The sequence below is a fragment of the Streptomyces sp. NPDC005266 genome (assembly GCF_040607655.1).
Lineage (GTDB): Bacteria > Actinomycetota > Actinomycetes > Streptomycetales > Streptomycetaceae > Streptomyces.
Window position 1 is genome coordinate 1 of record NZ_JBEXHC010000031.1, and the last position, 57,671, is coordinate 57,671.

General features: G+C 69.6%; 51 protein-coding genes, 2 tRNA genes and 2 pseudogenes (1 of these 55 running past the window's edge). 33 read left to right on the forward strand and 22 right to left on the reverse strand.

Annotation, left to right across the window (positions count from 1 at the left end; genetic code table 11):
- Positions 1–290 precede the first annotated feature (290 nt).
- A complete protein-coding gene (locus tag ABZU99_RS33175) occupies positions 291–1,373 on the forward strand; it encodes a mechanosensitive ion channel family protein (protein WP_356049843.1) in 1,083 nt (360 codons plus the stop codon).
- A gap of 43 nt (positions 1,374–1,416) precedes the next feature.
- On the opposite strand, the gene ABZU99_RS33180 is transcribed toward ABZU99_RS33175, so the two are convergent.
- Positions 1,417–3,342, reverse strand: a complete 1,926-nt coding sequence (locus tag ABZU99_RS33180) for a S53 family peptidase (protein ID WP_356049841.1) — start codon at positions 3,340–3,342, stop codon at positions 1,417–1,419.
- A 290-nt stretch (positions 3,343–3,632) separates the two neighbouring features.
- Between ABZU99_RS33180 and ABZU99_RS33185 the strand changes: the two genes are divergently transcribed.
- The 13 genes from ABZU99_RS33185 (at position 3,633) to ABZU99_RS33245 (ending at position 21,215) form a co-directional block, all read left to right on the forward strand.
- Positions 3,633–4,841, forward strand: a complete 1,209-nt coding sequence (locus tag ABZU99_RS33185) for an ROK family transcriptional regulator (RefSeq protein WP_356049839.1) — start codon at positions 3,633–3,635, stop codon at positions 4,839–4,841.
- Positions 4,842–4,890: 49 nt separating this feature from the next.
- Positions 4,891–6,219: an extracellular solute-binding protein gene (locus ABZU99_RS33190; RefSeq protein WP_356049837.1), complete on the forward strand. Its 1,329-nt coding sequence runs from the start codon at positions 4,891–4,893 to the stop codon at positions 6,217–6,219.
- A gap of 11 nt (positions 6,220–6,230) precedes the next feature.
- Positions 6,231–7,184, forward strand: coding sequence for a sugar ABC transporter permease (locus ABZU99_RS33195; protein ID WP_356049854.1), 954 nt, complete (start codon positions 6,231–6,233; stop codon positions 7,182–7,184).
- Between the two features lie 27 nt (positions 7,185–7,211).
- A complete protein-coding gene (locus tag ABZU99_RS33200; RefSeq protein ID WP_356049836.1) occupies positions 7,212–8,117 on the forward strand; it encodes a carbohydrate ABC transporter permease in 906 nt (301 codons plus the stop codon).
- Between the two features lie 11 nt (positions 8,118–8,128).
- Positions 8,129–9,376 (forward strand): 6-phospho-beta-glucosidase, encoded by a 1,248-nt coding sequence (locus ABZU99_RS33205; RefSeq protein WP_355953046.1) that lies wholly within the window; start codon positions 8,129–8,131, stop codon positions 9,374–9,376.
- Positions 9,373–10,410, forward strand: coding sequence for a BadF/BadG/BcrA/BcrD ATPase family protein (locus tag ABZU99_RS33210; protein ID WP_355953043.1), 1,038 nt, complete (start codon positions 9,373–9,375; stop codon positions 10,408–10,410). Before ABZU99_RS33205 ends, ABZU99_RS33210 begins: the two co-directional genes overlap by 4 nt.
- A gap of 202 nt (positions 10,411–10,612) precedes the next feature.
- Complete coding sequence (locus ABZU99_RS33215; protein WP_355953004.1) at positions 10,613–12,028, forward strand: hypothetical protein; 1,416 nt, start codon at positions 10,613–10,615, stop codon at positions 12,026–12,028.
- Between the two features lie 28 nt (positions 12,029–12,056).
- Complete coding sequence (locus tag ABZU99_RS33220) at positions 12,057–13,076, forward strand: glutamate ABC transporter substrate-binding protein (RefSeq protein ID WP_355953001.1); 1,020 nt, start codon at positions 12,057–12,059, stop codon at positions 13,074–13,076.
- A gap of 105 nt (positions 13,077–13,181) precedes the next feature.
- Positions 13,182–14,510 (forward strand): hypothetical protein, encoded by a 1,329-nt coding sequence (locus ABZU99_RS33225; protein WP_356049833.1) that lies wholly within the window; start codon positions 13,182–13,184, stop codon positions 14,508–14,510.
- Positions 14,503–17,007 (forward strand): tetratricopeptide repeat protein, encoded by a 2,505-nt coding sequence (locus ABZU99_RS33230; protein ID WP_356049831.1) that lies wholly within the window; start codon positions 14,503–14,505, stop codon positions 17,005–17,007. The genes ABZU99_RS33225 and ABZU99_RS33230 overlap by 8 nt, the downstream gene beginning before the upstream one ends.
- Before the next feature lie 3 nt (positions 17,008–17,010).
- Positions 17,011–18,354, forward strand: coding sequence for a PP2C family serine/threonine-protein phosphatase (locus ABZU99_RS33235; protein WP_356049829.1), 1,344 nt, complete (start codon positions 17,011–17,013; stop codon positions 18,352–18,354).
- Positions 18,355–18,477: 123 nt separating this feature from the next.
- Positions 18,478–19,848 carry a VWA domain-containing protein gene (locus tag ABZU99_RS33240; protein ID WP_356049827.1) on the forward strand — a complete coding sequence of 457 codons (1,371 nt, stop codon included), beginning with the start codon at positions 18,478–18,480 and terminating at the stop codon, positions 19,846–19,848.
- 62 nt (positions 19,849–19,910) lie between these two features.
- Positions 19,911–21,215, forward strand: a complete 1,305-nt coding sequence (locus ABZU99_RS33245; protein WP_356049825.1) for an FHA domain-containing protein — start codon at positions 19,911–19,913, stop codon at positions 21,213–21,215.
- A 158-nt stretch (positions 21,216–21,373) separates the two neighbouring features.
- Here the strand turns inward: ABZU99_RS33245 and ABZU99_RS33250 are convergent, their stop codons facing one another.
- The gene (locus ABZU99_RS33250; protein ID WP_356049851.1) at positions 21,374–22,387 is read right to left on the reverse strand and encodes a methyltransferase domain-containing protein; all 1,014 of its coding nucleotides are present in this window, start codon (positions 22,385–22,387) and stop codon (positions 21,374–21,376) included.
- Between the two features lie 131 nt (positions 22,388–22,518).
- On the opposite strand from ABZU99_RS33250, the gene ABZU99_RS33255 reads away from it, so the two are divergent.
- Positions 22,519–22,923: a globin gene (locus ABZU99_RS33255; protein ID WP_355952984.1), complete on the forward strand. Its 405-nt coding sequence runs from the start codon at positions 22,519–22,521 to the stop codon at positions 22,921–22,923.
- 10 nt (positions 22,924–22,933) lie between these two features.
- On the opposite strand, the gene ABZU99_RS33260 is transcribed toward ABZU99_RS33255, so the two are convergent.
- The 7 genes from ABZU99_RS33260 to ABZU99_RS33290 form a co-directional block, all read right to left on the reverse strand.
- On the reverse strand, positions 22,934–23,740 hold the full coding sequence (locus ABZU99_RS33260; protein ID WP_356049823.1) for a hypothetical protein: 807 nt from the start codon (positions 23,738–23,740) through the stop codon (positions 22,934–22,936).
- Positions 23,737–24,204, reverse strand: a complete 468-nt coding sequence (locus ABZU99_RS33265; protein ID WP_355952978.1) for a thioesterase family protein — start codon at positions 24,202–24,204, stop codon at positions 23,737–23,739. The genes ABZU99_RS33260 and ABZU99_RS33265 overlap by 4 nt, the downstream gene beginning before the upstream one ends.
- A gap of 4 nt (positions 24,205–24,208) precedes the next feature.
- Positions 24,209–25,873, reverse strand: a complete 1,665-nt coding sequence (gene ettA, locus ABZU99_RS33270; RefSeq protein WP_355953037.1) for an energy-dependent translational throttle protein EttA — start codon at positions 25,871–25,873, stop codon at positions 24,209–24,211.
- 349 nt (positions 25,874–26,222) lie between these two features.
- Positions 26,223–27,620 (reverse strand): Cys-Gln thioester bond-forming surface protein, encoded by a 1,398-nt coding sequence (locus ABZU99_RS33275; protein ID WP_356049821.1) that lies wholly within the window; start codon positions 27,618–27,620, stop codon positions 26,223–26,225.
- A 226-nt stretch (positions 27,621–27,846) separates the two neighbouring features.
- Positions 27,847–28,320 (reverse strand): single-stranded DNA-binding protein, encoded by a 474-nt coding sequence (locus ABZU99_RS33280; RefSeq protein ID WP_356049819.1) that lies wholly within the window; start codon positions 28,318–28,320, stop codon positions 27,847–27,849.
- 140 nt (positions 28,321–28,460) lie between these two features.
- Positions 28,461–30,422 (reverse strand): GTPase, encoded by a 1,962-nt coding sequence (locus tag ABZU99_RS33285; protein ID WP_356049817.1) that lies wholly within the window; start codon positions 30,420–30,422, stop codon positions 28,461–28,463.
- Between the two features lie 6 nt (positions 30,423–30,428).
- Positions 30,429–32,039, reverse strand: a complete 1,611-nt coding sequence (locus ABZU99_RS33290; RefSeq protein ID WP_356049849.1) for a dynamin family protein — start codon at positions 32,037–32,039, stop codon at positions 30,429–30,431.
- A gap of 381 nt (positions 32,040–32,420) precedes the next feature.
- Here ABZU99_RS33290 and ABZU99_RS33295 point away from each other — a divergent pair.
- Positions 32,421–32,496, forward strand: a tRNA-Arg gene (locus ABZU99_RS33295).
- 152 nt (positions 32,497–32,648) lie between these two features.
- Here the strand turns inward: ABZU99_RS33295 and ABZU99_RS33300 are convergent.
- The gene (locus ABZU99_RS33300) at positions 32,649–32,963 is read right to left on the reverse strand and encodes a hypothetical protein (RefSeq protein ID WP_355953048.1); all 315 of its coding nucleotides are present in this window, start codon (positions 32,961–32,963) and stop codon (positions 32,649–32,651) included.
- On the opposite strand from ABZU99_RS33300, the gene ABZU99_RS33305 reads away from it, so the two are divergent.
- Complete coding sequence (locus ABZU99_RS33305; RefSeq protein WP_355953032.1) at positions 32,848–33,387, forward strand: methyltransferase domain-containing protein; 540 nt, start codon at positions 32,848–32,850, stop codon at positions 33,385–33,387. The genes ABZU99_RS33300 and ABZU99_RS33305 overlap by 116 nt on opposite strands.
- Here the strand turns inward: ABZU99_RS33305 and ABZU99_RS33310 are convergent.
- Complete coding sequence (locus ABZU99_RS33310; RefSeq protein WP_355952968.1) at positions 33,308–33,538, reverse strand: acyl carrier protein; 231 nt, start codon at positions 33,536–33,538, stop codon at positions 33,308–33,310. The two genes, ABZU99_RS33305 and ABZU99_RS33310, sit on opposite strands and share 80 nt — an antisense overlap.
- A gap of 54 nt (positions 33,539–33,592) precedes the next feature.
- Positions 33,593–34,642, reverse strand: a complete 1,050-nt coding sequence (locus ABZU99_RS33315) for a beta-ketoacyl-ACP synthase III (protein WP_355952965.1) — start codon at positions 34,640–34,642, stop codon at positions 33,593–33,595.
- A 355-nt stretch (positions 34,643–34,997) separates the two neighbouring features.
- Between ABZU99_RS33315 and ABZU99_RS33320 the strand changes: the two genes are divergently transcribed.
- The 7 genes from ABZU99_RS33320 to ABZU99_RS33350 all read left to right on the forward strand — a co-directional run bounded on the left by ABZU99_RS33320 (position 34,998) and on the right by ABZU99_RS33350 (position 43,612).
- Entirely contained in the window at positions 34,998–35,738 is a 741-nt protein-coding gene (locus ABZU99_RS33320; RefSeq protein WP_355952963.1) for a phytanoyl-CoA dioxygenase family protein, read from the forward strand.
- Positions 35,739–35,756: 18 nt separating this feature from the next.
- Positions 35,757–37,769, forward strand: a complete 2,013-nt coding sequence (locus ABZU99_RS33325; protein ID WP_355952961.1) for a carbamoyltransferase C-terminal domain-containing protein — start codon at positions 35,757–35,759, stop codon at positions 37,767–37,769.
- On the forward strand, positions 37,756–38,652 hold the full coding sequence (locus ABZU99_RS33330; RefSeq protein ID WP_355953029.1) for an acetaldehyde dehydrogenase (acetylating): 897 nt from the start codon (positions 37,756–37,758) through the stop codon (positions 38,650–38,652). The genes ABZU99_RS33325 and ABZU99_RS33330 overlap by 14 nt, the downstream gene beginning before the upstream one ends.
- Positions 38,649–39,728 carry a 4-hydroxy-2-oxovalerate aldolase gene (gene dmpG / locus ABZU99_RS33335; protein WP_355952959.1) on the forward strand — a complete coding sequence of 360 codons (1,080 nt, stop codon included), beginning with the start codon at positions 38,649–38,651 and terminating at the stop codon, positions 39,726–39,728. Before ABZU99_RS33330 ends, dmpG begins: the two co-directional genes overlap by 4 nt.
- A gap of 76 nt (positions 39,729–39,804) precedes the next feature.
- A complete protein-coding gene (argS, locus tag ABZU99_RS33340) occupies positions 39,805–41,850 on the forward strand; it encodes an arginine--tRNA ligase (RefSeq protein WP_355952956.1) in 2,046 nt (681 codons plus the stop codon).
- 20 nt (positions 41,851–41,870) lie between these two features.
- Positions 41,871–42,632: an SDR family oxidoreductase gene (locus ABZU99_RS33345; RefSeq protein ID WP_355952953.1), complete on the forward strand. Its 762-nt coding sequence runs from the start codon at positions 41,871–41,873 to the stop codon at positions 42,630–42,632.
- Positions 42,629–43,612, forward strand: coding sequence for an ornithine cyclodeaminase family protein (locus tag ABZU99_RS33350; protein ID WP_355952950.1), 984 nt, complete (start codon positions 42,629–42,631; stop codon positions 43,610–43,612). Before ABZU99_RS33345 ends, ABZU99_RS33350 begins: the two co-directional genes overlap by 4 nt.
- A 40-nt stretch (positions 43,613–43,652) precedes the next feature.
- Here ABZU99_RS33350 and ABZU99_RS33355 read toward each other — a convergent pair whose 3' ends face one another.
- Genes ABZU99_RS33355 through ABZU99_RS33380 form a run of 6 tightly spaced genes read right to left on the reverse strand, consistent with a single transcriptional unit; the run spans position 43,653 to position 49,524 of the window.
- Positions 43,653–44,153, reverse strand: a complete 501-nt coding sequence (locus ABZU99_RS33355; protein ID WP_355952947.1) for a MaoC family dehydratase — start codon at positions 44,151–44,153, stop codon at positions 43,653–43,655.
- Entirely contained in the window at positions 44,150–45,130 is a 981-nt protein-coding gene (locus ABZU99_RS33360) for a CoA ester lyase (RefSeq protein ID WP_356228119.1), read from the reverse strand. Before ABZU99_RS33360 ends, ABZU99_RS33355 begins: the two co-directional genes overlap by 4 nt.
- Positions 45,064–46,317, reverse strand: coding sequence for an aminotransferase class I/II-fold pyridoxal phosphate-dependent enzyme (locus ABZU99_RS33365; protein WP_355952941.1), 1,254 nt, complete (start codon positions 46,315–46,317; stop codon positions 45,064–45,066). The genes ABZU99_RS33360 and ABZU99_RS33365 overlap by 67 nt, the downstream gene beginning before the upstream one ends.
- Positions 46,314–47,189, reverse strand: a complete 876-nt coding sequence (locus ABZU99_RS33370; RefSeq protein ID WP_355952938.1) for a cupin-like domain-containing protein — start codon at positions 47,187–47,189, stop codon at positions 46,314–46,316. The genes ABZU99_RS33365 and ABZU99_RS33370 overlap by 4 nt, the downstream gene beginning before the upstream one ends.
- Positions 47,186–48,433: a glycosyltransferase family 4 protein gene (locus ABZU99_RS33375; protein ID WP_355952935.1), complete on the reverse strand. Its 1,248-nt coding sequence runs from the start codon at positions 48,431–48,433 to the stop codon at positions 47,186–47,188. The genes ABZU99_RS33370 and ABZU99_RS33375 overlap by 4 nt, the downstream gene beginning before the upstream one ends.
- Before the next feature lie 11 nt (positions 48,434–48,444).
- A complete protein-coding gene (locus tag ABZU99_RS33380) occupies positions 48,445–49,524 on the reverse strand; it encodes a hypothetical protein (RefSeq protein WP_356049811.1) in 1,080 nt (359 codons plus the stop codon).
- Positions 49,525–50,009: 485 nt separating this feature from the next.
- On the opposite strand from ABZU99_RS33380, the gene ABZU99_RS33385 reads away from it, so the two are divergent.
- A tRNA-Arg gene (locus ABZU99_RS33385) sits at positions 50,010–50,082 on the forward strand.
- A 95-nt stretch (positions 50,083–50,177) separates the two neighbouring features.
- Here the strand turns inward: ABZU99_RS33385 and ABZU99_RS33390 are convergent.
- Entirely contained in the window at positions 50,178–50,498 is a 321-nt protein-coding gene (locus ABZU99_RS33390) for an erythromycin esterase family protein (protein WP_356228122.1), read from the reverse strand.
- A gap of 223 nt (positions 50,499–50,721) precedes the next feature.
- Between ABZU99_RS33390 and ABZU99_RS33395 the strand changes: the two genes are divergently transcribed.
- From ABZU99_RS33395 to ABZU99_RS33405, 3 genes and pseudogenes are all read left to right on the forward strand, one after another.
- On the forward strand, positions 50,722–50,952 hold the full coding sequence (locus ABZU99_RS33395) for a hypothetical protein (RefSeq protein WP_355952930.1): 231 nt from the start codon (positions 50,722–50,724) through the stop codon (positions 50,950–50,952).
- A gap of 2 nt (positions 50,953–50,954) precedes the next feature.
- Positions 50,955–51,365: a hypothetical protein gene (locus tag ABZU99_RS33400; protein WP_355952928.1), complete on the forward strand. Its 411-nt coding sequence runs from the start codon at positions 50,955–50,957 to the stop codon at positions 51,363–51,365.
- 39 nt (positions 51,366–51,404) lie between these two features.
- Positions 51,405–51,628 (forward strand): annotated as a pseudogene (locus ABZU99_RS33405) (hypothetical protein).
- Positions 51,629–51,749: 121 nt separating this feature from the next.
- Here the strand turns inward: ABZU99_RS33405 and ABZU99_RS33410 are convergent.
- Together ABZU99_RS33410 and ABZU99_RS33415 are read right to left on the reverse strand one after the other, a co-directional pair.
- On the reverse strand, positions 51,750–51,938 hold the full coding sequence (locus ABZU99_RS33410) for a tyrosine-protein phosphatase (protein WP_356228123.1): 189 nt from the start codon (positions 51,936–51,938) through the stop codon (positions 51,750–51,752).
- 62 nt (positions 51,939–52,000) lie between these two features.
- Positions 52,001–52,990, reverse strand: coding sequence for a zinc-binding alcohol dehydrogenase family protein (locus ABZU99_RS33415; RefSeq protein ID WP_356049847.1), 990 nt, complete (start codon positions 52,988–52,990; stop codon positions 52,001–52,003).
- A gap of 585 nt (positions 52,991–53,575) precedes the next feature.
- Between ABZU99_RS33415 and ABZU99_RS33420 the strand changes: the two genes are divergently transcribed.
- The 3 genes and pseudogenes from ABZU99_RS33420 (at position 53,576) to crcB (ending at position 54,791) form a co-directional block, all read left to right on the forward strand.
- Complete coding sequence (locus tag ABZU99_RS33420; protein ID WP_356049809.1) at positions 53,576–54,085, forward strand: CrcB family protein; 510 nt, start codon at positions 53,576–53,578, stop codon at positions 54,083–54,085.
- A pseudogene (locus tag ABZU99_RS33425) lies at positions 54,082–54,502 on the forward strand (DUF190 domain-containing protein). The gene ABZU99_RS33420 and the pseudogene ABZU99_RS33425 overlap by 4 nt, the downstream one beginning before the upstream one ends.
- Positions 54,447–54,791 carry a fluoride efflux transporter CrcB gene (gene crcB / locus ABZU99_RS33430; protein ID WP_356049807.1) on the forward strand — a complete coding sequence of 115 codons (345 nt, stop codon included), beginning with the start codon at positions 54,447–54,449 and terminating at the stop codon, positions 54,789–54,791. The pseudogene ABZU99_RS33425 and the gene crcB overlap by 56 nt, the downstream one beginning before the upstream one ends.
- Positions 54,792–54,853: 62 nt before the next feature.
- On the opposite strand, the gene ABZU99_RS33435 is transcribed toward crcB, so the two are convergent.
- On the reverse strand, positions 54,854–55,801 hold the full coding sequence (locus tag ABZU99_RS33435; RefSeq protein WP_355952916.1) for a LysR substrate-binding domain-containing protein: 948 nt from the start codon (positions 55,799–55,801) through the stop codon (positions 54,854–54,856).
- Positions 55,802–55,908: 107 nt separating this feature from the next.
- Between ABZU99_RS33435 and ABZU99_RS33440 the strand changes: the two genes are divergently transcribed.
- Entirely contained in the window at positions 55,909–56,646 is a 738-nt protein-coding gene (locus ABZU99_RS33440) for a succinate dehydrogenase cytochrome b subunit (protein ID WP_356049845.1), read from the forward strand.
- Position 56,647: 1 nt separating this feature from the next.
- A protein-coding gene (locus ABZU99_RS33445) for a fumarate reductase/succinate dehydrogenase flavoprotein subunit (RefSeq protein ID WP_355952910.1) crosses the window boundary here: on the forward strand, positions 56,648–57,671 show its 5' portion. 923 nt of this gene lie beyond the right edge of the window; only the first 1,024 of its 1,947 coding nucleotides appear in the window; the start codon lies at positions 56,648–56,650; its stop codon lies beyond the right edge, outside the window.

A 57,671-nucleotide genomic window follows, 5' to 3' on the forward strand; every position in this document is an offset into this window, starting at 1 on the left:
TGTTCGAGAGCGCGTGAATGCGCCCGGGAGGCGCATATCAGCGGGCGGGGGGCCTCAGGCCGCGCCGCAGTGGCAAGAATCACGGTTCCGGCGGCCCGTGCCCGAGCGCGGGACCCGGGAGGTGACGGAAAGCGGGAGCTGAGGCCGCCCCGCCCGCTGATATGCGCCTCCCGGGCGCATTCACGCGCTCTCGAACACAGGAACGGGACATTCCTGCGCCCGGCTACTGTGTGAGAGGTTGCGCGCGCGGGCGATCCGTGCGGGCATGTCGCACACGAAGGGTTCCTGCTGTGTTCTGGTCCGCTGCTCTGGCCGCTGACTCGACGCCTCGTCCCAAGACTTTCGACGATGCGCAGAAAAGCGCCACCAACGCCGCGGGCTGGGTGGAGGAGAACTGGTCCACCTGGCTCAGCATCGGGCTGCGCATCGCCCTGATCCTGATCATCGCGTTCGTGCTGCGGTCCGCCGTACGGCGTGCGATCACCAAGCTGATAGAGCGGATGAACCGGACGGCCCAGGCCGTGAACGGCACCGCGCTCGGCGGTCTGCTGGTCAATGTGGAGCGGCGGCGGCAGCGGTCCGCGGCGATCGGCTCGGTGCTGCGCTCGGTCGCCTCGTTCCTGATCATGGGGACGGCCGGGCTGATGATCCTCTCGGCCCTGAAGATCAATCTGGCGCCGCTGCTCGCCAGCGCCGGTGTCGCGGGTGTGGCGATCGGTTTCGGCGCCCGCAACCTGGTCACCGACTTCCTCTCCGGCGTCTTCATGATCCTGGAGGACCAGTACGGGGTCGGCGACACGATCGACGCCGGGGTCGCCTCCGGCGAGGTGATCGAGGTGGGGCTGCGCGTCACCAAGCTGCGCGGGGACAACGGTGAGATCTGGTACGTCCGCAACGGCGAGGTCAAGCGGATCGGCAACCTCAGCCAGGGCTGGGCCACCGCGGGCGTCGACGTTCAGATCCGGGCGGACGAGGATCTGGACCAGGTCCGCTCGATCATCACGCAGGTCGGCGTGGACATGGCCAAGGACGAGCCGTGGAACGAGCGGCTGTGGGAGCCCATCGAGGTCCTGGGGCTCAACGCGGTCTATCTGGACTCGATGATCGTCCGGGTCTCGGCGCGGACCATGCCGGGCAAGTCGCTGGGCATCGAGCGCGAGCTGCGCTGGCGGATCAAGAAGGCGCTGGAGGCGGCGGGTATCCACCTCGTCGGCCGTCCCACCGAACCGGATCTGCAGACCGAGGACCCCGCGAACGCGGCGGCGGCCACCGTGTCCGCGCCCTCCGCGCTGGCCAACCCCGACTCCCCGCAGTCAACGGCGGCGAGCCCGATCACCTCGTCGGCCTCGGTGCCGCCGCCCGCGCAGAAATGACAAGGCCCCCGCCCACGAGGGGCGGGAGCCGACCGGGGCCGCGTCAGCGGCGATGAGGCCGGTCGAACGACGTCAGATAGCCGGCCGCGGGGGTGCCCACGCCGGTCACGTTGTCGTAGCCCACGACCGCGCGCAACGAGCTGTCCCGGCCGAGGCCGCGCAGCGAGGTCACCAGGCCGTCGCCGGCGTCGTGACCGTTGACGTAGTCGTTCCGGACCACGCCGAGCGAGACCCCGGCACCCAGCGGATGGTCGGTGACATCGTGATACGAGGCGGTGCCGTACCGGTCGTACAGCGACGGGTTGGCGAAGCCGATCGGCTGGCCGCCGCGCGCCTGCTGGGCGAGCGCCTGGACGCCCGCGATCACCGGCGCGGCCAGCGAGGTGCCGCCGATGCGGTACTCGCCGTACTGGAGCGAGCCGTCGGGGAAGGTCTGCGTCTGCCCCACCAGGAAGCCGGTGTTGGGGTCGGCCACCGCCGCGATGTCCGGGGTCACGCGCTGCTTGGCGGTGCCGCCGTTCGCCAGGGCGAGCGCGTCGGGCACGACGCCGCGCTGATAGAAGGGCTGCGCGACGGTCCTGCTGGTGCCGCCTCCGGCGCCCGAAGTGTACGCGCCGGGCAGCGAGCTCCACGACGTGCCATCGAGGGAGAGGGTGGCCTTGGTGGTGCCCCAGCCGGTCTCCCACTGGTACTTCTCGCCCTTGCCGACGGCCAATGAGGTGCCGCCGACCGCCGTCACCCACGCCGAGTTGGCCGGGGTGTCGACCTGCTTGGTGCCGGTGGAGGCGAGGTTGTCGCCGTTGTCGCCGGAGGAGAAGTAGAAGCCGATGCCCTCGACCGCGCCCTGCTGGAAGATCTGGTCGTAGGCGGCGGCCACGTCCGGGGTCTCGTTGGCCTCCACATCGCCCCAGGAGTTGGAGACGATGTCGGCCAGCCGGTTGTCGACGACCTTGGCGAGCGAGTCGAGCAGATCGTCGTCCGTGCAGGACGCGCCGCCGACGTAGACGATGTCGGACGCGGGGGCGACGGCGTGCACGGCCTCGACGTCGAGCGTCTCCTCGCCGTACCAGCCGCTCGCGTCGCACTCCTCGGTGTACCGGTAGTCGGCGGGGAGCACCTGCGTCAGCTGGCCCTTGCGGTAGCCCGGGTCGCCGTTGCGCCGGGCGTACTTGGCCGCGTCGGCGGCGATGGTCGGCGAGGCGAAGGCGTCGGTGATGGCGACGGTGACGCCCTTACCGGTGTTGCGGCTCCTGGCCCCGTAGGCGGCGCGCAGTTGCTTGCCGGTGTACCCCTTGATGGCGTACGGCTGCTTGGCGCCGTAGGCCGAGGGCAGACTTCTGTCGGTCCTGGAGCCGTAGTAGCTGGAGAACGGGCCGGCGTTCTTGAAGACCGCTCCGGGGGGAGGGAGGGTCTCGTCGTGCTTGGCCCTCCTGGGCGCGTTGTCGAGGCCGACCACGGTCAGCACGGCGCCGTTCAGCGAGGCGGGTACGGTGGCCGCCCGCGAGGGGGCCCGGTAGACCTTGCCGCCCTTGCGGTAGTTGTGCAGCTGGGTGCCGAACGCCTTCTCCGCGGCGGCGACTTCGCCGGACACCGTCACATAGTGCTGGTTGTGGCCGGTGACCGTGAGCCCGGCGCCCTTCAGCCATGCGGTGACGGCGGCGGTCTGCTGCCGCGTCGGCCCGAAGCGGTCCTGGGCCTGCCGGACCGTCAGATACTTTCCGTAGCTCGGCGAGGAGGGATCGGCCACCGCCTTCGCGTAGTCGGCCAGCCCCTTGGCGTCGCGGCCGGCGAGATGGACGCGCGCGGTGACCTTATTGCCGTCGGCGGTGGAGCCCTGGTCCGACGTCGCCGTCGCCCACGTGGGCTTGGTGCCGCGGAGGGTGTCCCGGTCGTGCGGAGCGGAGTCGGCCTGGGCGGCGGGTATGCCCAGGGTGAGCGCACCGGCGGCCAACGGCAGTGTTGCCGCCATGACCAGAGCCATGCGCTTTCTGAACGAGGAAGATCTCACCTAACCCCCTGCGATACGAGTGGTCGCGTTGGGACGGGCGCCGGCGATCACCGACGATCCGCCGCAGGTCACTCTTGCGGTGACTTGTCCATGCCAGGTTCATGTCCACGCCAAGAAGCCGCCAAGGAAGGGCCACCGAAGGGCAAGGCGCGCTCTTTTCACCGCACCCATTGACGCCGCCCCCATACCGCCTCTACGTTTTCTGTTCAATAGGAAAGTTTCTTAACAGAGTTGAGACGGGGGCACCCACCATGGCCGCATCACCCGGCAGCACACCCGGGACCCCCCGCGTTCTGCGCGCCATGAACGACCGGGCCGCACTGGACCTGCTCGCCGCCCACGGGCCGCTCACCCGGACCCGGCTCGGAGAGCTGACCGGCCTGTCCAAGCCCACCGCGTCACAGCTGCTCACCCGGCTGGAGGCCGCAGGTCTGGTCCGTACGACGGGGAACGTCACCGGGCGGCCGGGGCCCAACGCCCAGCTGTACGAGATCAATCCGGCCGCCGCCCATGTCGCCGCGCTCGCCGTCGACCAGGAGGGCATCACCGCCGCGGTCGCCGACATCACCGGTCAGGTGGTCGGCGAGCACCGGGTGACCGCGTCGGCGACCGACGAGACCGCGCGCACCCGGACCGCCGAACTGGTCACCGAGGCCGTGGACGGGGCGCTGGCCGCGGCCGGGCTCGGCCGGGGCGATCTGCACGGAACCGTGATCGGCACCCCCGGCGCGCTCGACCCGCGCACCGGGACCCTGCGCTACGCACCGCATCTGCCCGGCTGGCAGTCCCGCACCCTGCGGGATGATCTGTCCAAGGCGCTGCCCACCCCGATCGTCATCGAGAACGACGTCAACCTCGCCGCCGTCGCCGAACAACACCAGGGCAGCGCACAGGACTTCGACGACTTCGCGCTGGTCTGGGCCGACGAGGGGGTCGGCGCGGCCATCGTGCTCGGCGGCACGCTGCTGCGGGGGGCCACCGGAGGGGCCGGCGAGATCGGCTATATGCCGCTGCCGGGGGCGCCGCTCGCCCGGGGCGGCCCGGACGCCGCCGCGCGACCGGACGGGGGCGGCGGGTTCCAGAAGCTGGTCGGCTCCCCCGCCGTCGTGGAGCTGGCCCGGGAGCACGGCATCGACGCGCCCACGGCCACCAAGGCGCTGGCCACCGCGGCGCGCACGCCCGGCGCGGGCGATGAGGTGCTGACCGAGCTCGCCCGCCGGCTCGCCACCGGGCTGGCCTCCGTGGTCGCGGTGGTCGACCCCGAGCTGGTCGTCCTTTCGGGTGAGGTCGCGCAGGCCGGCGGGGAGCGGCTGCGCGAACTGGTCGAGGCCGAGATGACCGGACTCGCGCTGCCCCGGCCGCAGCTGCGGATCAGCGAAATCGAAGGTGATCCCATTCTCATCGGCGCGCTGCGCAAGGCGCTCGCCGATGCCCGTGACACGGTTTTCGACACCGCCTGACAGACCGCACCGCCGCTTCCCCTGCCGTCCCCGCAGTAAAGGAAGTCCCATGGCACGAAAACTGTCTTTTCTCGCCTCGGTGCTGAGCGCAGGCGCCCTTCTCCTCTCCGGCTGCGCCCATCCCAGCACCGGCAGCGCCAAGGACGATCCGACCAAACCCGTGACCCTGAAGTTCTGGCACGGCTGGTCGGAGAAGAACGAAGTCAAGGCGATCGACGACAGCATCGCCCGCTTCGAGAGGCTCCGTCCCAATATCACGGTCAAGGTCACCGGGAACGTCACCGACGAGACCGTGAACCAGGCGCTGCGAGCGGGTGGAGGCGACGCGCCCGATGTCGTCTCGTCCTTCACCACCGACAATGTGGGGCAGTACTGCTCGTCCGGGATGTGGGTGAATCTCGACCCCTTCATGAAGAAGACCGGGCCGGACAAGGCCAAGGTCTTCCCCAGGACGCTGCTGGACTACACGAGCTACCGGGGCGACCAGTGCGCCCTGCCCCTGCTGGCCGACGCGTTCGGCATGTACTACAACAAGGACGCCTTCCGGGAAGCGGGCATCACCCGGCCGCCGCGGACGATGTCGGAGCTGAAGCGCGACGCCGTCAAGCTGACCAAGCGCACCAGGAACGGCGGGTATGAGCGAGTCGGCTTCATGCCGAACTTCCGGCTCTACCAGAACAGCCCGGACCGCCTCTTCGCCCAGTGGGACCCGACCTATTTCGCCAAGGACGGCACGGCGCGGCTGGCGAAGGAGAAGGCGGCTGAGGACTTCTACGCCACCACGCGGGAGCTGATCCAAAGCCAGGGCGGTTACGGCCCGCTGGAGACGTTCCGTACCTCCTTCGGCGACGAGATGTCCTCCCAGAACGCGTTTCTCACCGGAAAGCTCGCCATGCATCTGGACGGTGAGTGGCGTGGTCTCTCCATGAAGGGCGCGAAATTCGACTGGGGCACCGCGCCCCTGCCCGTCCCCGACGACCGGCCGGAAACCTACGGCCGGGGCTATCTCACCGGCACGGTGATCGGCATCGCGCACAGCAGCACTCACCAGAACGCCGCCTGGGAACTGGTGAGGTTTCTGACCGCCGACACCGATCAGGTGGTCGCCTTCGCCAACGCGATTCACAATGTGCCGTCCACCAAGGCGGCGCTCACCTCCCCGAAGCTGGACTCCGAGCCGACCTTCCGCGCCTTCCTCGATATCGCGCGGAACCGGTACAGCACCGCCATGCCGCCCTCGATCAACGGTGGTCAGTACGTCAGCTCCCTCAAGGACTTCTCCTATGGCGTCGAGGCGGGCCGGGTGCACGACCTGGACACGGGGCTACGGGAGCTGGATGACGAGATAGACGCCGACAATCTCCAGGCACAGCAGTGACGGAGGGCGATATAGCCACGACGACGAACGCCCCCGCCCTGCGTCGCAAGGCAGCGCGCGAGCGGCTGCGCACCCTCGGTTTTCTCTCCCCCTGGCTGATCGGCTTCACCGTCTTCTTCGGTTATCCGCTGATCGCCACCGTCTACTTCTCGTTCATGCACTACAACCAGATCCAGGCGCCGACCTTTGTGGGGCTGCGCAACTGGCATTATGTGCTTCAGCAGATGCCGCTGTTCGGCCCGGCGCTGTGGAACACGCTCTGGCTGGTCGTGGTGATGGTCGCCCTGCGGGTCGTCTTCGGGCTGGGCGTCGGGTTGCTGGTCACCAAGATCAAGTCAGGGGTGGGTTTCTTCCGGACCGCCTTCTATCTGCCCTGTCTCGCGCCTCCGGTGGCGGCCACCGTCGCCTTCGTCTTCCTGCTCAACCCCGGCACCGGACCGGTCAACGCGATCCTTTCCGATATCGGGATCCACGCCCCGAACTGGTTCAACGATCCCGCCTGGGCCAAGCCGTCGCTGGTGATGCTCTCCCTGTGGGGCATCGGCGATCTCATGGTCATCTTCATGGCGGCGCTGCTGGACGTCCCCAAGGAGCAGTACGAGGCGGCCGAACTGGACGGCGCCGGGGCGCTGAGCAGGTTCCGCTATGTCACCTGGCCGTCGATCACACCGATCGTGATGTTCGCGGTCGTGACCGGCGTCGTGCAGACCATGCAGTACTACACCCAGGCGCTGGTCGCCGGAAAGCTCGCCTCCGGCGTGAGCTTCGGACCCGGAACGGTCATCCAGCCCGGCTATCCCGACCACTCGACCCTCACCGTGCCACAGCTCGTCTACTCGCTCGGCTTCCAGAACTTCAACACCGGAGCCGCCTGCGTGCTCTCGCTCGTGCTCTTCGCGATCGCGATGGCCGTGACGACGCTGCTGATGCGCCGGCGCGCCGGACTGCTGTCGGCCGAGGACTGAGCCGAGGACTGAGAGGACCGATCCGCCATGACCGCCACCACCGCGCTCTCCGCGCGCCCGGCGCCGCCGCGCCCCGCCACCAGGCGCTCGCCCGCCCCCGCCGCCCGCCGCCGCGCGGCGCTGCACTGGATCGCCGTGCACACGGTGGCCCTCGCCGCCGCGCTCCTCTTCGTCCTCCCCTTCGTCTTCGTCTTCCTGACCTCGGTGATGAGCGACGACCAGGCGATGAGCGGCGAGTTGTGGCCCACCGATTGGAACTGGTCGAATTACGCCGAGGTCTTGCACACCCCCGGGTTTGTGGACTGGTGGCGCAATTCGCTGATGTATGCCGCGCTGGGCACCCTCTTCACGATCTGCTCCTCCCTTCCGGTGGCGTACGCGCTCGCGAAGTTCCGCTTCCGCGGCCGGCGCACCGCCATGCTCCTGGTCATCTCGACGATGATGCTGCCGCCCCAGGTCATCGTGGTCCCGATGTATCTGGTCTGGGCCCAGCAGCTCCATCTTTCGGGCTCGCTGTGGCCGCTGATCATTCCGATGGCATTCGGCGACGCGTACTCCATTTTTCTACTGCGCCAGTTTCTGCTGACGATTCCCCGGGAGTATCTGGAGTCGGCGAAGGTGGACGGCTGCGGGGAGTTCTCCACCCTGCTGCGTATCGTCGTCCCCATGGCGAAGCCGGGGATCGCGGCCGTCGCGCTCTTCCAGTTCTTCTACTGCTGGAACGACTACTTCGGTCCGCAGATCTACGCGGCGCAGAATCCAGGCGCCTGGACGCTCAGTTACGGTCTGGAAAGCTTCAAGAGCGCGCACAGCGTCAACTGGAATCTGACGATGGCCGCGACACTGCTCGTCATGGCCCCCGTCATCATCGTCTTCTTCTTCGCTCAGAAAGCCTTCGTCGAAGGCGTCACACTGACAGGAGTCAAGGGTTGAAGCTCGCAGTCGTGGGTGGCGGATCCACCTACACCCCCGAACTCATCGACGGGTTCGCCCGGTTGCGGGATGTGCTCCCCGTGGAGGAGCTCGTCCTCATCGACCCCGCCGCCGACCGGCTGGAGCTCATCGGCGGGCTGGCCCGCCGGATCTTCGCCAGGCAGGGCCATCCCGGCCGGATCTCCTGGACCGCCGACCTGGACGCGGGCGTGGACGGCGCGGACGCGGTGCTGCTGCAGCTGCGCGTCGGCGGGCAGGCGGCGCGCGGCCAGGACGAGACCTGGCCGCTGGAGTGCGGCTGCGTCGGGCAGGAGACCACCGGCGCCGGCGGGCTCGCCAAGGCGCTGCGTACCGTCCCGGTGGTGCTGGACATCGCCGAGCGGGTGCGCCGCCGCAACCCCGGCGCGTGGATCGTGGACTTCACCAATCCGGTCGGGATCGTGACCCGGGCGCTGCTGAGCGCCGGGCACCGGGCGGTCGGGCTGTGCAATGTGGCCATCGGCTTCCAGCGGAAGTTCGCGAAGCTGCTGGGCGTGGCGCCCGGCGAGGTGGCCCTGGAGCACGTCGGTCTCAACCACCTCACCTGGGAGCGCGCGGTGCGGCTCGGCGGGCCGGACGGCGAGGACGTCCTGCCCAAGCTGCTCGCGGACCACGGGGAGGCGATCGCCGAGGATCTGCGGATGCCGCGCTCGCTGGTGGACCGCCTGGGCGTCGTCCCGTCCTATTACCTGCGCTACTACTACCGGCACGACGCGGTCGTACGGGAGCTGAGGGCCAAGCCGTCGCGGGCGGCGGAGGTCGCGGCGATCGAGCGCGAGCTGCTGGAGATGTACGGCGATCCGGAGCTGGACGAGAAGCCCGAGCTGCTGGGCAAGCGCGGCGGCGCCTTCTACTCGGAGGCGGCGGTCGATCTGACCTCGTCCCTGCTGCGTGACACCGGGGAGGTGCGGATCGTCAACACGCTCAACGGTGGCACGCTGCCCTTCCTCCCCGACGACGCGGTGATCGAGGTTCCGGCGGCCGTGGACGCACAGGGCGCGAAGCCACTGCCCGTGCGCCCCCTTGAGCCCCTGTTCGCCGGTCTGGTCGCGGGCGTCACGGCGTATGAACACCTCGCGCTGGAGGCGGCGTTGAAGGGCGGCCGGGAACGGGTCTTCCAGGCGCTGCTCGCCCACCCCCTCATCGGCCAGCTCGAATATGCCGAGAAGCTGACCGACGACCTGATCGCGCACAACCGGGAGCATCTGGCGTGGGCCTGACCCAGTCCGTACCGACCGCCCCTTCTCCCTCCCCTTCCCCCTCTCCGCCGGACGGGTCCGTGCTGGCCATCGACGCGGGCAACAGCAAGACCGATGTCGCGCTCGTCGGCCCGGACGGATCCGTCCTCGGCGCGGCCCGCGGCGGCGGCTTCCGACCGCCGGTCGTGGGCGCCGAGCGCGCGGTCGGCTCACTCGCGCCCCTGGTGGCGGAGGCCGCGCGGCAGGCGGGCGGGGCGGGGCGGCCGCGCGCCGGACATGTCTCGGCGTGTCTGGCCAACGCCGATCTGCCGAGCGAGGAGGAGGAGTTGACGGGAGTGCTGGCCGACCGTGGCTGGGGCGCCACCGTCACCGTCGCCAATGACACCTTCGCGCTGCTGCGGTCCGGGGTCGCGGACGACGGCGAGCCGACCGGTGTCGCCGTCGTCTGCGGCGCGGGCATCAACTGCGCGGGGCTGGGCCACGGCGGCCGCACCGCCCGTTTCCCCGCCATCGGCCGGATCTCCGGCGACTGGGGCGGCGGGGGCTTTCTGTCGGAGGAGGCGCTGTGGTGGGCGGCGCGCGCCGAGGACGGCCGCGGCGAGCCGACCGAGCTGGCGCGCGCCCTGCCCGCGCACCACGGACTGGCCACGATGTACGAGCTGATCGAGGCGATCCATCTGGGCCGGCTGGAGCCCTCCCGCCGCTACGAGTTGACGCCCGTCCTCTTCGCTGTGGCGGAGGCGGGCGACGCGATCGCGCGCGCGATCGTCGACCGCCAGGCGGAGGAGGTGGCCGCGATGGCCACGGTCGCCCTCAGCCGCCTCGGTCTGCTGGACGAGGAGACGCCGGTGGTGCTGGGCGGCGGGGTGCTCGCGGCCCGGCATCCGCTGCTGGACGACCGGATCCGGGAACTCCTCGCGGCCCGCGCCCCGAAGGCCGGCCCCCGGGTGGTCACGGCGCCGCCCGTGCTCGGCGCCGCGCTGCTGGGCCTGGACCGTACGGGCGCGCCCCCGGCCGCGTACGCGAGGCTGCGGGCGCACTACCGCCAGGGGTGAACATCACGGCGTCGATGGAACCGAACGGCCGTCCACGGCGTATTCAAAGAGGGAGGGAAGATCGCGATCCGGGCAAGATCCGGGCAGGACCGGTGACCTTGTCAGTGACGGCGGTCATACTGCTGCCCGATGGCTGTCGGCCGCCGCGCCGGGCGCCGGCCGTCGGCAGCGACCGTGGGGTCCGGACCAAGGGGGAGGTCTTGTGTCATACCCGCCGACCATCGGCAGAGCCGCGCCGCCGCCCGCGCCCGCGGCCCCGCCGCGGACCGCATGGCGCGAGGGCGTCGAGCGGGTGCGGGCGGCGGCGACGACCGAGCCCGGCAGGCTGCGCATCATCGGGGCGGTGCTGGCGGCGCTGGTGGTGGCGTTCGGGGCGGTCACGGCCTGGCAGGTGGCCGAGCGGCAGACCGCGGCGGACGCGGTGGGCGAGCACAGCCAGCCGCTGAGCGCCGACGCCGCACAGGTCTACCGCTCACTGGCCGACGCCGACACCACGGCGGCGAGCGGTTTTCTGGCCGGCGCTCAGGAGCCCGCCAAGGTCCGGCAGCGCTACGAGCGGGACATCGACACCGCTTCCAAGCTGCTGGTGCGCGCCGCGGCCAACACCGACGGCTCGGCCTCGGCACGCCAGGAGATACGGAAGATCAATCAACTGCTCCCGGTCTACACGGGTCTGGTCGAGTCCGCCCGCGCCAACAACCGCCAGGGCCTGCCGCTGGGCGGCGCGTATCTGCGCTACGCCAACGACACGATGCGCGATCAGCTGCTGCCCGCCGCCGGCAGGCTGTATGAGGCGGAGACCGCCCGGCTCGGGGAGGACTACGGGGACGCGAAGGCGTGGCCGTGGGTGGCGATCGGGACCGGCGTGCTCGCGCTGGGCGCGCTGGGATGGGCCCAGCACCGTAACTACCGGCGGACGAACCGGGTCTTCAACCACGGTCTGCTGGCCGCGACCGCGGCCTCCACGGTGGTGCTGCTGTGGCTGGTGGGGGGCCACGCCATCGCCCGGACCTCGCTCGAGGACTCCGACGCCCACGGGGCCAAGTCCCTGCAGGTGCTCAACGAGGCCCGGATCGACTCGCTCCGGGCCCGCGCCGACGAGAATCTGACGCTGGTCGCGCGCGGCGCGGTCACCGTCGACAAGGACGGCGTGAACAAGGGCAAGGACTCCTACGAGGTCAGCTACGGCGCCCGGATGGCCGACCTCGTCGGTGACGCGGGCGGCGGCGCGAAGCGCCCCGCCGCGGGCAGCCTGCTGGACCGGGCGCGGGGCCTGGCGGACGACGGCGCGGGCCGCGACCCGGTGGAGGCGGCCGCCACCGGGGTCCGGGAGTGGCAGGCGCGGCACAAGGCCGCCCGCGGCGCCGATGACGCGGGCGACTACAGGAAGGCGCTGGAGCAGGTCATCGGCGCGAAGGACAGCACCGGCGAGTCCTTCGACGCGGTGGACACCCAGCTGGCGAAGGCCCTCGACCATGAGCAGCGGGAGTTCCAGCGGGCGGCCGACGCCGGGCGGGAAGCGTTCACCGCGATGGCCGTCGGCGCGGGGGCGCTGGCCGTGCTGGGAGCCGTGGGCGCGGTGCTGGGCATAGGCCGCAGGCTTTCGGAGTACCGGTGAGGTTGACGGCTTGATGGGGGGCGGAAGGATGCGATCGGTGCGATCGGGCGCCGCCGTGGCGGTGTGCGCCCTGGGGGTGGCCACGGCGATCCTGGCGCCCGCGGCGATGGACGGCGACGACGGCGCGGGCGACGGCAGGCGCGGCGCGCGCCATCCGCACACCGTGCGGACCGGCTCCGAGGCGGCGGCGGCCGGGAGCTGTGACAAGCCGGAGGCGAGCCTGCGGCCGTCGAGCGCGAGCGGCCCGGCCATCAAGCGGATCAAGAACCGTGAGGTCAATGGCCACAAGCTCAACAAGCTGATCGCGGGCGTCGACCAGAACAGCTACCGCTGGGGATACCGCGACCCGGCCACCGGCGACCTCACCGGCTTCGACATCGACCTGGTGCGCGCCATAGCCAAGGACATCTTCGGCGATCCGGACGCGGTCATCTTCCGCACCATTCCCACCAGTCAGCGCATCAAGGCCCTGCGGCAGGGCAAGGTGGACGTCGTGGTGCGCACGATGACCATCAACTGCGACCGGATCAAGGACGCCGCGTTCTCCACCGCGTACTTCCAGGCCGGGCAGCAGGTGCTGGTCGCCGACGGCTCGACCGTCACCGGCTACAACAAGACCCTGCGCGGCAAGAAGGTCTGCACGGCGAAGGGTTCCACCGCGGAGGCCGAGCTGGACAAGCCCGACACGGGGGCGAAGGCCCTGGGCGCGATCAAGGTCAAGCCCGTCCCCAACCAGCTGGATTGCCTGGTCAGGCTGCAACTGGGCGAGGTGGACGCGGTGATCACGGACAACGCGCTGGCGGCCGGCCAGGCGGCCCAGGACCCGTCCGTCAAGCTCGTCGGTTCCCGATTCACCGATGAGCTCTACGGCGTGGCGATGAACAAGAACGATGACGACCTGGTACGCCGGGTCAACAAGGTGCTGGAGGACTACCGCTCGGGCGGTGACAACAGCCCCTGGATGCGCGCCTACCGCACCTGGCTCGCGAAGGATCTCGGTACGGCACAGGAGAATCCGGCACCGCCGGACCCGGTGTACAAGGACTAGCGGGAAGAGGATCACGGACCGGCAAGGATTAGCGCCCGGCTCACACGCGTAGGGATGACGCTGCAGACGGATCACGAAACGGATACGGACACGGAGAGGTGATCGATGGGGGTCCCGGGATCCTTCCCCAGCGCCGCGGGGACACCCGACGGTCCGGCCATGGGCCGCGAGGAGGTGGACCGCGCGCTGGCCAAGCTCGCCGCCGAACACGAGGCGATCGAGTCCTCACTGCTTGCCCTCCAGGACCACGCGGGCCGCAGGCTCCTCGAAGGCGCCGAGCTCTCCGGCGTCACCAAGGACCGGTGGGCCACCACCGAGCAGGCCATCTCCCTCCTGTGGAGCTACTTCGACGCCTATACGGACGCGCTCCACAGCGCCCGTGAGGTGCGCGCCCGCCACCGCTGGCCCTCGCCCGGCGAGTTGGCCGAGCTCACCGAGCTGCTGCGCGGCCCCGGTATCACCCTGCCCAGCAGCGCCACCCTCACCGGATCCCCTTTACTGAGCGAGCAGTTGAGCCTGAACCAGCTGGTCGACCGGATGAACCGCTGGTATGCCGAGGCCCTCGACGTCATCGTCACCGCCGACGCCGTATGGTCCGCGCTGCCCGCCCGGATCGACATGCTGGCGGCCGAGCTGCACCGCACCAGGTCGCTGGCGCACTCCGTCGGGGTGCGCCCCGGGGAGCACCCCTCGGGCGACGATCTGGAGCAGATCACCGCCGAGTTGACCGTGCTGCGCGCCGAGGTGGTCTCCGATCCGCTCGCCTTCTGGAAGCCGGCCACCGGCAGCTCCGCGCCCGGCGGCGGCAGCCCCGACACCACCCGCTACGACCGCGCGGCCCGCGCCCTGGACGACGTACGGCGCGAGATCGAGGCGGTCCTGGACGTACGGCAGGACGCGGAGCGGAGGCTGATGCGGCTGCGCGATGTGCTCTCCCGCGCCGACCGCACGCTGGCCGAGGCGCGGCAGGCGCGCGGCGAGGTGCTCGCGAAGATCGCGGCGTCCGAGGTGCCCGCGGTCAGCGGTCCGCCCACCGCGCTGCACGAGCAGTTGGTGACCGCCGCCGACTACCGCAGGCGCTCCCAGTGGCACCGGCTCTCCCCGCTGCTGGAGAGGCTGGAGCAGCGCGCCGACGACGAGTTGCTGCGCGCCCGGGAGTCCCTGACCGCGGTGACCGCGCCGCTCGCGGTCCGCGCCGAGCTGCGCGGCCGGCTCGACGCGTACAAGGCGAAGGTCGCCCGGCACGGTATGGCGGAGGATCCGCTGCTGGTGGAGCGGTATGACCTCGCGCGCCGGATGCTGTGGAGCGCCCCGTGCGATCTGCGGGTGGCCGAGCAGGCCGTGCTGCGCTATCAGCAGGCGGCGGCCGAGGCGCTGGTTCCGCGCCAGTCGGACCCCGCCGACCAGAGCACAAAGGGGGCGCGGCATGAGTGAGGCGGTCGCCTGCCAGCGGCGTGACTGCGGCGGGTCGTACGAGGACGTGGGCGGCGGCGAGCTGTACTGCGACGTCTGCGGGATGGCGCCGGTCGTCTCACCGCGCGGGATGGTGAGCTCACCGCCCACCGGTGTCGCCGGTGCCGGCCGGGGCGGCGGCTCCTCGTCCTCCCCGGCCTCCTCTCACTCCCAGCCGTCCTCCCGCTCCTCGCGCTCCTCGTCGTCCCGGCGGTCGGTGTCCGGGCGGCTGGCCCGCTCCCTGTCGGGGCGGTCCTCGTCGCGTTCGGTCTCGGTGCGCAACTCCCGCTCCTCCTCGTCCGCCTCCGGGCGGAACGCGCTGGGGGCCGGGCTGGTCAGCGTGCCGGAGGTGCCACGCCCCGATCCACGGACGGCCGTCCTGGACAACCCCGAGGTCCCCGAGCGGAAGCGGTTCTGCAGCCGCGGCGACTGCGGCGCGCCGGTCGGCCGGGCCCGCGGCGACCGGCCGGGCCGCACCGAGGGCTTCTGCACCAAGTGCGGCCATCCGTACTCGTTCGTACCGAAGCTGTGCCCCGGCGATGTGGTCCACGGGCAGTACGAGGTGGCGGGCTGTCTGGCCCATGGCGGCCTCGGCTGGATCTATCTGGCCATCGACCGCGCGGTCTCCGACCGCTGGGTGGTCCTCAAGGGCCTGCTGGACACGGGCGACGAGGACGCGCTGGCGGTCGCCGTCTCCGAGCGCCGGTTCCTGGCCGAGATCGAGCACGCCAACATCGTCCGCATCTACAACTTCGTGGAACATCTCGACCAGCGCACCGGCAGCCTCGACGGCTATATCGTCATGGAGTACGTCGGGGGCAAGTCGCTCAAAGACATCGCCAACGGCCGCCGCACCCCGGACGGCCGGCGCGATCCACTGCCGGTCGAGCAGGCGTGCGCGTACGGCATCGAGGCGCTGGAGGCCCTCGGCCATCTGCACAGCCGCAATCTGCTGTACTGCGATTTCAAGGTCGACAACGCCATTCAGCAGCAGGACCAGCTCAAACTCATCGACATGGGCGCGGTCCGGCGCATGGACGACCAGGACAGCGCCATCTACGGCACGGTCGGCTACCAGGCGCCCGAGATCTCGGAGACCGGTCCGTCGATCGCCTCCGATCTCTACACGGTGGCGCGCACGCTCGCGGTGCTCACCTTCGACTTCCAGGGCTATACGAACGTCTTCGCGGACAGCCTGCCCGACCCCGAGAACATCGAGGTCTTCCGGCGCTATGAATCCTTCTACCGGCTGCTGGTGCGGGCCACCGACCCGGATCCGGGCCGCCGGTTCGCCTCCGCACAGGAGATGGCCGACCAGCTGACCGGGGTGCTGCGGGAGGTCGTGGCGCTCCAGACCGGCCGGCCGCGGCCCGCCCTGTCGACGCTCTTCGGGCCGGAGACGCGGGTCGTGGACACCGAGTTGTTCGCCGAGGACGGCCAGGATCCGTCCCTGCTCGGCGCGCGGGCCACCGGCCGGGGCGCCACCGCGCAGAAAAACGCCGCCGGGCCCGCCCGGCCGCCGGGGCCGCTCGCCCTTCCGCTGCCCGCCATCGCCCCGCTGGAGGGGCGCGCCACCGCGCTCGCGCTGCCGGTGCCGCTGGTCGACCCGGCCGACCCCAACGCCGGTTTTCTGGCCGGGCTGCTGGCCGCCGCCCCCGCCGAGCTGAGCGCCGCGCTCCAGACCGCGCCCACCGACTCGCCCGAGCTGCGGCTGCGCCGGGTGCGCGCCCAGCTGGAGATGGGACAGACGCACGAGGCGGGCGTCGCGCTGACCGGTCTGGAGGCGGCGTACAGCGACGACTGGCGCATCGTCTGGTACCGCGGGCTGCACGCGCTGGCGACCGGCGACCACGAGACGGCCGCGCTCTCCTTCGACGCCGTCTACGACGCGTTCCCCGGCGAGCCCGCGCCAAAGCTGGCGCTCGGCGTCTGCGCCGAGGTGCTCGGCCAGTTGGACAACGCCGCGGAGTACTACCGGCTGGTGTGGTCCACCGACCCGAGCTTCGTCAGCGCCGCCTTCGGGCTCGCCCGGGTGCGGCTGTGCTCGGGCGACCGGGTGGGCGCGGTCCAGGCCCTGGAGTCGGTGCCGGAGTCGTCCATCCACTACACGGCGGCGCGGGTCGCCGCCGTTCGGGCCCGGCTGCGCCAGCGCGCCCCGCATGACGCGCTGCTGGCCGATCTGGCCGCCTCGGCGGCGCAGGTCGAGCGGTTCGGCGAGTTCGGCCTCGACGCGGTGCGGCGCGAGCGGCTGCGCACGGAAGTGCTGGGCAGCGCCCTGGATTGGGTACTGTCCGGCAGCAGCGGGGCACCGCCGGGGCACACCCGGGCGCCCCTGCTGGGGAGCAGCCTGGACGAGCGCGGGCTGCGCTTCGGACTGGAGCGCTCGTACCGGGTACTCGCCAGGCTCGCGCAGCGCGGCGAGGAAAGGATCGAACTGGTGGAGCGGGCCAACCGTTTCCGCCCCAGGACGTGGGTGTGATCGATGTCGCAGATGCCGCAGCTGCACCGGCTGCCAGCCTGCCCGACCTGTGAAGAGCCGCCGGAGTCGGGGGACCGCTACTGCGACGGGTGCGGCGCCGACCTGTCGGCGGCGGCCCGTACGGCACAGCCGCAGGAGGCGGCCGGGCAGGCCCCGGCCCCACCGGCGGCCGGGGCGGCGCGGCAGGAGCGGCAGCCGGACCAGGAGCCGGAGGACTACCCGCTGGCCGCCCCGGCACCGGCCCCCGCGGCGCCCCCTGGCACGGACGCGCCGGTGGCCGACCCGAGGGCCGCCGCGGCCCTCGGCGCACACGCCGCGCCCGCCGCGGCTCCCCACACCAGTACCAGCACAACCACCAGCACGGGCGGCGGCACGGGCACCGGCGCCGGGGCCGGCCCCCGGCTGTCCGGCGGCACGGGCCGCCCCCGGTGCGCCGCGTGCCAGGAGGGCACCATCGACCAGGACGGATACTGCGAGCACTGCGGGCACGCCCAGGCTCGTGAACGCGACCATATGGAGCGGGAGCTGGAGGGCGTCGCGGCCGCCAGCGACCGGGGCTTGCGCCATCACCGCAATGAGGACGCGTTCTCCGTGTCCGCCGCCACGCTGCCCGACGGCTCACCGGCCGTCGTCGCGGTCGTCTGCGACGGGGTCTCCTCGGCCACCCGCCCCGACGACGCCTCAGCGGCCGCGGCCCATGCGGCGGGCGAGTCGCTGCTCGCCGCGCTCCCCCGCGGCGCCCACCCCCAGCAGGCCATGAACGAGGCGATCGTCTCCGCCGCCGAGGCGGTCAACTCCCTGGCAGCGGAGACGGGTGCGGCCGGCCCGCACGACGAGCATCAGCAGCGTCATCAGAACGCACCGGCCTGCACCATCGTCAGCGCGGTGGTCACCTCCCACGTCCTCACCGTTGGCTGGATCGGGGACAGCCGCGCCTACTGGGTGCCGGACGACCGTATGGCCCCGGCCGCCCGGCTCACCGAGGACGACTCCTGGGCGGCGCAGATGGTGGCCGCGGGGCTGATGTCGGAGGCCGAGGCGTACGCGGACGAGCGCGCCCACGCCATCACCGGCTGGCTCGGCGCGGACGCCTATGAACTGGAGCCGCACACCGCGACGTTCAAGCCGGACCGGCCCGGTGTCGTGGTGGTGTGCACCGACGGACTGTGGAACTACGCCGAGTCGGCGGAGGAGATGGCCCGCGCGGTGCCGCCGGACGCCCGGGCCCGGCCGCTGAACAGCGCCCAGGTCCTGGTGGGTCATGCCCTCGGCGGCGGGGGCCACGACAACGTAACAGTGGCGGTGGTGCCGTTCCCCGCCCCGCCGGGCAGGGCAGGATCCGCCTGACGGTCCGAGGGGGGTCGCGGGCCCCCGCCGTGGTACGGCGGGGGCGGCACTGCGGACGCCACTGCTCTCACCTTTTTGTCGACAGGCCCATATATCCATATGGAGCGCCAAGGAGCGGATCAGATGGCCACGTTCTCCAAGTCCCATGCGCCGCGGTTCTCGGTCGAGGTCTACCAGAACGAGTACCTCCCGGAGGGAGGCCGCGAGGTGAACGCGATCGTCACGGTCACCTCGACCGGCGGCGGGACCACCGGAGGGATACCGATCCCCGCCCCCGTCCTCGCCCCCGCCGCGTACGAGCGGGGCCCCACCTCCGCCCACGCGGCCGTGGTGATCATGGTGGACTGCTCCGGCTCCATGGACTATCCGCCGACGAAGATGCGCAACGCCCGGGACGCGACCGCCGCCGCGATCGACACGGTGCGCGACGGCGTCGCCTTCGCCGTGGTCGCGGGCACCCACAAGGCGGTCGAGGTCTTCCCGGGCAACGGGCAGTTGGCCACGGCCGAGCCGCTCACCCGCGCCCAGGCCAAGGACGCGCTGCGCACGCTGAGCGCGGGCGGCGGTACGGCGATCGGCACCTGGCTGATGCTCGCGGACCGGCTGCTCGCCTCCGCCGATGTCCCGATCCGGCACGGCATCCTGCTCACCGACGGCCGCAACGAGCACGAGAAGCCCGAGGCTCTGCGGGCGGCGCTCGACGCCTGTGCGGGCCGCTTCACCTGCGACGCCCGCGGGGTGGGCACGGACTGGGAGGTCAAGGAGGTCACCGGGATCGCCTCCGCCCTGCTGGGCACGGCCGATATCGTGGCCGACCCCGCCGCACTGACCGCGGACTTCACGCGGATGATGGCGACGGCGATGGGCAAGGAGATCGCCGACGTCAGTCTGCGGCTGTGGACCCCGATGGGCGCCGAGGTCGCGTTTGTGAAACAGGTCGCACCGACGGTCGAGGATCTGACCGCCCGGCGCACCGACGCCGGGCGGCGCGCGGGCGACTACCCGACGGGGTCGTGGGGCGATGAGTCCCGCGACTACCACCTGTGCGTACGGGTGCCCGCGGCCGAGGTCGGCCGGGAGATGCTCGCGGCGCGGGTGTCCCTGGTCCTGCCGCGGCCGGACGGCGACGGCAGTTCTCCGCCCCCGCTGTCACAAGGGCTGGTGCGGGCGGTGTGGACGGACGACATGGCCGCCTCCACCTCGATGAACCCGCAGGTCGCGCACTATACGGGCCAGGCCGAACTGGCCCAGGTCATCCAACAGGGCATCGATGCCCGCAAGTCGGGCGATATCGAGGGGGCGACCGCGAAACTCGGCCGGGCCGTACAGCTGGCGAGCGTATCGGGGAACGAGGACACCGCGAGACTGCTGGCGAAGGTGGTGGACGTCGTCGACGCGGCGACAGGTACTGTGCGATTGAAAGCGAAGGTTGCGGAGGCGGACGAGATGACACTCGAAACGCGCTCCACGAAGACAGTTCGCGTAAAGAAGTAGCACAAGAAACCGCACGTTACGGCAGAGAACGCCAAGAACGGCACACGAGGGGGAGCACCGACATGCCGACCTGCCCGAACGGCCATCAATCGGCGGCCGACGACTGGTGCGAGGTGTGTGGCCACCGAATGTCGGGGACAGCCATGCCCACGGGCGCCGCCCCACCACCGCCGCCTCCGCCGATGCCGGGCGCCCCGGGTGGTTACGGCCCAGGGCCGGGCGGCCCGCCGCCCTCGCCGCCCGGCGGCCAGGGGGGCTATGGCTACCCCGCGCCGCAGCCGGACGCCGGCTACGGGGTGGAGCTGTGCCCGCAGTGCCGTACGCCACGTGAGGCGCAGGCTCCGTTCTGCGAGGAGTGCCGCTTCAACTTCCTGACGCAGACGCCCACTTCGTACGCTCCGCCGCCGCCCCAGGGCGGGTTCGCCCCGCCGCCACCCCAGGGCGGGTTCGCCCCGCCGCCTCCCCCGCAGGGCGGGTTCGCCCCGCCGCCCCCGCCCCAGCCGGGGCCGCCGCAGGCCGGTCCGCCCGGGGCGCCGCAGCCGCTTCCGCCGCATGCCCAGCACCCGCCGCATCCGACGCAGGGCGGCGAGTACCAGGCGTCGCGCCCGTCCCAGATGAACCGCCCGGCGGAGCCGCTGCCCCCTTCGGAGCCGGGACAGCCCTCGGGCCCCTCGTTCGGCAACGACGACTGGACGCTGCCCCCGCCGCAGGGCGCTACGGGCCCCGGCCCGGCCGCGCCTCCGCCCCCGCCGCAGTACGGATACGGCTACCCGCAGGCGCACCAGGCCCCGGCGCCCCCCGCCCCGCCGTTCGGCACCGACGAGTACCGGGGCGCCACGCCACCCCCGCCGTCGCAGCCCGGACCCCCGCCGCCGCAGCAGCACGCGGGTCCGCCCCCGCACTCGACCCCGCCGTCCCCCTTCGGCCAGGACCAGGGGCAGGGCGGTGCGCCGGCGTCCGGCGGAAGCTGGGTCGCCATCGTCGGCCCGGACCGCGAGTACTTCATGGCGATGATGCACCGCAGCGGTCCGGAGGCAGCCGGCCTCAATCTCCCGGCCTACTCCCCCGAGCAGCAGCTGCCGCTCAACGGCCAGCAGATCACCATCGGCCGGCGCCGCCACAGCACCGGCGAGGCCCCCGACATCGACCTGGGGCGCCCGCCCGAGGACCCGGGTGTCTCGCATCAGCACGCGGTGCTCGTCCAGCAGCCCGACGGCGCCTGGGCGGTCGTCGACCAGGACTCGACGAACGGGACCACGATCAACGGCGGCGAGGAGCCGATCCAGCCGTATGTTCCGATTCCGCTCCAGGACGGCGACCGCGTCCATGTCGGCGCCTGGACGACGATCACCGTGCGCCGCGGCTAAGCGGATGCGGTGAAGTTCGCCGCTGATCCCTCGCCGTTCGGCCTGGCCGAGAGCTTGGACGCCGAGAAGGATCAGCACTTGACTTCGCCGTAACCGCTTAGGACGGCCGGGTCTCCGCCTCAGGGCCAGGAGGGTCCCGATGGGAGTGCCTGACCGCGTCAGGCACCCGCCACCGCGGGCCCCAGCGGCCAGGCGTAGGGGCCCTCCGGCTCGTCCAGCCAGGCCCACTGGCGCTCGCCCCGCACCGTCACCCCGTACCGCTCACGCCCCGGCCTGCCCTCGTGCTCCCACAGCGCGAGGGCCTCGACCGGCTCCATATGGCCCGCGGCCACGTTCAGCAGAAAGCGGAACGAGTCGTCCAGCAGCGGCCGGGACGGCAATCCATGGGTGGGCACCGGGGGCGGCGGGCCGCTGCCGCGCAGCGGGACGAAGTACGCGGGCGTGGCCAGGAACCGCCCCTCCGCATGCCGGGCGTCGGTCACCCGCAGAACGACCAGCCCGGTGGCGAGCGGGGCAAGGATGAGCGCACCCGGCCGGCACTGCCCGAGCCACGCCAGGGGTACGGACGGCACGGCGCAGGTCGCGATGATCCGGTCGTAGGGAGCGCGCGCGGGGCAGCCGCGCGCCCCGTCGCCGGTGACGACCGCCGGGCGGAATCCGGCCGCGGCCAGATGGTTACGGGCGGCCTCGGTGATCTCCGGGTCGAGGTCGAGGGTGGTCACGTGGGCGTCGCCGAGCCGATGGGCGATCAGCGCCGCGTTGTAGCCGCTCCCCGCGCCGATCTCCATCGCGCTGTCCCCGTCCCGCACCTGGAGCGCGTGGAGCATCCGTGCCATCAGTGACGGCTGGCTGCTGGAGGAGATCAGCTCACCGTCCCGCAACCGGGTCGCCAGCGGCGCGTCCGCGTAGGCACCGGCCAGCCACCGGGCCCGGCGCAGCGGATCGCGGTCGTCCCGCCACAGCCGGGTGTAGGCCGCCGCCCCGCGCGCCCCGCCTTCACCGCCCGCCCCGCCCGCCTCGTAGTAATACGGCACGAACAGATGGCGCGGCACCTCCTCGAAGGCCGCCCGCCAGGCGGGATCCGTGAGCCCGCCGCCCGCCACGATCTTCCCGAGCAGCCCGGCCCGCGCCTCGGCGGCCGCCGAGGCGTAGGGATCGGTCGTAAGGTCCATACGCTCCGTGGTGCCCGGCGCGCTGCGCGTACTACCGCCCGTGCTGCCCATGAGTCCACTCTCCTTCGCCCGCCTCCCGGCCGCGACCCACGCCCCCTTTCCCCTTCCGGAGGGTCTGAGAGCATGGAGGCGTGAAAGAGATTCCGCGCGGCACACTTCAGGAGCAGACCTTTTACGAGCAGGTCGGGGGCGAGCCGACCTTCCGGCGGCTGGTGCACCGCTTCTACCAGGGCGTCGCGGAGGACCCGCTGCTCCGGCCGATGTACCCCGAGGAGGATCTGGGCCCGGCCGAGGAGCGGCTGACGCTCTTCCTCATCCAGTACTGGGGCGGCCCGCGCACCTACAGCGACAACCGCGGCCACCCACGGCTGCGCATGCGCCACGCACCCTTCACCGTGAACCGCGCGGCACACGACGCCTGGCTGCGCCATATGCGGGACGCTGTCGACGAGCTGGAGCTGGCCCCGGACCTGGAGCGCCAGCTGTGGAACTACCTCACCTACGCGGCCGCTTCCATGATCAACGCCGAGGGCTGAGCCCGCCCGGTCAGGCAGGCGTCACGGACAGGCCGGGAAAGCCCGACGTACGGGCCGCGATCGAGCCATAGGGCGTCCGCAGCCGCAGCCAGCCGCCCGCGGCGAGCACCGCCAGCGGCTCGGCCACGGGCTCGGGCGCGGGCTCGGGCACGATGGTGACGGCGCTGGAGCCCGGTGTGGTGGTGACGGGCGCCGCCACCCGCACCGGACGCAGAAAGCCCAGCGACTGGGCCGCGTGCACGGCACGCAGCGGCAGCCCGGTCTCGCCGAGCGTACGGGACCAGATCTCATGGCCGATCCGGTCGCGCTCGGCGCGCGTACGGCGCTCCTCGGGAAGCGCCTCGTCCCTGGCGCGGAACTCGGCGACGGCGGCGGCGACCGCCCCGCGCACCTCGTCCGCGCCCGGCAGACCGCTCACCCGCCGCCAGCCGCCGCGCGGCGGCAGCACCCCGGCCCACGGCGGACCGGTGACGGCCTCCGGCACGGTGACGACAAGCCCTCCCGCCAGGCCCTCGGAGGGGTTCCGGTCGGCCGCCGCGGTCCGCGCCGTGTCCACCGCGTCCGCGAACTCACCGGCCGAGACGGTCGTGTCCAGCGTCCCCGACGCGCCCTCCGTCACGGTGGCCTCCAGCCGCGCCGTACGGATGGCGAGCACCTCGAAGGACGGCGGCCGGCCGAAGACGGCGAGCACGCCGGCGCCGGCCTGCAGCCGCACCGCGGCGGCGCGGTCGTAATGGATCAGCCGGGCCAGGAAGGCGGCGAGATCGGCCGCCTCCCCGGCGTCGGTGAAGTGGAGCTCATGGCGGAAGACCGTCATACCGTGACGGCCCCTTCCGGCCGCCGGCCCTTCTTCCCTGCCTTCGCCGGCGTCTCCACCGGCTCCAGGTACGCCTTCAGGAAGCTCTCCTCCTCGGGCGTGACGCGGCGTGGACGCCCCTGTGCCAGGTCGTACGGGACGATACGGGTGGCGGCCCGCACATACAGGGCCTCCTCGTCCTTGATCTCGTACCGGAGGTTGATATAGGCGGCACGGATCTCGGTCACCCAGGTCTCGATGGTCACCGGGGTGTGCCGGTGGACGAGGGGCTTCAGATAGTCGATCTCGTGCCGCGCCACCACCACGCCGCCGGTGAACGCGTCGGAGCCGTTCCCCGGCGCCAGCCGCCACATGAAGTCGACGCGCGCCTCCTCCAGATAGCGGAGGAAGACCACATTGTTGACGTGGCCGAACGCGTCCATGTCGGACCAGCGCAGGGGGCAGGGATAGATATGGCGGGCCATTCACTCAGCCCCGGGTCAGCTTCTTGTAGGTGGCACGGTGCGGACGAGCCGCGTCCGGGCCGAGCCGCTCGATCTTGTTCTTCTCGTACGACTCGAAGTTGCCCTCGAACCAGAACCACTTGGAGTCGCCCTCGTACGCCAGGATGTGCGTCGCGACGCGGTCGAGGAACCAGCGGTCGTGGGAGACGACCACGGCGCAGCCGGGGAAGTCCAGCAGCGCGTTCTCCAGCGAGGAGAGGGTCTCGACGTCGAGGTCGTTGGTCGGCTCGTCGAGGAGCAGCAGATTGCCACCCTGCTTGAGGGTGAGCGCGAGGTTGAGGCGGTTGCGCTCACCGCCGGAGAGCACCCCGGCCGGCTTCTGCTGGTCCGGGCCCTTGAAGCCGAAGGCCGAGACATACGCGCGGGACGGCATCTCGACCTGGCCGACGTTGATGTAGTCGAGCTCGTCGGAGACGACCGCCCACAGCGTCTTCTTCGGGTCGATGTTGGCGCGCGACTGGTCGACGTAGGAGATCTTGACGGTCTCGCCGACCTTGATCTTGCCGGAGTCCGCGCTCTCCAGGCCCTGGATCATCTTGAACAGCGTGGTCTTGCCGGCGCCGTTGGGGCCGATGACGCCGACGATGCCGTTGCGCGGCAGGGTGAAGGAGAGGTCGTCGATGAGGACCTTCTCACCGAACCCCTTGGAGAGGTTCTCCACCTCGACCACGACATTGCCCAGCCGCGGGCCCGGCGGGATCTGGATCTCCTCGAAGTCCAGCTTCCGGGTCTTCTCCGCCTCGGAGGCCATCTCCTCGTAACGGGTCAGCCGGGCCTTGGACTTGGCCTGGCGGCCCTTGGCGTTGGAGCGGACCCACTCCAGCTCGTCCTTGAGCCGCTTGGCGCGCTTGGCGTCCTTCTGGCCCTCGACCTTGAGCCGGGCCTGCTTCTTCTCCAGGTAGGTGGAGTAGTTGCCCTCGTAGCCGATCGCGCGGCCGCGGTCGAGCTCCAGGATCCACTCGGCGACGTTGTCCAGGAAGTACCGGTCGTGGGTGATGGCCACGACGGTGCCCGCGTACTTGGCGAGGTGCTGCTCCAGCCACTGGACGGACTCGGCGTCCAGGTGGTTGGTGGGCTCGTCCAGCAGCAGCAGGTCGGGGGCCTCCAGCAGCAGCTTGCAGAGCGCGACGCGGCGCTTCTCGCCACCGGAGAGGTTGGTGACCTGCCAGTCGCCGGGCGGGCAGCCGAGGGCGTCCATGGCCTGCTCCAGCTGGGCGTCCAGGTCCCAGGCGTTGGCGTGGTCCAGGTCCTCCTGGAGCTTGCCCATCTCCTCAAGGAGCGCGTCGCTGTAGTCGGTCGCCATCTGCTCGGCGATCTCGTTGAAGCGGTTGAGCTTGCCCTTGGTCTCCGCCACGCCGTCCTGGACGTTCTCCAGCACGGTCTTGGACTCGTCCAGCGGTGGCTCCTGGAGCAGGATGCCGACGCTGTAGCCGGGCGAGAGGAAGGCGTCACCGTTGGACGGCTGCTCCAGGCCGGCCATGATCTTCAGCACCGTCGACTTACCGGCGCCGTTGGGGCCCACGACACCGATCTTCGCGCCGGGCAGAAAGCTCAGCGTGACATCGTCGAGGATCACCTTGTCGCCGTGGGCCTTGCGCGTCTTGCGCATGGTGTAGATGAACTCAGCCAAGAGAAACCGTCCGGCAATCTGGTAGGTATCGAGGTGCGGCCCCGCAGCGGTGTCCATGGCGGCCCGGCCGCGTGAGGGCAGATACACCCCATCTTGCCTGATGGCGAGCCAGCGGCGGAAACCCATCCGGCCAGATCCCTCTGACCTGCGGTTCCGCCGCTGCTTCGGGTAGCTCATCTGTCACTGCTGGTTGCCGTCGGCCGGCCTCGGCAGCGCCGCACGGCCCAGAGACGGCCCAAGACCGCCCGGCCTGGCCCCGACGCGAAGGGCCGGGACCTCTCCGAGGCCCCGGCCCTTCATCACTGTGTGTGGTCAGTGATCACTACGTGCTGCGATGCGGCGCGAGGGTTCACTCGCCCGCGGCGGCCTTCTTCTTACGGACGAAGAAGATCGCGCCGCCGCCGATCACGACGAACGCCACGGCGATGCCCGCGATCATCGGGGTGGTGCTGCTGCTACCGGTCTCGGCGAGGTCGCCGCCGGTGGTGTCACCGCCGGTGGAGCCGCCGGCCGACGCGGGCTTCGGCTGCGAGGAGGGGGTGTCGCTGCTGCCGCCGCTGCTGGCGGTCTTGCAGTCGAGGACTCCGGAGAAGGTCTTCTCGAAGCCGTTCGGACCCTTGATCGTGAACTTGTAGCTCTGGTCCTCCTTCACCGGGGCGGTGACGGTCTTCGACTGACCCGCCTCGACGGTGTACTTCTGGCCCAGCAGCTCGAAGGCGAACGCCTCGTCACCCTTGTTGCTCGCGGTGATGTCCACGCCACCCTTGGCGCAGTCCTTCTCCGCGGAGAGCGCCGGGATCGCACCCTTCTTCGCCCAGTTCGCGGTGGCGGTGGCGGAGACGGTGCTCTCGCTGGATCCGGCCAGGATCTGGGTCTGGCTCTTGCTGTCGCTGGCGAACGCCCGGCCGACCGGAACCTTGGTGGCGGCCTGGACGGTCAGCGAGGCGGAGCCGTCGGCGGCGCCGGCCGGGACGTCGAAGAACACCTCGCCGGCGTTGGAGACGCTGGTGATCGTCTTGCCGCTCTTGTCGACGAGCTTGACGCCGGAGCTCGCGGCGTCGGTGCCCGGGGTGAGGGTGACGCTGTCCGCGTTGGTGCTGACCTTGATCGGGCCGAGCCGGTCACCGGCCTTGCCGGAGACGGCGGGCGGGTCGAGGCTCAGCGACGCCTTGGGCTCCCCGAGGCTCTGGGCGTTCTTCTCGAGGTAGTCGGCGAGCTTCTCGGCCGCCGGGTCCACCGCGTCGACCTTCGCGTGGTCGGAGAAGCGCCAGATGGCGACCTGCGTACCGGCGGCGGCGGTCTTCTCGGTGAGAGCACCGGAGTTCGCGTCCTTGGCCAGCGCGGTGAGGTCGTTCACCTGCGGGTAGGAGTTCTGCAGAATCCAGTTGATCTTGCCCGCGTCGGAGTTGTTCGCCAGCGAGGTCTGACCCCAGGACTTCTCGTTGTACTGGGCCTTGCTCTGCGTCGGGTTGTGCAGGTCGATGCAGTACGTCTGGATGGAGCCGCCGTTGTCGACCGCCATCTCGAAGAGGCCGGCCCCGACCTCCTGGTTCTTGCCGTTGTCGTGGATGACGGCCTTGTCGAAGGTCTTCAGACCGCTCAGCGTGGCGGTGGCGCCGCCCCGGCTCGAAGGCGCGTCATCGGCGACGGCGGTGGATGCGGTGGCTATCGCGCCCGCCGCGACCAGACCGGACGCCAGCACGGCGGCCGCAAGGCGGGCAGCGCCCCGCCTCCTTACAGAAATCATGGTTTCCCCTCTGGGCGAGCGCCGGGCGAGCGCCAGTCAGTAGGTGCGCCTCGCCAGCGAACTCAAAACTCAGGAACCCCTGTTGGGCACGCACGGATCCTAGGGAGAAAGAACCTCACAAGCCCCGGTAATACCTGCCCCCAACCGATCCGAATCGGAATCGTTATCTCCACCCAGAGCCCACATGACCTGGGATTATCGACAAATCTCCCGCGCTCGCGGTCCATCAATGGGAAGTTGCCCCGGTCGGTGCGTTTAGAAGAGGTTTGGCCTGCGAAACACGCCGAAAAGCGGACGTACCCCGCGACAAATCATGCCCTACCGCCACCGCGTCGATCTCGGCCGTGATCCATCGCCCGGCCGCGCCCGCACCCGCACCCGCACCCGCTACGTCTCCTTGACGCTGCTCCTTCTCGCGCTCCCGCTCCCGCTCCCGCTCCCGCTCCCGCACCCGCAACGTCCCGTGGACGACGAGCGGTTCGCCCAGCGACACCGACCCGGCCACATTCGCGGCGAGCGTCCGCCACGCCCAGACCGTATAGAAACTCGTGTACGCGTCCGCCCACGCGTCGCGCCCGCGGTCCCACCGGCGTACCGTCACCGCCAGCCGGAACCGGGCCACCGCGACCCCGGCCGCCGTCTCCCAGAAGTCCGGCCGCGTCGCGGCATTGCCCACCACGGTCACCCAGCTCTCGTTCAACGGACCCGCCTCCCCCATCGACTTCGCGGCTCTCCCGTGCCGTCGCCGTCCATGCTGCACGGGATCGCGAAGGCCCGCCGGGCCCTGTGCACAAGCACCCGGTTGGGGACAACCGGGCCACTCGTCCGGGTGAGAGCCCGTCATCCCCCGCCCGCCGCGATGACGTACTGCGCCCGTACCTCCCGGTATCGCGCCAGCTCCGCCTCCACCGGCCGCAGCACCCGCGCCCGTCCGCACCCGATCGCCGCCTCCCGCAGCCGCGCCTCCACCGCCCGCCCATGGCGGCGCGCGGGCCCTCGCGCCGCCGCCCCACAACACCACGCCAGCACCGGTCCGACCGCCGCCCCGCCCGTCGTCAGCAGCGCGGGCATCCACCCCTCCACCCCGCCGAACAGCCCCGCCACGACCCCCAACAGCCACACGACACCCACCACTTGCACCACCAACAGCGCCACCTGCGCCGCCGCCACCACCGACCACCAGGCGGGCCGGGCCGTGCGCCGACCCGCCGTCGCGGCGGCCACCGCCTCGTCCACCGCCTCCGGAAGCCCTCTGCCGCCCCATGCGGCCGCCTCGCGCACGGCCTGGGCCCACGGTCCCGGCAGCCCCGCCGTCGCCTCGTCCGCGAGCGTCCGCACGACCTCCTCCACCGCCGGCCGTGCGGTGACCGCCTCCACCGCCGGCCCCCTCGCCCCCGGGATGTCCGTCCGGCTCCCGGCCCGCGTGGCGCTCCCCGCCCGCCCCAGGGCCCTCCCCCGCGCAAGCCGCCCCCATGGCGTTCCGCACGCCCACGCCGCGTCCCGCAGCCAGGCGCGCTCCGCCGCCTGTCCGGCCGCCGCCGCGCCCGCCGCCTCCGCCAACCGGTCCTCGAACTCCGCCCGCGCCCGCTCGCCGAACCCGACCGGCGCCCCGTCCGCCACGTACTGCGGCCGCAACCGCGCCATCGTGCCGTCCACGTCCGCCGCCAGCCGCCGCTCGGCCGCCCCGCACTCGGCCGCGAGCCGGCCCAGCGTCTCCCGCAGCTCCCCGACGCCCTCGCCGGTCAGCGCCGACACCGCGAGGACGGCCGCGCCCGGCTCCCCGTGCTCGCCGAGCGCAAGCCCGTCCTCGTCCAGCAGCCGCCGCAGATCGTCCAGAACCTGAACGGCGGCCTCGCCCGGCAGCCGGTCCACCTGGTTGAGCACGACCAAGGTCACCTCGGCGTAACCGGCGAGCGGCCGCAGATAGCGCTCATGGAGCACCGCGTCCGCGTACTTCTCCGGATCCACCACCCACACCACCGCGTCGACCAGCCCCAGCAGCCAATCCACCCGCTCCCGGTGCCCCGGGGCCGCCGAGTCGTGGTCGGGCAGATCGAGAAGGACGAGCCCGCGCAGCGCGGGGTCGTACGGATGGGCCGGCCGGCACCGGGCCGCCGCCGGGATGCCGAGCCGGTCCAGCAGGCCGTCGGCGTGATCGGTCCACGCACAGGCCAGCGGCGCGGCGGTGGTCGGACGGCGGATCCCGGCCTCGGACAGATGCGCCCCCGCGAGCGCGTTGAACAGTGTCGACTTACCGCTTCCGGTGGCGCCGGCGAGGGCGACGACGGTGTGCCCGAGCGGATGCCGTCCCCGGGCGTCGGCCTCGTCGAGCACCCGCCCGGCCCCGGCCAGCGTGCGCCCGTCCAGCCGGGTCCGGGAGAGCCCCACGAGTTGGCGCAGGGCGTCCAGGCGAGGCCGCAGAGCGCCCATGGTGAAGCTGCGGGCGCCGCCGTACGCGCCCGCGCCGGGCGCGTAGCCACCGGGCTGGTACGCGCCGCCGGGTTCGTAGACGCCCCGCGGGTCGTACGCGTCGTACGACCCGCCGCCGTATGCCCACTCCCCGGCCCCCGTGTCCTCCGTCGGCTCCCGGCGGCCTTGCTCCCCCTGTGGGCTCTCCGTCGGGCCGGGGGAGGCGCCCGTCGGCCCCACGTCCGCACCGGCCGCCGAACCGCCCTGGGCCCGACCCTGCTCCCGTCCCCCGGTCCGCCGCTGAGCGCGCCGGGCGATCAGGCCGTCGTCCCACGTCTGGCGCGGCCGCGCCCCCGCCTCATGACCTCCTCCGTGCTCCTCAGTGGCGGTCACCTTCGGTCACCTCTCCTTCTGTAGTACGGACAGCGCGGCGATCAGCTGGACCTGGTGGTCCGGGGTCACGTCCAGGGCGTCCAGGGGCGCCAGCCGCAAGTCCCGCTCCGCTTTCAGGACGCGCCCGACACAGCCGTCGAGCAGCCGTCCGCCGCGGTCGCCCAGGCGCAGCGCCCCATGGGCGCCCAGGGTCTCGGCGAGCTTCTCGCCCGCCTTACGGGCGCGGCGGCCGCCCAGAAGGGACGCCATCAACAGAGCGGCGACCTCCTCCGGCGCGCAGGTGCCGCCGCATTCGGCGACCCGGGCCCGCGCCTCCTCCTCGGCCAGCTCCTCCACGCAGCGCCGCCAGTGCCGTACGGCCACGCCGATCCGTTCGGCGGCGCCGGGCGCGTCGCACGGCGCGAGCCCGGCCCGCGCGGCCGGATCCCGCCTCCCGGCCTCGGCGACCCGCTCGTCGGCCGCGGCGGCCGCGCTGCGCAACAGGGTGGCCAGGGAGTCGGCGAGTGCCGTAAGGAGCTCATCGGGTGTGCTGTCGTGCGGCTGACCGTGCCAGTGGGTGAGCGCGGCGCCCGCGAGCGCCGCCCCCTGGGCGATCTCACGCCGCACCCGCTCGGCCGCCTCCCCGTACGCTCCCTCGACCCGCTGCACCAGCCGTACCGCCGCCGCGTTCTGGGCCGCCGCCGCCCCGGCCAGCGCGGGCATCCGGGAGCGCAGCGAGGCCAGCGCCCCGGCGGCCGTACGGGCGGCGGCGACGGTACGGGCGTACGGGTCCTGGGCGTGCTGGGTGAGCCAGGCACGCAGCGCGGCGACGGCGGTGGCCGGGAGCAGACCGCTGCCGCCGCCCGCGGACTCGGGGAGCTCGGGGATGGTGAAGCGAGGGACATCGCCGAGCCCGGCCGCGGTGAGGAGCGCGGCGTACTGCCGGGAGACCTCGGCGGCCACCTGGTGCGGCACCCGGTCCAGGACGGTGACCAGCGTGACGTCGTACTCCTTCGCGGTACGCAGCAGATGCCAGGGGACGGCGTCGGCGTAGCGGGTGGCCGTGGTGACGAGCACCCAGATGTCGGCGGCGCAGATCAGCTCGGCGGCCAGATCGCGGTTGCGGGCGACGAGTGAGTCGATGTCGGGCGCGTCGAGCAGCGCGAGCCCCCGCGCGAGCCCCGGATCCGTCTCCACCCGCAGCGCCCCCGGCCCTTCCTGCGCCCGCTCCTCCTCGTCGTACGCCCCCTCCGCCCGGTCTCCTTGCGTCGGCACCCACACCCGCGTGAGCTGCGGCAACACCCGCTGCCCGGCAAACCAGTGGTGATCGTCGGGATGGCACACCAGCACCGGCGTACGCGTCGTGGGCCGCAACACCCCGGCCTCGGTGACCCGCCGCCCCACCAGCGAATTCACGAGCGTGGACTTGCCGGCCCCGGTTGATCCCCCGATAACCGCCAGCAAAGGCGCTTCAGGGGCGCGCAACCGGGGCACGAGGTAGTCGTCCAGTTGAGCGAGCAGCTCGGCACGGCTGCGGCGAGCGCGGTCGGCGCCGGGAAGGGGGAGCGGAAACCGCGCGGCATCGACGCGGTCACGCAGTGCGGTCAGCGCGTCGAGCAGCCGGGGCCGTACGTCCAAGATCGCCACGTGGTGAAGAATGCCCGGTTTTGTTGTCTTTTTGAAGCGTATGCCCACTCGTGCGCGTCAAAGAGACCCACCCGGATCACCTAAAAAGGGGCACACGGGGCGGACGGGACGACAGGGGCTCGGGCATAACGAGTACACAACACCCGTCCTCTGAGGCGTCAAAAACGATGCAAGTTTCGCACCTGCCTGCGATTATCGGACCGCTTCACCGAACCTCCACAACGTGCCACGGAGGTGAAGCAACCGGGACGAGGCGCGGGGAGCCCTATCCTTGTCCCCGGCAAGGTCACGGTCCGCCGAGTCGGCCACCCGCACCACGGCCGCACGTCGGTACCGCAGGAACCCGGGGGCTCACCAGCTCCACGACCACCGGCCCCCGTAGCTCAGTGGATAGAGCAGGCGCCTTCTAAGCGCTTGGCCGCAGGTTCGAGTCCTGCCGGGGGCGCCATTGACGCCCTGCCAGATTGGTGACGTTTCCGCAGGTCAGGCTAGGTTTATCTGGCCTTCCAGGTGACTCGGACTCTCTCCCTCCGCCGGGGCGGAGTCCGGCTAGCACCGGCCCAAAACCGGGTTTCTACGGGTGGACGCCTTCGATCCGCTTCAGGTAGTCGTCCAGCTGGCCGACGATGCAGCATGCGTAGATCGCCAGCAGGACCGCGCCGTGGCCCCGACGCGCCGGAACACCGATCCCGCGAGCATGCCTCCCTTCTCGCCGGGGAAGAGGAGGTCGGCCGACTTGAGGCCGTACTCCTTGGTGATCTCGCGGAGAATCGCGACGAGGGACGGGTGGATGGGGACGATGCGCGTGTCGCCCTCGCCTCTGCCCTCGAGATCCCGCTCCTCATGGACCTCGCCGGTGTCGGTCCACTGGCTGCCGACTTCGGGCCGAGTTCGTGGACGAGGAACTCGCCCCACCCCGTCTCCGGCCGCGTGGCATCGCCCACGCGGAGGGCGACCGCTTCCTCCGACCCGAGGCCGCGTAGTGCAGCGTGGCTTGCGGGGCGCCGCCCGGGCGCGGCTGAGCCGCCACGGCGGCTCGGTGAAGCTGGCCACCGCGGACCTGCGGGAGAAGCTGCCCCTCGAAGACGCCAGTGTGGACGCGGTCGTCTCCTCCAACCTCCTGGAGTGCCTCCCCGACCCGACTCTGCTCCTGCGAGAGGTGCATCGAGTTCTGCGGCCTGGCGGCAGGATGGTGCTCTCCCGCTCGGACTTCGACTCGCTCACCCGTCGCGAAGGACCTTGCGGTCGAGCTCGCCGGGTCAGACTCTCGTACCTCGCTGGCTCACCAGGTCGACGATCTCCGCGACCGTCGCGGCTTCGAGCAACTCGTCATCGCTGACCTCGATGCCCAGCCTCTTGCTGAGCATCATGGACAGCTCCACCATGGCGAGGGAGTCCAGCCCGGCCTCCTCGCGGGTGGCCTCTGGCCGTATGTCTTCCTCCATCAGGTGGAGGTCATTGATGAAGATGGCCTTGAGGGTTTCGTACACGACTTCTCCAGAGCTACTAGCCGATAACTGACGTGTGAGCGGCGAGCGGGACGACTACGGCTCATCCGCCAGGGAGACGCTCTCGAGTTCGGGCCAGACCACAGTGGTGGCACCCCACGTCAGTCCGCCCCCGAAAGCAGTGAGCAGGACGCGATGGCCTGGGGCCAAATAGCCTCCGGCCGTCGCTTGCGCCAACAAGATGGGAACCGATGCGGCAGCGGTATTACCCACGTGTTCGATGTTCTGGGCACGGCGGTCCGGCGGAATGCCCAATTCTGACGCGACGCTGGAAGTAATCCGGGCATTGGCCTGATGCGCGACCAGTCTGTCGACCTCCTCGAGTCGCCAGCCGGCGGCTTCCACGGCAGCGCTTGCCGCGGCGCTCATCCGCTCCACCGCATGACGGAAGACCTCACGCCCCTGCATCCGGAAGTACTTCTCCTCCACGGTGGGCGCCCGACCGGCCGACCGCTGCCGAGACCCGCCTGCCTCGACGGCAATCAGATCGCTGAGCTCGCCATCGCTCCCCAATAGCACCTGCCCGATCGCTCCGGGCTCCGCAGCGGTCCCGCGGCGCAGCACCAGCGCACCGGCGCCGTCTCCGAAGATCGGAACGGTGGTGCGGTCCTCCGGGTCCAGAAGAGTGGAAAAGGTCTCCGCCGCGATGAGCAACACTCGGTCCGCGAGGCCGGCGGCGATGAATCCCGCAGCCGTCGCCAGCCCGTACAGGAAGCCGGTGCAGACTGCGGAGATATCGAAGGCGGCAATCCCCGTCATGCCCAATCGGGACGCGACCTCAGGAGCCGTTGCCGGGCATGGCCGGTCAGGGGTCGTCGTAGCCAGTACCAGAGCCTGGACCTCGCCACCGCCCGCCGACTTCAGGGCCCGGGCACCGGCTTCCACCGCCAGATCGGAGGTGGCCATACCGGGGAGAGCGACATGGCGAGAGGAGATGCCGGTCCGCTTGTGAATCCACTCCTCGGAGGTGCCCAGTCGGGCGTGGAGATCTGCGTTGGTCACGACCCTCGGCGGCAACCAGGCCCCAAGGCCGCAGATGACCGCAGCATGGCCCGACAAGCCTACCGGTGACACCTTGTCAGTCATCGGTCACTCGCGTCAGAAAGGTGAACGATACGAGGGAGCAGGCCCACGGCCTATCCTCCGTCGGCCAGTTGATGATCACGGAGGCAGTGTATAGCCGATCTTTCTCGGGTACCATGTGATCACGAACTCAGCACCAGGCGATCACAAGCCTGGCGCAGAGCGCTCCTGAGACCTCATCAACTCTGCCAGGACGCCGCCCCGCCACATCACGACTGACGTCGGTGACCCCACTGCGTCCAGTAGCAGTGGACTCGTCCTTCGATGGCGGACCGACCTGATTCATAGACATCTCGGTCAACAGCAGTCGACAACAAGCCCATTGATCACATGCAGGTGCCACCAGTACTCTGACCGCATGACGCTCAAGGCCCTCACCGTTGGTCAGATCGAGCAATTCAATCGTGACGGATATTGCATCATTCCGGACTTTTTGAACGCCAGCGATCTCACGTACATCAAGGACTACTACCTGCGCGTCGCGGCGGCCCAAGCGCCGGCTTCGCCGCAGGTCAGCACGGCTTGGGATCAGGACGAGAACGCGGCACCAGTACTCCGCAGGGTGCCGGCACCATTCGACAACGATCCCAGATTCCGCGAGATTTTCAGTTCTCCCCGTGTACTCGACCACGTTGAGGACTTGATCGGCCCCAGCATTTATATGCATTCATCGAAACTCATCTTCAAAGCGGCGAGAAGCGGCCGGCGCAAGCCCATGCACCAGGATCTCGCGTACTGGACTGACATGTCGGCACGTCAGGTCACGCTGTGGTGTGCGATAGATCCCGCAACGCCTGAGCGTGGCGGGATAGAGCTCTTGCCCGGCTCGCACAAGCGACTTCTACCGCATGCGGACCTGGATGACTATCAGGTACAGGAAAACCAGCTCGATCTGAGTCAGGTCCGCCCGGCCATCATGAATCCCGGTGACGCACTGTTCCTGGATGTCATGACCGTTCACGCCAGTACGCAGAATCGTTCCGACCATGACCGGCTCGCCGCCATCATCAACTATTACTCACAACCGAAGAGTGAGACACAGACGTCACGCTACGGCTCGACGCAGCCTCTTCGTGCTCCGCATCAGCAACTGTCCTAGGCGGTAGTGTCCTCGATGATGTCCAGTACCGTCAAAGGTCAGACACCCGTCGTTCTTGGCATTTCGTGCAGTCACGATGCCTCTGCGTGCCTGATGCGCGGCGGCGAGATCGTCTGCGCCGTCCAGCTCGAACGGATCACCCGAATCAAACGCGATGGTCGCCCGTACCTCAACACGCGGGCCGCGGCCGACTATTGTTTGGAAGCGGCGGGCCTGACCCTCGATGACGTCGACCTGTTCGCGTTCAACACGCAAAACCTCGTACCCACTCAGGTGGGACTGAACTTCCCGTTCGCCGACGAAACCTTCGACCTTTTCGACCCCGTCGGCGAACGCTCGGTGTTCGTTTCCCACCACTTGGCCCACGCGTTCGCCACGTTCTTCTCAAGCCCCTTCGACCGATCGGCCGTGTGGGTGGTGGACGGCTCCGGAGGAAGCGTGATCGGGGCCGATGACCTTCTCCTGCGCGGCCCGGAACTCGCCGAGTACGTGAACAGGCCCATGCCCGTTCCCCGGCCGCCCTACCACGTCGAGTCCGCTTATGTATTCGACCGCTCCGGCTACCGCCTGGTGGAGCGCGGAGTAGCGGCGTCCTTCCATCCCATGTGCGGTTCATCGTCCCTGGGAGAGACCTACGCGTCCGTTTCCCAGTACGTCTTCGGTGACTGGCAGGAGGGCGGAAAGCTCATGGGTCTCGCCCCCTACGGCGAGGCTTCCCGATTCGGAGAGAGTCTGCTCACCAAGGATGACTCGGGAACGTCCCGCTTCACGAGCGCCTGGAAGCAAGGACTGCGTCGAGCCAATCGCCGCGGCAACCCCATGGAGTACCGTGACCTTGCCGCGAGGGTGCAGGCGGACCTTGAGGTGGCGCTCGTTGAGCGCGCTTCGCGAGTCCTGGAGCTGACCAGCGAGGCCGACCTTGCCTACGCCGGCGGCGTGGCGCTCAACAGCGTCGCGAACCAGCGCATCATACGCGAATCAGGCGTGCGACGGTTCTATGCGATGCCGGCCAGCCACGATGCCGGGGTTTCAGTCGGCGTGGCAGCTGCTGCCCACTACGTACTGACCGGTGAGACCAAGGGGGCCCCGGTCACCCATGACTTCCTCGGCAAGCCTTATCGCACCGAGGAGATCGACGCGGCTCTGAACCGTTGGAACAGTGTCCTCCGCACCAGCGGATTCGACCAGAAGCAGATCGTCGAACGCCTTGCAGAGGGGCAAGTGATCGGCTGGTTCGAGGGTGGCTCGGAGTTCGGCCCTCGTGCGCTGGGCCATCGCTCCATTATGGCCGCCCCGTTCGAACGCGCCATGTGGGAGCACCTCAACCGCTCGATCAAGTATCGAGAGGAGTTCAGGCCCTACGCGCCCGTCGTGCCCGTCGAACTCGCCGATACATTCTTCGACATGGGACCGGACGACGAGAGCCCTTACATGCTGAGGGTGGTGCAGGTGCGCCCGGAGTGGCGTGATCGACTCGGTGCCGTGACGCACGTCGATGGATCAGCGCGCGTACAGACGGTCGACCGCGTCAGCCATCCGCGATGGCACGCCCTGCTCACGGCGTTCGGCGAACGTACCGGCATACCCGTGCTGGTCAACACGAGCATGAACGTCCGCGGTGAGCCGATCGCCGAGACGCCGGCGCAGGCGATCGATGTGCTGCTGGCCACACAGATGGACGCACTGGTCATCGGAGACCGGGTTGTGGCCCCGGCCGCACCGGTGGACGAGGCCATCGAGGACGGTCCGCTGTTCCGCGCCCCAGGTGTGGAACTGTCGGCGCGTGTGGGTGAGTCCGGCCCGGAGTATCAACTGACCAGCCGGGCCCGCAGCGGTCTGGTCAAGGAGCTCCCGTTGTTCGCCTTCCTGCTGCTGGCGGGGGCCGACGGCGTGACCCCGCTACGCGATCTGCTCAAGCTGCACTGCCCGGACGCGAGCCAGCGTTCTGAGGCCCTTCGCATAGTCCGTGACCTTCTCACGGAGAGGCTGCTGCTTGCCGGCGGAAGGGCTGCTGCACATGCCTGGGCGTGAACCCCTGAACGTGGCCGTTCTCGGCGCCGGACTCATAGGCCTCGACCTGGTCACCAAGATCCAGCGGTCGCCGTCGCTGACCTGCGGGCTGGTGGTCGGGCGCAACAACGAGGCACGGGGCCTGCGCCAGGCAGCCAGTCTTGGCTGCCTGACCGCGGCGGAGGGCATCGACTCGCTGGTCGCGGCGCAAGACCCGTTCGACATCGTCTTCGACGCCACCAATGCGATGGCCCACACCGAGCACTGGGCCCGGCTCAAGCCGTTCGGAACGCTGGTGGTCGACCTCACTCCCAGCAGAGTGGGACACATGGTGGCGCCGACCGTGAATGGCGCCGACGCGCTGATGCACGGCAATGTCAACCTGATCAGTTGCGGGGGCCAGGCGTCCATCCCCATCCTGCATGCGCTCGCACAGCGGTACACGCCGGAATACATCGAGGTTGTCACCACGGCCGCCAGCCACAGCGTGGGCCGGGCCACCCGCCAGAACCTGGACGAGTACATCGAGACCACCCAGGACGCCGTGCGCACCTTCACCGGCGTGCGCGACGTCAAGGCGATCGTCAACCTGAGCCCTGCTCGGCCGCCGGCGACCTTCAGGGTCGCCATGTCCGCCGTGATTCCCGACGCTACGGTCGAGTCCGTCAACGCGCTCGTCGCCGCAGCGGCCGATGAGGTTCGCGGATACGTGCCCGGGTATGAGGTCGCGGCCTGCACTGTGACCGATGAGCGCGTGTTCATCGCCGTCGAGGTGACGGCCACCGGGGACCGGATACCCAGGTATGCCGGGAACCTGGATATCATCAACTCGGCCGCCATCCTGATCGCCGAGCAGTACGCCACGAACCAGGATCTTGTGGGCGCTACGAAGGAGCTGTCGTGACCCAGGCTGAAGGGAACCCGGCAGGGAACGGGCGGCGCATACTGATCCACGATCCCACCCTGCGTGACGGGCATCACGCGGTGCGTCATCAGCTTGGCCGTGATCAGTTGCGTCACTATGCGGCAGCGGCTGACGCGGCCGGTGTCCCCGTGATCGAGGTGGGCCACGGCAACGGGCTGGGCGCGTCTTCTCTCCAGGTCGGCCGGGCCAAACTCAGCGACGACGAGATGCTGTCGGTCGTGCGCGAGGCCTTGCCGAACAGCCGCATGGGCGTCTTCATGCTGCCCGGCTGGGGCACCACCGCCGATCTACGGAAAGCGGTGACACACGGTGCCGACGTGGTGCGTATCGCCGCCCACTGCACCGAGAGCGACGTCACCGAGCGCCACCTGGGCTTTCTGCGTGACGCCGGGGTGGAGGCGCACGGCGTACTGCTCATGAGCCACATGGCCACACCCCAGCGACTGGCCGAACACTGCGCCAACCTGGTCGCCTACGGCGCCCAGGCCGTGGGCATCTTCGACTCCTCCGGCCACTACCTGCCCCCTGACGTGACCGAGCGCATTACCGCCATCACCGAGGCTGTCGACGTTCCGGTGATCTTCCATGGACACAACAACCTGGGCATGGCCGTTGCCAACTCGGTCGCCGCCGCGGAGGCAGGGGCCCGCGTCATGGACGGCTGCGCCCGGGGCTTCGGCGCCGGAGCCGGCAACACCCAGCTGGAGGTCTTGGTGCCCGTGCTGGAGCGGATGGGTTTCTCGACCGAAATCGACCTTTACGCACTGCTGGACGCGGCGGACCTGGCGGAGCGGGAGTTGATGTCGACGCCGCCGACGATCAGCTCTGAGAGCATCGTGAGTGGCCTGGCTGGGGTATTCTCGGGCTTCAAAACCCGAGTGCAGGAGACCTCCCGCCGCGCGGGGGTCGATCCGCGCGATGTCTTCTTCGAGCTGGGCAGGCGGCAGGCAGTTGCAGGGCAGGAGGACCTGATCGTGGACGTCGTCGCAGAGCTGCGGAACAGCACCGAGGCCCGCGACCATGACGGGCCGCGGCAACAGCCTGCCCTGCGGTGATCACCCTGCAACAGCACGAACAGAGCGGGTTATCCACCCGTAAGACAACTATCGCTACGGTGCGTGAATCGATTCCATGAACGAGTTGGCCAAGCAGAACGAAGCCCGTCGACACGGAGTGGAAGCACTCCGCGATGCCGTGAAGAAGCAGCGACGAGCCTCGGTACCTCCGGCCGCCAAGGACTATCCGCTAGCCAACATCAAGGCGCGGATCCAGCAGGTCCTGCTCGAACGGTCCGGGCGCGACACCCTTCCCTGGGAGGTCGACATCCTCGACCGCTCACGGTTCGGCGCCGACCTGGCGGTAAGGCTGACTGGGCTGCTCAAGGAGGGCGGCGCCAAGGAATACATCTCCTCGCACATTCCATGGATCGTCGAGGCCCTGAATTCCCCCGCGCTGAGCGACGCCGTAGCCGACGTGAGCCACAAAGGCATCTACGTCAACGTCCGGCTGACCGACGACTGGTATCTGTCCAGCGTTCAGTCGATCATTGCCCTGGGCGATCGGTATGGCCAGAACGACAGCAGGTCCAGCCGTACGCAGATCGTGGATTACTCATCACCCAACGTTGCCAAAGTGCTGCATGCGGGTCACCTCCGCTCGACCATGATCGGCCACGTGCTCAGCAATCTCTACGAAGCCTCCGGCGCACTGGTCTACCGGGTCAACCACATCAACGACTTCGGCGGATTCGGCTTCATGCTGGAGGGATACCGCCGGTTCGAGGCTCATTTCCCGGAGGAGATGAGCAACAATGACCGGCTGCTGGCGATCTACTCCATCCGGCGCAGCCTGGAACGGACCGTGGCCGCCGGAACGGACCTGGAGGACGCCGCCGATTCCGATCGCGAGGTTGTCGCCACCTACTTCCCCGGAGTGACCGGGGCCCACGCGCTGCGGACGGCCTACGAGGAGTTCGTCGCCGCCTCTGACGCCCGCTTCCACAGGCTGGAGGAGGGTGACCCGGAGGAGGTCGAGCTCTGGCGGCGCATGGTGGATTGGAGTCTGGCCGACTTCCGGTCCTTCTACGAGGCGCTCGGCATCAACATCGACTTCACCATTGGGGAAAGCTTCTACCTCGACGCCGGAAACGCGGAGGTGGACGAGGCCACCCGCAGCGGCCGGGCCTACCAGCTCACCGAGGAGATGGTGGACGAAGAGGTCGCCGAACTCGAGCGCGCTGTCGAGGACGGGGAGATGACCCCCGAAGTGAAGGCCAAGTCCACGGCCCTGCTGGAGAAGGACCTCGGCGCGATCGTGGTGCCGCTGCCCGGGGGCGAGCGGCTGGTGGTCCGCCGTTCCGACGGCCGGAGCATCTACGCCACCCGTGACGTGGGGGCGATCAAGCTGCGGCGCGAAATCTTCGAGCCGACCGACATCAACTACGTGGTGGGTCAGGAACAGCGCATTCACTTCTCCCGGCTGTTCCAGGCCGCTGAGGTGCTCGGGCTGGCCAAGCCAGGCGAGCTGAACCTCAAGCACACCTACTTCGGTTTCTATGTCGACGCCGCGACCGGGAAGAAGCTGTCCAGCCGCGACACCGTCGCCAGCGTCAACGAGCTGCTCGCCCGGTCGGTTGAGTACTTCCGTGCCAAGACCGCCGAGAGCGGCGGGATGACCGAGGAAGAGATCGATCAGGCCGCCCACCAGCTCGCGGTCGGCTCGGTGGTCTTCAATGACCTCAAGAAGGACATGAAGACATCGGTCAACATCGACAAGGACGATCTGAACTCCGTCATCACTGAATTCGAAAAGGCGGGCGGCGCCTACGCCGTTTACTCCGCCTGCCGGGCCAGGGCCATTCTGCGGAAGTACAACCGGCCGCTGCCCCAAGCCGCCGACATCACTTCCTTCGACCTCAACGAGCAGGAGTCGTTGCTCATCCTCCGCCTCCTCGAGTTCCCGGAGAAAGTGGCCAAGGCGGCCGACGAGGACGACCCCGCTGTTCTGGTCAGGCACCTGCTCGACCTCGCCGGCATCTACAACTCCTACTACGCCAGCGCGCCTGTCCTGCAGGGCGACCAGGCCAACGAGTTCCGGCTCCTGATCACGAAATCGGTGCAGACGGTGCTGGAGAACGGCCTGGACCTCTGCCACGTCGAATGCCCGCCCAAGATCTGATGGGAGACGGAACCCCCGCCATGGGCAGACTGACCGGGCAGCGGGCGATAGTCACCGGTGGCGCCAACGGCATTGGCCGTGCCATCGCCATGGCCTTCGCCCGCGAGGGCTGTGACGTCTTCTTCACCGCGTTGAACGACGAGGCCGCGGCCCGGTCCACCCTCGCCGAGCTGCGTGCGCGCGGCGTTCGGGCGGACTACATGCTGCTCGACGCCGCCGAGCTGGACGCCGTGCCGCGCTTGATGGACGCGGCGTCGGAGGCCCTGGGGCTCCCCGACGTCCTGGTGAACAACGCTGCCACGGCCACGAGGACGGCATTCCTGGATCTGACCCCGGACGAGTACGAACGCGTCATGGCGGTCAATCTGCGCTTCCCGTTCTTCGCCACCCAGGCGTTGGGCGCGCGGTTGCGCACCGCCGGCACTCCGGGAAGCATCATCAACATCAGCTCACTCAGCGCCACCAGTGCCATCAGCGCCATGGCCCACTACCAGTGCAGCAAGGCCGGCGTGTCGATGCTGACTCGCGGGGCGGCCTATGAGCTGGCCCCCTTCGGTATCCGCGTCAACACCATCTCACCGGGGCTGACCGCCACCAAGTCCAACGCCGCGCAATGGCGCGACGACCCGGACCTTTGGCAGGAACGCGGAAAGGACATTCCCCTGGGCCGGCCTGGCCGTCCGGAGGATCTTGCCGGGGCGGCGGTGTTCCTCGCATCCGCCGAGTCGGCGTGGATGACCGGCGGGGACATCGCCGTGGACGGTGGAGAGGTCGCGGTGTGAGTACGGCATGGGCGCCACGGCTCATCGACGGGCCGGAGTTGGAACGCGACGACCTGCTCCCGCCCGTCATCGAGGCGTTGGGGCATGCCTTTCGGGCGCTCCGCGCCGGGCAGGCGCAGACCGCCGCCCGCACCCTGCTGCAGACCGGTCAGGAGCCGCCCAACCAGCTCTTGGTCAGCCCGGCGGCATGGGAACAGCGCGGTGTCGCCGCACTGAAGATCACCACCCTCACACCGGCCAATCCGAGCCGTGGGCTGCCTCTGATCCACGGCATCGTTGCCCTGGTCGACCTGGAGACAGGCCGAGTGACGGCACTCCTGGATGGTGCCGCGCTCACTGCTGTCCGTACGGGAGCCGTCGCCGGCCTGGCGACGCAGGTGTGTGCGTCGCCGGATGCCGGCGATCTGGCCGTCGTCGGAGCCGGGGTACAGGCCCGCGCACTGCTGCGCACCATGGCCGTGGTGCGCCCGATCCGCTCCGTTCGGCTGTACTCCCGGACCAGGGAAAGGGCGGAGGCGCTCGGCGAGTGGATCCAAGCCCGTCTGGGCCCCCATGTCGCTGTGACGGTGTGCGATGACGCCCGCACGGCCGTTCACGATGCGGAGATCATCTGCACGGCGACCTCCACCGACAGCAAGACACCGCTGATCGAAGCCGAATGGGTCCGGTCCGGGGCTCATCTCAACGTCATTGGCGGCACGCACGAGGACGCCGTGGAGATTGCCCCGGAGCTGTTGACGACAGCGTTCGTAGCGGTCGAACAGCAGGGTGACGCGCTGGAAGAAGCAGGAGAGGTCCGGGCGGCACTCGCCAACGGCCTCATCGACGGCGCCCACCTCCATGAGCTGGGCGCCCTGCTCGAAAGCGGGGCGGCGGCGCCGAACCCCGGCCAGACCACGATCTTTCGCAGCGTGGGCCTGTCCCTTGAGGACACGGCTGCCGCGGCAGCCGTGTACGACGCCCTCCGCGAGGCCCCGTAGCAGGAAGCACAGCCGGTTACGGGGCCGATGAATCAGCGGTTCATCCGGTCGGCCGCGCATCCCGCGACCAGGCCAGGAACGATCTCTCGAACACGATGACCGTCTCTCCGGTCGATTTGGTGCCGGTGGTCTCCACCGTCACTATCCCTTGTCCGGGACGGGACTTGGACCACCGCTTGCTCAGAATTCGGCTGGTCGCGTACAGCGTGTCGCCGACGAACACCGGGTCGGCCAGGCGTACGCGATCCCAGCCCAAGTTGGCTACCGCGCGAGCCGAGAGTGCCTGTACGGTCATCCCGCCGACCAGAGCCAGAGTGATCGAGCTGTTGACCAGGACCCGTTTGTACCCCGTCCCCGCCGCATAGTTCTCGTCGAAGTGCAGCGGATGCTGGTTCATGAGCAGCAGGGTGAGCCAGGTGTTGTCGGCCTCCGAGATCGTCCGGCCCGGCCAGTGCTTGATGACCATGCCGACGTCGAAGTCTTCGTAGTCGCCGCCGTGTTCCTCGACGTATTCGTTGTCGCCGACGCGCCGCAGGGTCATGTGGTCTCCGTCGTCGCGTGTTGAGTAGTACCGGTGGCCGGACCCGGCGAAGCCGGGCTGTCCTTTCCGTACCGCGCCGACCACGCCTCACCTCGGGCCAGGGTCATACGGGCCTTCCGCACGAACGGCGGGCCAACCATGCGCCCATCGACCAGGGTTACGCCGTCACCTGCCGCATGCACCGCTTCCATCACCCGGCGTGCTTCCTTGATCTCGGCATCGCTCGGCCTGAATCCCCGGTTGATGGCTTCGAGTTCCTTCGGATGAACCGTGCCTTTGCCGTGGAACCCGAGGGAACGCGCCTGTTCGATCTCCTCGCGCAATATCGAGGGATCCGCAAGCTGGAAGTTCCCCGTGTCGATGCACGCGGATTCGTGGCGGGCACAGGCAAGTGCCATGGCCTGCCGTGCGGCCAGCAGTCCGGCCCAGTTGATGTCGATGCCCAAAGTAGCTGCCAAGTCGGCTGAACCAAGGATCAGCCCGTCGCTCTCCGCAGCGATCCCGTCGACCTCGTCGACCGCCTCGACGGTCTCGACCGTCACAAAGATCTCGGGGTGCCAGTCAGCAGAGGCCAACATGTCCCGAAGGAGTTTGGGTTCGGCGGCGAATCTGACCATCGTCATGAACACGAACCCGGGCTTCGCCGGAGTGGCTGTGAGCATCGCGAGGTCGTGCACGGACTCGATCGAACTCAGCGGGTTGATACGGACAGCCGCGTTCCTGAGATTCGGTGACCTCTCCAGCGCCACCCGGCAGATCTCCCGGGCGTCCCGCTTCGCCGAGGCGGGCACCGAGTCCTCCAGGTCGATCAGATGGACGTCCGCGTCGTGTGAACGCGCCGTCAGCACTCGTTCCAGAGAGGAAGCGGGGGTATAGAGGATGCTCCGTGGAATGGGACGCGCTGTCGTAGTCACTCGCCCGCCCCAGTCTGAACCGGGGGTGCCGGTCGAGCCCCCACCTCCACGAGTACCGAGCACAGTTGACGGATGTGGTCTTCGGTCTGACCGGCTCGCATCATGACGCGCAGTCCCGCCGTACCGCGTGCGACGATCGGGAAGAACACCGGGGACACGTAGAACCCTGCCTCGAAGACCCGACGGCCGGCGTCGATCACCGTCGCGTCATCCATCGGGACCAGCCTGATGGGGAAGGTCGAGCCGGACTGCTCGGTCTCGATGTGGGCATCGAAGAGAGCGATGTTCTCCTGCAACCGCTTCTGAAGCGCGCCGAGTTCCGACGTGCGGTGAATCGCGGCCGACGCCAGCCCGGCGCCGACCGCGGCGATGTTCAGGGGTTGTGAGTAGCTGAGCGCGCCACCGAACCGTTCTATGACGCGCAGCGTCTCCTTGGAGTGCCCATCGAGCAGGACGGCCGCACCACTGGTCCCAAACGCCTTGTTCAGCGTGGCCACCACGATGGTTCGGTCGTCCAGGGCAGGGCTGTGCGAGCGGACGTAGCCGATGCCGCGCGTCCCGTACGCAGAGAGGGAATGGGAGTCGTCATAGAAGACCCGCAAACCATATCTGTCCTGCAAGGCGGCAAGTTCCTGGACGGGGGCATAACCTCCCAGACTGTCACTGCCGTCGCAGACGTACCAGACTTGGGGATACTCCTTGCACCGGTCCTCGATGAAGTCCAGGTCGTGATGGCGACAAGTCACGACCTCCGTCTCGTCGGCGCACATGGGCTTGGCCTGCGCCATGGAGACGTGACAGTTCTTGTCGAAGATCATCAAGGGGCGAGTGCCGTCCCCGATGTGACCTGAAGCGATCAGTGGCAGCAGCCCGGCACTCGCGACGCTGGCCGAGATGGCCGAGATGACATCCGCTGAGAACAGCTCACCGAGCGCGCTCTCCAGTTCCAGCAGAGCGGGTATCTGTACCCGGCTGCGCGGAATGCAGTGGTCGAGCACCCCGTATTTGCGCAGAGCGGCGACGGCGCCCTCGATCACCTCGGGATGGGAGTCCAGATCCAGGTAGGAGCAACAGCTGAAGTTGACGAACTCGTGACCGGCGTCCGTGCGCAGTATGCCGTTGTCGAGTTCGGCAACGATACCAGCCAGGCCATTGCGCTCCGACATATCCCAGAAGGAATTCCCAATTCCCACCGATTTATCGTTGTTGCGAAATCTGTTGGCAGGCTGGATCAATACCGTTCGGGTCACTTCTTACCGCCCGCAGATTGCTTCTCCGGCTGGTAGTCGTAGAAACCCATCAGCTTGCGGAATGCAAGCTTGTAGAGCGAGTCGGCCAGGATGAGAGGACGACGCAAAATCTTTGTGTCGCGCAGCCAGAAGTTTATGTTGATGTTGACCCGGTCAAGTCCGTCGACTTGGTGCCACCACCCCATGGGGAGGTACAGCATCTGCCCCGGCTCCAGAACGATGTCTCGACGCTGCGCAAGCATGGCCACCAGCCGCGGATAGCGCGTGAGGTCGATGTTGTCGAGCCTGGTGGGCTTTGAATGGTGACCGTACCCGCGCAGAGCCGACCGGACGTAGTAGTTCTTGAACCCTGGGGGCATCACAACAAAGCGCTTGCGGCCCTCCAGCTGCAAATTGAAATTCTCGAACTCGTCGAAATGGGGGCGTCCGCGAAGTCCATCGTAGCTCACCCATATGTTGGCCGAGTTCAATGGGGCCTGGTAATCGAACATGCTCTCGGTGTCGAACCCGAGCAGGTCATTGATGGCTTCCGGCTGGTTTTTGATGTTCGAAACGACGCGATACCTGCCGTCCGTATTCGACTTGTAAGGTTCACGCTCGAAATAATCACGAAGAATGATCTTCGTGATCTCGGCACGCGTCTCGTTCTCCTTGTTGCGATCTTTCGTGAACAGAGCAACCCTGGTATCGCCGAGTTTCTCGATCACGGCGCTTCGATAGAAACCGGGCTCGGCCGGCGGGAGAACGTCGATGACCGCAGGAACGTCGGCCCTGATGATGGCATCGGGCCCCCAGGCAAGAAATTCATCCAGGCTGAGCCGAGGGTATTGGACGCTCTCAATGCCGTAGTAGCCGGAAGCTGTTTCGGTCACGAGGGGATCCTCTCTGTGTTATGGGTGCACGGATGTTCACCCTTGAAACCTAGCCATGCCGCGTAGTCGTCGGTGACGAAGGCGGCCACGCGGGCGAAGTCCTCGCGTTGTTCGAGACCCAATTCCTCCGTGGGGCAGGCACGCCGATCCGTGGAGAAATTGAAAAGGGCCTCTGGCCGTACTCGGAGTCCGGCCCTGGGGCGCGCAGGCCGGGACATCACCTCAGCGCGCGCTCGAGTGAGTTCGCTTCGCCATTCCTGACGCTCGATGAGGTTATCTATTCGGTGCTTCGCGCGCTCGCCATAGGTTTTGCGCAGCTCCTGCGACCGAACCAAATCCAGGCAGGCATCGACGCACTGCTGCGGTGTTTGGACAATCAGGGCGCTGTCAGTTGTCAGCAGGTCCCGTACTCCTCCCACCGGGAAAGCCACACAGGGCAACCCGGTCAGCATCGCCTCTTGGAGGGCTTTCTCGCTGGTCGCGTAGGTGTACGGGTTGAGCGGATAGCAGAAGATGTGCAGACGACTCAGAAACGCGGCAGCGTCGGGCTGGAAGCCCAGGAAGCGCACACGTTGGCCCAGGCCGAGCCGATCGGCCTGGGCACGGTAGTCGTCCAGTGGACCCTCGCCGGCGAACTCGAAGTCGACCTCGGGTGCGGCGTGGATGACCTGCGCGGCGATCTCCAGCATCGCGGCATGCATCTTGATCGGCTCGACCGTGCCGAGATAGCCAATGGTGATCCGGCCGCCGCGGCCTTTGTGGACACGGGGAGCACCGCCCGGCGTTGCGCCAAGACCGGCCTCGGAGAAGACACAGCGGGCCTGAGGGAGTGCGGCATGCCGGCGATTCCTCTCGAATTGCGGATTCGCCGCCGCGCTCGGAACCGTGACCGTGCAACCGTCGACACGCGAGAGCAACTCCCTGCTCGGGCACATCCAGGGTGCGTCGAAGTGGCCGCGGGAGTGAAGGAGGATCCTGGAGGCCGGCAGGTCGGTGTTGACCAGGAAGTCATTGACGTACGGGTTGTTCCACCATTCCACTTGCACGATGTCAGCGGCGGCTGCAGCGGTGCGCGCGGCTTCCACCCCGGCGACAACATCGATTCCGGCTCTTTCGAATGTCTCCCGGGGTTCGGGCTGGGGCGGCACCAGTGAGGCGACGGTGGGAGTCGCCTCGGCGGGGCCGTCGACGCACATCCGTAGCAGCCCTTTACTGGCGCCACCACTGGTCACTTCCTTGATCACATGGAGCACCTTCACTGGGCCGGGCCCCCGGCATGCCAGCGGGCCAGCAGATCAGCTCGGGTGTAAGGGAAGCCGCCGAACAGCCGCTCGTTGGCCTCCAAGGCTTCCTCATCGGCAAGCAGGAGAAACTGGAACAGACGGTCCTCGAGCATCGCGTCCCATCGGTTGAGGACCGCCATGTCCTGTGCGCGACCGTCGTGGTCCTGGCCGTCGAACGAGCTTCCTTGCCCGTACGCACTCACTGAGTTCAGTCCATGGTCTGAGTGCTGCAGCCCAAGAGCGTGGGAGATTCGTTTCCGCTCGGTTGCGTCGCTGAACCAGGCGTTGAAGGAAATGTAGGTGTAGCCGAAGGAGTCGGCCCCGAGGTAGCCGGCGTAGCGCTTCCACAGGTCCAGAAACTCACGGATCCGGTAGCGATAGGCGAAGGCCGGGTCCTGCTGTGCCTGCCGAGCGATGGAGGCTGCCGTGTTGGGGAAGTCGCGAAGGACGACCACGACGTCGCTGCGGCGCGCCACATGGGCGTTGTGACGGAAGGGAAAAACCGCTGGATCGAGATTTTCGTAACCGACTATCAGTGTGCGCTCCTGAGGGTTGATGGCCATACGCGCGTACTTGTCGCGGTCAACCGTCAGGAGGTTTCCCTCTGTCTCGATCAGGGATATCTCGGCGCTGTTCAGGTACCGGACCTCCGAAGCATCGAAATGGCCACGCAGCCATTCGGAGATCGCATGGTTCGCGCCCCGGCGCAAACCGAAGACGAAGATGGCACGCTCGAACAGAGGTTCAGGCGTTGGCGCTGAGTTCTCTTCCTTGTCGGACGCTACGGATGCGGCCAACTCCAGTAGGTGCTCGGCGGTGAGCTGCTGGGACCTCGTGCGTTCCAGTGCGCTGTCTTGAAACCTCAGTGCCGCACTGAGGGGCGGCTGGTCAGTCAGAACAGTTTCCAGATCACCAAGGCGCCGCAGGATATTTTCCAGTGCGGTGGGAGGAAGTAGCTGGGTCAGAGCGTGGGCGGTACGTTCACGCTCGTTGTCCACCCGGGCCTGTTCAAGTTCGGTGTCCTCGAATCTCTTGTTCGACTGAGCGACCACGCTATCCCTTACCTAGAGGCCGATTTTCTGACTTCGCAAGAGTATTGGATATGTGCACGTCAAAGGCGTAGTGCACATTGAGGCATGTGGTGTCGAGTCCAGCGCTCGGCTCGGTGTAACCCCCGTGGTTCGGCGTGCTCGCAGGCCCGTGTTCACGACCGTCGGTGTCCTGGCTACCGTCTGGTTGCTTGCCTTCATCGAGCGAGACCGCCCCAGGAGTGCGACTGATCGGGCACGTGCTGACATAGATCGTATGCATGATCGACCGCTCATGACCAGCCACTTAGAGCAAACTGACGCCATGAAGGGGTCTGCCGCTGGGTTGTCTGACGCAGGGATTCGCGCGACTGTGAAGATGGTGTGAGAGGCTACGCACGAACCCTTCGGAAGCACTCGTCTCCCCCAGTCACTGGGGATCTGCCATACCTCCAGGTGTCCCCCACGCCCCGGGGGACAGTGCTGGAGGAGTGCGTTTTCGCAGCTGAGCCCCCGTAGCTCAGTGGATAGAGCAGGCGCCTTCTAAGCGCTTGGCCGCAGGTTCGAGTCCTGCCGGGGGCGCAACTGACCCTCCCTCTACGCACGTAGCGGAGGGGGTCTTCCAGGTGCGGGCGCTGGTCAGACGGCGAACGGGTAGGTCTCGGGGCCTCGCCCGTCTACCAGCGGGCGGCGCGCTCCAGGGGCTCGACGGCTCGCGTCTCCTCCATATGTCTATATGGATGACGGCGTCGAACTGGTCCGCGACGCGCGCGAGGAAGTAGTGGCTCTGCCGCTCGGTCTCTGGGCGGTGGATCACGCCGCTCGCACGTTCCAGGCGGGTGGAGCCCCACCTCGTGGAAGAGTTCCTCGGCGCTCCCCCCGAGGGCCGGTCGCACCCGCTTCCGTCCGGCCGGGCCTCCCCAGTCGTCCGCTGCCGTGACGGAGACCCGCGAGGACGCAGTCGGCGCCCCTTCTGTCGCGGAACAGACGATCGGCATCCCCCTGCCCTCCTGTTTCGATCATGCGCGAGCGCGGCAGGGGTGAGGTGCGCCCCGGCCCCGCCTCTCCGCTTTCCCGCACGCCGTGCCGTTATCGGCCGAAAGTGGGGTAGTCCGGGCGAGGCGAGGCGGATAGGCCTGGTCGAACGCCACGCCGCGCACGGCTCGCACGAGTCCCCATGGGCCCCACGGGCACGGCGATGGCCCCGGCACCGGCGCGGTCGTGGCAGGTATCGCGGCCGGTGCCGCCCTCGGCGTCGCAGGCGGCATCGTCGCGGCCGAGAGCGTCGACGAGATCGGCGACACCTTCGACGAACCTCATGGCACCCTGGCCAATGGCGAAGAATCGGTAATGAGGGCCGGTGGCCTGGGGCCCGGTGAAACGATGCCGACCTCATCCAGCTCATCGAGCTCAGCAAAACGGGGTGGCGTCGAGATTCGAGGAGGACGGTGACCATGATCGAGTGGAGGCAGCTCAGCACTGGTCTGAGGCCCGTACCCGAGCCCGTCGCCACCCCCGTCATCTGGGTCGGGGCCTTCACCGGCGCCCTATTGCTGGTGGCGGCCGTCAACTTCCTCGGCGGCCACGGCCGGCCGGTGTTCGCCCTGGTCGCGCTGTCGCTGCTGGCCGCTCTGCTGGGGCTGTGCGCGCGGTTCGTCGCGGCCCCCGGCACCGCCGGCCTGTGCTGGCTGTTCCTCAACGGCTTCGCCATCCCGCCGGCCGGCCGGCTCAGCTGGGCGGGCGAGCGGGACCCGGGCTGGCTGGCCTGTCTGTTCGCCGCCGCCGTCGCCGGAACCGCGCTCGCCCGCATCGTCAACGCCCGTGCCGGCTATCGCCGCATCACCCCGCGCGGCCCTCGGCCCTGAGCGTCCACCACGGCGTCCACCACGCTGAAGGGGAAGCCCTTGCCCGCCAACGGCCAGAGCCATGTCCGGATCGCCCGCCCCTCGCGCGACCTCGCGGCGGCGGAGCGTACCGTGCCGAGGGCGGCGAGCGGCCCGGGGAGCGGGATCGCGGCGGCACGCGGGTCCCCTCCCCCAACCCCTACTGGAACGAATGGGGTGTCACGGTCGAGGAGCCGAACGGCTATCGGCTGGTGCTCTGCGAACGCTCCTGGTCGAATTCCTGACGTTGCGACTCCGACTACCGCTCCAGCAGGTTTGTGCGCAACGTCTTGACCTGCGCGTCGTCAACGCCCAGGAGCTCGGTGGTGGAAGACCACCGGGCCGCTCCCGGCGGCGGCGATCACCTCAAGGGCGCGGCGCAGCTCCTTGACGCCGTCGTGGTCGATCTCCAGATACCGGTCGGCGAGATATCACCCCGTCTCGATGTCCGCCCAGCGAGTCGGACCGGAACAGCCGCGCCCACCGCATCGTTCGGCCGTCGCCGGTCGGGTATCCGCCCAGGTCACGGAAGTTGTGCAGCCGATCGAACGCTATGTGTCCCCATCCCGGGTCAGCCCATGGCGACGCGGCTCCGGGGTGCTGACGATGTGGCGCCGCTACCGCTCCATCGTCAGCACCGCGACTCCGTTCACCCGGTCCGCCGCGAGGTCGTCCAGCGCCGCGTCCGCGCGGTCGAAGGGGTACGGGGTCACCGTGGCGCGGATACGGTGGGTGGCGGCCGTGGCCAGGAACTCCCGGCCGTCGTCGCGGGTGTTGGCGGTGACGCTGCGCACGGTGCGCTCGCGGAAGAGATGGCGTTCGTAGTGCAGGGCCGGGATGTCGGAGAGATAGATTCCGGCGATGCTCAGCGTGCCGCCGGCGTCGAGCGCCTCCAGGGCGACCGGCACCAGCTCGCCCACGGGGGCGAAGAGGATGGCGGCGTCGAGGGGCTCGGGCGGGCGGTCGTAGGAGTCGCCCGCGGAGGCGGCGCCGAGGTCGAGGGCCAGCCGGCGGGCGGCGGACGAGCGGGTCAGGACGTGGACGACGGCGCCCTGGGCGAGGGCGACCTGTGCGGTGAGGTGCGCGGAGCCGCCGAAGCCGTAGATGCCGAGCCGGCCGCCGGGCGGGAGGCCGGCGCGGCGCAGGGCGCGATAGCCGATGATCCCGGCGCACAGCAGCGGGGCGAGCTCCTCGTCGGCGTATCCGGTGGGTAGTTCGTAGGCGTAGGCCGCCGGTACGGTGACGTACTCGGCGTAGCCGCCGTCCGCGTCCCAGCCGGTGTACTCGGACGACGGGCACAGGTTTTCCCGGCCGCGGCGGCAGTACTTACAGCGGCCGCAGGTGCGCCGCAGCCAGGGGACGCCCACCCGGGTGCCGGGCGCGGGGACCTGCGCCTCGGGGCCCGCCGCGACCACCTCGCCGACGACCTCGTGGCCGGGGACGACGGGGGTGCGGTGCGGGGGCAGATCGCCGTCGCGGACGTGCAGATCGGTACGGCACACCCCGCAGGCCCGGACCCGGACCAGCAGCTCGTCCGCCGCCGGCCGGGGTACCGGGAGCTCCACCTGGTCGATCCGGCCTGGCGTACGGACCACCCAGGCCCGCATCGTCGGGGGAAGGTCAGCGTTCGCAGCCGTCACCCGGACAACGTAGCCCCGGGGCGGGGCCCGCGTCAGGAGGCGGCGCCGTCCCCACAGCGACGCAGCCCCGGGCGCGGCCCGCGTCAGAAGGCGGCTCCGCCCCCACAGCAACGCAGCCCCGGGGCGCGGCCCGCGTCAGAAGGCGCCGGGTTGCGTCCTTGGAAGTGGCGTACCGGGTTCCGCCTGATCCGGGGGTTTTCCTCGGCGTCGGGGTGAGGGCCCGGACTAGACAGACGGCCACCGGCTGATCCTTCGAGAACGACCAAGATCTTGAAGGAGACCAGCACGATGACCGCACCTGACAGTGTGCCTCTGCACGCCCTGACCGAGGACAATCTCGCTCCGGCGAGTCCCGATCTGCTCCGCGCGATGATCAAAACGTTCGCCGACGCCCCCACAGCGACGCAGCCCCCGGGCGGGGCCCGCGTCAGAAGGCGCCGCCGCCCCCCACAGCAACGTAACCCCGGGGCGATGTCTCCACGGCGCCGTCCCCACGGCGGTCCGGTCGCCTGGACCGTACCGGCCGGATCAGCGCCACGTAGCCTGAGCCTCATGGACAGCTCACGGTCGAAGGCGGTGGACGAGCCCATCGACCCCGACATCGGCCCGTCCACGCCTGCCCGGCCCGGCGCCTGGCACGGGCAGGGCCCGGTGGTGGGCGTGGTGGCGGTCGGCGGCGGGATCGGGGCGGCCGCCCGCTACGGCGCGTCGCTGCTGTGGCCGACCCCGGCGGGTGCCTTCCCCTGGACGACCTTGCTCGTCAACACCGTCGGCTGTGCGCTCATCGGCGTCTTCCTGGCGCTGATGAGCGAGGTGTGGGCGGCGCACCGGCTGGTCCGGCCGTTCTTCGGCACCGGTGTGCTGGGCGGGTTCACCACCTTCTCGACGTATGCCGTGGACTTCACGCGCCTGGTGGACGAGGGCCACGCCTCGACAGGTCTGGCCTATCTGGCCGGGACATTGCTGGCCGCGCTCGCGGCGGTAGGGGCCGCGGTGGCGGCGACGCGGCGCGCGATCGGCGCGTACGACAGGTACGGCCGGCATGGCGGGGGCGCCCGGTGAGCGGCGAGGCCGCGCTGCGGCTGACCGTGTTCGTCGGCGAGAGCGACACCTGGCATCGCAAACCGCTGTTCGCCGAGATCGTGCACCGCGCCCATCGGGCGGGGCTCGCGGGAGCGAGCGTGTTCCGCGGTGTCGAGGGCTATGGCTCCACCGCTCTGATCCACACCTCGCGGCTGCTGTCGCTCAGCGAGGATTTGCCCATTGCCATTGTGATCATTGATACGGAGGAGCGGGTGCGGTCCTTCCTGCCCGAACTGGAGGAGATCGTGGGAGACGGCGGTCTGGTGGTGGTCGACCCGGTCGAGATCATCCACCATCCGGGCCGGGCCCGATGAACTGGCTGCTGGTGATCGTGGGCGGCATGGCCGGCGCCCCGCTGCGCTATCTGACCGACCGCGCGGTGCAGGCCAGGCATGACTCGATGTTCCCGTGGGGCACCTTCGTGGTGAATGTGACCGGCTGTCTGGTACTGGGGCTGCTGACCGGCGCGGCGGCCGGGGGGGCCGCCTCCTCACACGTGCAACTGCTGCTGGGGACCGGGCTGTGCGGGGCGCTGACGACGTACTCGACCTTCTCGTACGAGACGCTGCGGCTGGCCGAGGAGGGCGCCCGGCTGTTCGCTGTCGCGAATGTGGTGGCGAGTATGGCCACCGGTGTCGGCGCCGCCTTCGCCGGCACGGCGCTGGCCCAGGCGCTCTGGGGATGACCCGGGGCCCATCAAGCCACCCCGGCGGGCCGCCCCGGCAAGCCCCCTCGGTGCGCGTCCCCTCAGTCCGTGTCCTCCTGCGACAGCAGCCGCGTGCTCGGCGGCAGTCCGAACTCCCCCGCCGCCGCCGACCGCAGATGCTCCAGCAGCACCCGGCGCAGCTCGCGCGCGGCGCGGGGCGGGGCGACGTCCTTGCGGTGGGCGACCGCGATGGTGCGCCGCATCTCATGGCCCGCGAAGGGCGTGATCCGCAGCCCGGACCGGGCCGCCACCATCCCCGGCAGCACGGCGACGCCGAGCCCAGCCCTGACGAAGCCCAGCACCGCGTCCATCTCGCCGCCCTCGACCGTGAAGGTCGGCTCGAACCCGGCCGCCCTGCAGGCCGCCGTGGTGAATTCCCGCAGGTCATAGCCGCGCCGAAACATGACCATCGGCCGGTCCCGCAGATCCTCGACCCGGATCCGGCGGCGCCGGGTGGGCGGTGGGGACGCGGGTGAGGAGGCCACCACCAGCTCCTCGCGCAGCAGCTCGGTGGCGGCCAGTGCCGGGGCCTGGCCGGGCAACGGCGTGATGATCAACGCGAGGTCCAGCTCCCCGGCGGCCAGCGTGCGTACGAGGTCCTTTGAGCCGCCCTCGTGCACGATCAGCTCGATGCCCGGGAACGCGTCATGGAAGCGGCGCAGCACATCGGGGACGAAGCTGGCGCACAGGCTCGGCGTGGCGCCCAGCCGCACCCGGCCACGCCGTAGCTGGGCGACCTCCTGGACCTCCCGGTGCGCGGTCTCGGTGTCGGCGAGGATCTGCCGGGCCAGCGGAAGGAGCGCCTCCCCGGCGTCGGTGAGCGCGATATTGCCGCGCGCCCGGTGGAAGAGATCGGCGCCCAGCTCCCGCTCCAGCGCCCTGATCTGCTGGGACAGCGAGGGCTGGGCGACATGCAGCAGCTCGGCGGCGCGGGTGAAGTGCCGGGTGTCCGCGACGGTGGCGAAATAACGGAGCTGCTGCAACTGCACACAGCGATGATAGGCAGAGGCTATGGAATCAAGCGAGAGCATGTCTTGGACGTATCGCCCCAGCGCTGCCTAGCGTCCTTGCCATGACAATGGCGACACGGACGGACATGGGCACGGACCACCACCGGCCCGGCCGGAAGCGGAAGCAGCCGGGGAAGCCGCCGCGGAAGCCGTCCCTCATCGGCGCGGTGTGGCGGTCGACCATCGGCAAGAAGGCGGTCATGGCCGTCACCGGGCTGATCATGCTGACCTACCTGGTGGCGCACATGTACGCCAACCTGAAGATCTTCTTCGGGCCCGACGACCTCAATGGCTACGCCCACTGGCTGCGGACCCTCGGCGAGCCGTTCCTTCCGCGCGAGGGGTTCCTGTGGCTGGCCCGGCTCGCGCTGCTGGCCTCGGTCGTGCTGCACGGTGTGGCCGCGTACCAGCTCAGCCGGCGGGATCTGGCCGCCCGCCCGCGCGGCTACGCCCATCAGCGCCGGCGGGCGAGCTACGCGACCCGCACCATGCGCTGGGGCGGGGTGATCCTCGGGCTGTTCATCGTCTGGCACATCCTCGACCTCACGACGCTCACGGTGAACGAGCGCGCCGAGCCCGGCGATCCGTACGACAACGTGATCGCGACCTTCTCCACCTGGTACGGCAACACCGTCTACATCGTGGCGATGCTCGCCCTCGGCCTGCATGTCCGGCATGGCTTCTGGAGCGCCGCCCAGACCCTCGGCGCGGGCCGCCCAGGCCGCGACAAGGCCCTCAAGGTCGCCGCGAACGGCCTGGCCGCCGTCCTGACCTGCGGCTTCATCGCCGTACCCATCGGCGTGACGAGCGGAGTTGTGAGCTGATATGAGCGCGTACACCGACTACCTCACCGGTGAGCCGATCGCCGACACCAAGGCCCCGGACGGCCCCATCGAGGAGCGCTGGGACCGCCGCCGCTTCGAGGCGAAGCTGGTCAACCCGGCCAACCGCCGCAAGTACACCGTCATCGTCGTCGGTACGGGCCTGGCGGGCGGCGCCGCCGGGGCTACGCTCGCCGAGCAGGGCTACCACGTGGTGCAGTTCTGCTACCAGGACTCCCCGCGCCGGGCGCATTCGATCGCCGCCCAGGGCGGGATCAACGCCGCCAAGAACTACCGCAACGACGGCGACTCCATCCGCCGCCTCTTCTACGACACCGTCAAGGGCGGCGACTTCCGCGCCCGCGAGTCCAATGTCCACCGGCTCGCCCGGATCTCGGTGGAGATCATCGACCAGTGTGTGGCGCAGGGCGTGCCGTTCGCCCGTGAATACGGGGGGCTGCTGGACACCCGCTCGTTCGGCGGTGTCCAGGTATCCCGCACCTTCTACGCCCGCGGCCAGACCGGCCAGCAGCTGCTGCTCGGCGCGTATCAGGCCCTCAGCCGCCAGATCGCCGCGGGCAATGTCGAGATGCACGCGCGCACCGAGATGCTCGACCTGATCGTCATCGACGGGCGGGCGCGCGGCATCGTGGCCCGCGATCTGATCACCGGCGCCGTATCCACGTACTTCGCCGACGCCGTGGTCCTCGCCTCGGGCGGCTACGGCAATGTCTTCCACCTCTCGACGAACGCCAAGAACTCCAACGCCACCGCGATCTGGCGGGCCCACCGGCGCGGCGCCTACTTCGCCAACCCCTGCTTCACGCAGATCCACCCCACCTGCGTCCCGCGCTCCGGCGACCATCAGTCCAAGCTGACCCTGATGAGCGAGTCGCTGCGCAACGACGGCCGCATCTGGGTACCGAAGACGAAGGGCGACACCCGCCCGCCCGCCGAGATCCCCGAGGACGAGCGCGACTACTACCTGGAGCGGATCTATCCGTCCTTCGGCAATCTGGTGCCGCGCG

Bases quoted from the DNA above. Each gene is read 5' to 3' on its own strand.
- ABZU99_RS33180 (WP_356049841.1), bottom strand. From the start codon at position 3,342: ATGGCGGCAACACTGCCGTTGGCCGCCGGTGCGCTCACCCTGGGCATA.
- ABZU99_RS33185 (WP_356049839.1), top strand. From the start codon at position 3,633: ATGGCCGCATCACCCGGCAGCACACCCGGGACCCCCCGCGTTCTGCGC.
- ABZU99_RS33190 (WP_356049837.1), top strand. From the start codon at position 4,891: ATGGCACGAAAACTGTCTTTTCTCGCCTCGGTGCTGAGCGCAGGCGCC.
- ABZU99_RS33200 (WP_356049836.1), top strand. From the start codon at position 7,212: ATGACCGCCACCACCGCGCTCTCCGCGCGCCCGGCGCCGCCGCGCCCC.
- ABZU99_RS33220 (WP_355953001.1), top strand. From the start codon at position 12,057: ATGCGATCGGTGCGATCGGGCGCCGCCGTGGCGGTGTGCGCCCTGGGG.
- ABZU99_RS33225 (WP_356049833.1), top strand. From the start codon at position 13,182: ATGGGGGTCCCGGGATCCTTCCCCAGCGCCGCGGGGACACCCGACGGT.
- ABZU99_RS33230 (WP_356049831.1), top strand. From the start codon at position 14,503: ATGAGTGAGGCGGTCGCCTGCCAGCGGCGTGACTGCGGCGGGTCGTAC.
- ABZU99_RS33235 (WP_356049829.1), top strand. From the start codon at position 17,011: ATGTCGCAGATGCCGCAGCTGCACCGGCTGCCAGCCTGCCCGACCTGT.
- ABZU99_RS33240 (WP_356049827.1), top strand. From the start codon at position 18,478: ATGGCCACGTTCTCCAAGTCCCATGCGCCGCGGTTCTCGGTCGAGGTC.
- ABZU99_RS33245 (WP_356049825.1), top strand. From the start codon at position 19,911: ATGCCGACCTGCCCGAACGGCCATCAATCGGCGGCCGACGACTGGTGC.
- ABZU99_RS33250 (WP_356049851.1), bottom strand. From the start codon at position 22,387: ATGGACCTTACGACCGATCCCTACGCCTCGGCGGCCGCCGAGGCGCGG.
- ABZU99_RS33260 (WP_356049823.1), bottom strand. From the start codon at position 23,740: ATGACGGTCTTCCGCCATGAGCTCCACTTCACCGACGCCGGGGAGGCG.
- ABZU99_RS33265 (WP_355952978.1), bottom strand. From the start codon at position 24,204: ATGGCCCGCCATATCTATCCCTGCCCCCTGCGCTGGTCCGACATGGAC.
- ABZU99_RS33275 (WP_356049821.1), bottom strand. From the start codon at position 27,620: ATGATTTCTGTAAGGAGGCGGGGCGCTGCCCGCCTTGCGGCCGCCGTG.
- ABZU99_RS33305 (WP_355953032.1), top strand. From the start codon at position 32,848: ATGCGCGTGTCGCCCTCGCCTCTGCCCTCGAGATCCCGCTCCTCATGG.
- ABZU99_RS33315 (WP_355952965.1), bottom strand. From the start codon at position 34,642: ATGACTGACAAGGTGTCACCGGTAGGCTTGTCGGGCCATGCTGCGGTC.
- ABZU99_RS33320 (WP_355952963.1), top strand. From the start codon at position 34,998: ATGACGCTCAAGGCCCTCACCGTTGGTCAGATCGAGCAATTCAATCGT.
- ABZU99_RS33325 (WP_355952961.1), top strand. From the start codon at position 35,757: ATGTCCAGTACCGTCAAAGGTCAGACACCCGTCGTTCTTGGCATTTCG.
- ABZU99_RS33330 (WP_355953029.1), top strand. From the start codon at position 37,756: ATGCCTGGGCGTGAACCCCTGAACGTGGCCGTTCTCGGCGCCGGACTC.
- argS (WP_355952956.1), top strand. From the start codon at position 39,805: ATGAACGAGTTGGCCAAGCAGAACGAAGCCCGTCGACACGGAGTGGAA.
- ABZU99_RS33345 (WP_355952953.1), top strand. From the start codon at position 41,871: ATGGGCAGACTGACCGGGCAGCGGGCGATAGTCACCGGTGGCGCCAAC.
- ABZU99_RS33355 (WP_355952947.1), bottom strand. From the start codon at position 44,153: ATGACCCTGCGGCGCGTCGGCGACAACGAATACGTCGAGGAACACGGC.
- ABZU99_RS33390 (WP_356228122.1), bottom strand. From the start codon at position 50,498: ATGCCGATCGTCTGTTCCGCGACAGAAGGGGCGCCGACTGCGTCCTCG.
- ABZU99_RS33400 (WP_355952928.1), top strand. From the start codon at position 50,955: ATGATCGAGTGGAGGCAGCTCAGCACTGGTCTGAGGCCCGTACCCGAG.
- ABZU99_RS33415 (WP_356049847.1), bottom strand. From the start codon at position 52,990: ATGCGGGCCTGGGTGGTCCGTACGCCAGGCCGGATCGACCAGGTGGAG.
- ABZU99_RS33420 (WP_356049809.1), top strand. From the start codon at position 53,576: ATGGACAGCTCACGGTCGAAGGCGGTGGACGAGCCCATCGACCCCGAC.
- crcB (WP_356049807.1), top strand. From the start codon at position 54,447: ATGGCCGGCGCCCCGCTGCGCTATCTGACCGACCGCGCGGTGCAGGCC.
- ABZU99_RS33440 (WP_356049845.1), top strand. From the start codon at position 55,909: ATGGGCACGGACCACCACCGGCCCGGCCGGAAGCGGAAGCAGCCGGGG.